54 protein-coding genes (2 of these 54 running past the window's edge) are annotated in these 56,596 nt (G+C 69.8%); 30 read left to right on the forward strand and 24 right to left on the reverse strand.

Going from position 1 to position 56,596, the window contains the following annotated elements; translation table 11 throughout:
* Window positions 1-94, reverse strand: the 5' portion of a protein-coding gene (locus ACIBHX_RS21885; RefSeq protein WP_397068998.1) for a TetR/AcrR family transcriptional regulator. Its footprint begins 500 nt before the window's first position; the window shows 94 of its 594 coding nt (coding positions 1-94); it begins with the start codon at window positions 92-94; its stop codon lies off the left edge, out of view.
* Between the two features lie 164 nt (window positions 95-258).
* On the opposite strand from ACIBHX_RS21885, the gene ACIBHX_RS21890 reads away from it, so the two are divergent.
* Entirely contained in the window at window positions 259-1,419 is a 1,161-nt protein-coding gene (locus tag ACIBHX_RS21890; protein ID WP_397068999.1) for an MFS transporter, read from the forward strand.
* Here the strand turns inward: ACIBHX_RS21890 and ACIBHX_RS21895 are convergent.
* The 4 genes from ACIBHX_RS21895 to ACIBHX_RS21910 are packed head-to-tail and all read right to left on the reverse strand — an operon-like array spanning window position 1,400 to window position 5,410.
* A complete protein-coding gene (locus tag ACIBHX_RS21895; protein ID WP_397069000.1) occupies window positions 1,400-2,263 on the reverse strand; it encodes a deoxyribose-phosphate aldolase in 864 nt (287 codons plus the stop codon). The genes ACIBHX_RS21890 and ACIBHX_RS21895 overlap by 20 nt on opposite strands.
* Window positions 2,256-3,062 carry a sugar phosphate isomerase/epimerase family protein gene (locus ACIBHX_RS21900; protein WP_397069001.1) on the reverse strand — a complete coding sequence of 269 codons (807 nt, stop codon included), beginning with the start codon at window positions 3,060-3,062 and terminating at the stop codon, window positions 2,256-2,258. The genes ACIBHX_RS21895 and ACIBHX_RS21900 overlap by 8 nt, the downstream gene beginning before the upstream one ends.
* Entirely contained in the window at window positions 3,059-3,988 is a 930-nt protein-coding gene (locus ACIBHX_RS21905; RefSeq protein WP_397069002.1) for a Gfo/Idh/MocA family oxidoreductase, read from the reverse strand. The genes ACIBHX_RS21900 and ACIBHX_RS21905 overlap by 4 nt, the downstream gene beginning before the upstream one ends.
* Window positions 3,989-4,036: 48 nt before the next feature.
* Window positions 4,037-5,410, reverse strand: a complete 1,374-nt coding sequence (locus ACIBHX_RS21910) for a PLP-dependent aminotransferase family protein (RefSeq protein WP_397069003.1) — start codon at window positions 5,408-5,410, stop codon at window positions 4,037-4,039.
* A gap of 68 nt (window positions 5,411-5,478) precedes the next feature.
* Here ACIBHX_RS21910 and ACIBHX_RS21915 point away from each other — a divergent pair, with 68 nt between their 5' ends.
* A complete protein-coding gene (locus ACIBHX_RS21915; protein ID WP_397069004.1) occupies window positions 5,479-6,369 on the forward strand; it encodes a DMT family transporter in 891 nt (296 codons plus the stop codon).
* 174 nt (window positions 6,370-6,543) lie between these two features.
* On the opposite strand, the gene ACIBHX_RS21920 is transcribed toward ACIBHX_RS21915, so the two are convergent.
* A complete protein-coding gene (locus ACIBHX_RS21920; protein WP_397069005.1) occupies window positions 6,544-7,752 on the reverse strand; it encodes an MFS transporter in 1,209 nt (402 codons plus the stop codon).
* Between the two features lie 330 nt (window positions 7,753-8,082).
* Window positions 8,083-8,916, reverse strand: coding sequence for an enoyl-CoA hydratase/isomerase family protein (locus ACIBHX_RS21925; RefSeq protein WP_397069006.1), 834 nt, complete (start codon window positions 8,914-8,916; stop codon window positions 8,083-8,085).
* A 555-nt stretch (window positions 8,917-9,471) separates the two neighbouring features.
* Here ACIBHX_RS21925 and ACIBHX_RS21930 point away from each other — a divergent pair.
* Entirely contained in the window at window positions 9,472-9,987 is a 516-nt protein-coding gene (locus ACIBHX_RS21930; RefSeq protein WP_397069007.1) for a TetR/AcrR family transcriptional regulator, read from the forward strand.
* A 311-nt stretch (window positions 9,988-10,298) separates the two neighbouring features.
* On the forward strand, window positions 10,299-11,942 hold the full coding sequence (locus tag ACIBHX_RS21935) for a fumarate hydratase (RefSeq protein WP_397069008.1): 1,644 nt from the start codon (window positions 10,299-10,301) through the stop codon (window positions 11,940-11,942).
* A 681-nt stretch (window positions 11,943-12,623) separates the two neighbouring features.
* Here ACIBHX_RS21935 and ACIBHX_RS21940 read toward each other — a convergent pair.
* Complete coding sequence (locus ACIBHX_RS21940) at window positions 12,624-12,812, reverse strand: DUF5999 family protein (RefSeq protein ID WP_397069242.1); 189 nt, start codon at window positions 12,810-12,812, stop codon at window positions 12,624-12,626.
* Between the two features lie 685 nt (window positions 12,813-13,497).
* On the opposite strand from ACIBHX_RS21940, the gene ACIBHX_RS21945 reads away from it, so the two are divergent.
* The 5 genes from ACIBHX_RS21945 to ACIBHX_RS21965 all read left to right on the forward strand — a co-directional run bounded on the left by ACIBHX_RS21945 (window position 13,498) and on the right by ACIBHX_RS21965 (window position 18,455).
* Complete coding sequence (locus ACIBHX_RS21945) at window positions 13,498-13,977, forward strand: superoxide dismutase (protein ID WP_397069009.1); 480 nt, start codon at window positions 13,498-13,500, stop codon at window positions 13,975-13,977.
* Window positions 13,978-14,047: 70 nt separating this feature from the next.
* The gene (locus tag ACIBHX_RS21950; RefSeq protein WP_397069010.1) at window positions 14,048-15,139 is read left to right on the forward strand and encodes a serine/threonine-protein kinase; all 1,092 of its coding nucleotides are present in this window, start codon (window positions 14,048-14,050) and stop codon (window positions 15,137-15,139) included.
* A 34-nt stretch (window positions 15,140-15,173) separates the two neighbouring features.
* Entirely contained in the window at window positions 15,174-16,745 is a 1,572-nt protein-coding gene (locus tag ACIBHX_RS21955) for a protein kinase (RefSeq protein ID WP_397069011.1), read from the forward strand.
* 166 nt (window positions 16,746-16,911) lie between these two features.
* A complete protein-coding gene (locus ACIBHX_RS21960) occupies window positions 16,912-18,297 on the forward strand; it encodes a class II fumarate hydratase (protein ID WP_397069012.1) in 1,386 nt (461 codons plus the stop codon).
* Complete coding sequence (locus ACIBHX_RS21965) at window positions 18,294-18,455, forward strand: hypothetical protein (RefSeq protein ID WP_397069013.1); 162 nt, start codon at window positions 18,294-18,296, stop codon at window positions 18,453-18,455. Before ACIBHX_RS21960 ends, ACIBHX_RS21965 begins: the two co-directional genes overlap by 4 nt.
* 199 nt (window positions 18,456-18,654) lie before the next feature.
* On the opposite strand, the gene trpD is transcribed toward ACIBHX_RS21965, so the two are convergent.
* A complete protein-coding gene (gene trpD / locus ACIBHX_RS21970) occupies window positions 18,655-19,695 on the reverse strand; it encodes an anthranilate phosphoribosyltransferase (protein WP_397069014.1) in 1,041 nt (346 codons plus the stop codon).
* Window positions 19,696-19,921: 226 nt separating this feature from the next.
* On the opposite strand from trpD, the gene ACIBHX_RS21975 reads away from it, so the two are divergent.
* The 6 genes from ACIBHX_RS21975 (at window position 19,922) to ACIBHX_RS22000 (ending at window position 26,256) form a co-directional block, all read left to right on the forward strand.
* Entirely contained in the window at window positions 19,922-20,122 is a 201-nt protein-coding gene (locus ACIBHX_RS21975; protein ID WP_397069015.1) for a hypothetical protein, read from the forward strand.
* 175 nt (window positions 20,123-20,297) lie between these two features.
* On the forward strand, window positions 20,298-21,050 hold the full coding sequence (locus ACIBHX_RS21980; protein WP_397069016.1) for a 3-hydroxybutyrate dehydrogenase: 753 nt from the start codon (window positions 20,298-20,300) through the stop codon (window positions 21,048-21,050).
* On the forward strand, window positions 21,050-22,888 hold the full coding sequence (locus ACIBHX_RS21985) for a helix-turn-helix domain-containing protein (RefSeq protein WP_397069018.1): 1,839 nt from the start codon (window positions 21,050-21,052) through the stop codon (window positions 22,886-22,888). Before ACIBHX_RS21980 ends, ACIBHX_RS21985 begins: the two co-directional genes overlap by 1 nt.
* A gap of 31 nt (window positions 22,889-22,919) precedes the next feature.
* Complete coding sequence (locus ACIBHX_RS21990) at window positions 22,920-24,194, forward strand: MFS transporter (RefSeq protein ID WP_397069019.1); 1,275 nt, start codon at window positions 22,920-22,922, stop codon at window positions 24,192-24,194.
* On the forward strand, window positions 24,191-25,186 hold the full coding sequence (locus tag ACIBHX_RS21995) for an alpha/beta fold hydrolase (RefSeq protein ID WP_397069020.1): 996 nt from the start codon (window positions 24,191-24,193) through the stop codon (window positions 25,184-25,186). The genes ACIBHX_RS21990 and ACIBHX_RS21995 overlap by 4 nt, the downstream gene beginning before the upstream one ends.
* A gap of 275 nt (window positions 25,187-25,461) precedes the next feature.
* Window positions 25,462-26,256, forward strand: coding sequence for a hypothetical protein (locus tag ACIBHX_RS22000; protein WP_397069021.1), 795 nt, complete (start codon window positions 25,462-25,464; stop codon window positions 26,254-26,256).
* Here the strand turns inward: ACIBHX_RS22000 and ACIBHX_RS22005 are convergent.
* Both ACIBHX_RS22005 and ACIBHX_RS22010 read right to left on the reverse strand, forming a co-directional pair.
* Entirely contained in the window at window positions 26,246-28,243 is a 1,998-nt protein-coding gene (locus tag ACIBHX_RS22005) for a glycosyltransferase family 2 protein (protein ID WP_397069022.1), read from the reverse strand. The genes ACIBHX_RS22000 and ACIBHX_RS22005 overlap by 11 nt on opposite strands.
* A 70-nt stretch (window positions 28,244-28,313) precedes the next feature.
* On the reverse strand, window positions 28,314-28,934 hold the full coding sequence (locus ACIBHX_RS22010; RefSeq protein ID WP_397069023.1) for a lytic transglycosylase domain-containing protein: 621 nt from the start codon (window positions 28,932-28,934) through the stop codon (window positions 28,314-28,316).
* A 358-nt stretch (window positions 28,935-29,292) separates the two neighbouring features.
* Here ACIBHX_RS22010 and ACIBHX_RS22015 point away from each other — a divergent pair, with 358 nt between their 5' ends.
* The 3 genes from ACIBHX_RS22015 to ACIBHX_RS22025 are packed head-to-tail and all read left to right on the forward strand — an operon-like array spanning window position 29,293 to window position 31,888.
* Entirely contained in the window at window positions 29,293-29,967 is a 675-nt protein-coding gene (locus ACIBHX_RS22015) for a response regulator transcription factor (protein ID WP_214325822.1), read from the forward strand.
* The gene (locus ACIBHX_RS22020) at window positions 29,964-31,376 is read left to right on the forward strand and encodes an ATP-binding protein (protein WP_397069024.1); all 1,413 of its coding nucleotides are present in this window, start codon (window positions 29,964-29,966) and stop codon (window positions 31,374-31,376) included. Before ACIBHX_RS22015 ends, ACIBHX_RS22020 begins: the two co-directional genes overlap by 4 nt.
* Window positions 31,373-31,888, forward strand: a complete 516-nt coding sequence (locus ACIBHX_RS22025) for a hypothetical protein (protein WP_397069025.1) — start codon at window positions 31,373-31,375, stop codon at window positions 31,886-31,888. Before ACIBHX_RS22020 ends, ACIBHX_RS22025 begins: the two co-directional genes overlap by 4 nt.
* On the opposite strand, the gene ACIBHX_RS22030 is transcribed toward ACIBHX_RS22025, so the two are convergent.
* The 10 genes from ACIBHX_RS22030 to ACIBHX_RS22075 all read right to left on the reverse strand — a co-directional run bounded on the left by ACIBHX_RS22030 (window position 31,878) and on the right by ACIBHX_RS22075 (window position 41,372).
* Window positions 31,878-33,194, reverse strand: coding sequence for a PhoH family protein (locus ACIBHX_RS22030; RefSeq protein ID WP_397069026.1), 1,317 nt, complete (start codon window positions 33,192-33,194; stop codon window positions 31,878-31,880). The two genes, ACIBHX_RS22025 and ACIBHX_RS22030, sit on opposite strands and share 11 nt — an antisense overlap.
* Before the next feature lie 186 nt (window positions 33,195-33,380).
* Window positions 33,381-34,142 (reverse strand): isoprenyl transferase, encoded by a 762-nt coding sequence (locus tag ACIBHX_RS22035; RefSeq protein WP_397069028.1) that lies wholly within the window; start codon window positions 34,140-34,142, stop codon window positions 33,381-33,383.
* A gap of 40 nt (window positions 34,143-34,182) precedes the next feature.
* The gene (locus ACIBHX_RS22040; protein WP_397069029.1) at window positions 34,183-34,668 is read right to left on the reverse strand and encodes a hypothetical protein; all 486 of its coding nucleotides are present in this window, start codon (window positions 34,666-34,668) and stop codon (window positions 34,183-34,185) included.
* Window positions 34,669-34,768: 100 nt separating this feature from the next.
* Window positions 34,769-35,587 (reverse strand): amidohydrolase family protein, encoded by an 819-nt coding sequence (locus ACIBHX_RS22045; RefSeq protein ID WP_397069030.1) that lies wholly within the window; start codon window positions 35,585-35,587, stop codon window positions 34,769-34,771.
* 27 nt (window positions 35,588-35,614) lie between these two features.
* Window positions 35,615-36,484, reverse strand: a complete 870-nt coding sequence (locus ACIBHX_RS22050; protein ID WP_397069031.1) for a hypothetical protein — start codon at window positions 36,482-36,484, stop codon at window positions 35,615-35,617.
* Between the two features lie 143 nt (window positions 36,485-36,627).
* Window positions 36,628-38,421: a phosphoenolpyruvate carboxykinase (GTP) gene (locus ACIBHX_RS22055; protein WP_397069032.1), complete on the reverse strand. Its 1,794-nt coding sequence runs from the start codon at window positions 38,419-38,421 to the stop codon at window positions 36,628-36,630.
* A 192-nt stretch (window positions 38,422-38,613) separates the two neighbouring features.
* A complete protein-coding gene (locus tag ACIBHX_RS22060; RefSeq protein WP_397069033.1) occupies window positions 38,614-39,135 on the reverse strand; it encodes a hypothetical protein in 522 nt (173 codons plus the stop codon).
* A gap of 70 nt (window positions 39,136-39,205) precedes the next feature.
* Window positions 39,206-40,363: a C40 family peptidase gene (locus ACIBHX_RS22065; protein WP_397069034.1), complete on the reverse strand. Its 1,158-nt coding sequence runs from the start codon at window positions 40,361-40,363 to the stop codon at window positions 39,206-39,208.
* A 76-nt stretch (window positions 40,364-40,439) separates the two neighbouring features.
* The gene (gene greA / locus ACIBHX_RS22070; protein WP_397069035.1) at window positions 40,440-40,940 is read right to left on the reverse strand and encodes a transcription elongation factor GreA; all 501 of its coding nucleotides are present in this window, start codon (window positions 40,938-40,940) and stop codon (window positions 40,440-40,442) included.
* A gap of 108 nt (window positions 40,941-41,048) precedes the next feature.
* Window positions 41,049-41,372 carry a DUF4307 domain-containing protein gene (locus tag ACIBHX_RS22075; RefSeq protein ID WP_397069036.1) on the reverse strand — a complete coding sequence of 108 codons (324 nt, stop codon included), beginning with the start codon at window positions 41,370-41,372 and terminating at the stop codon, window positions 41,049-41,051.
* Between the two features lie 227 nt (window positions 41,373-41,599).
* Here ACIBHX_RS22075 and mca point away from each other — a divergent pair, with 227 nt between their 5' ends.
* The 3 genes from mca to ACIBHX_RS22090 all read left to right on the forward strand — a co-directional run bounded on the left by mca (window position 41,600) and on the right by ACIBHX_RS22090 (window position 43,169).
* Window positions 41,600-42,484: a mycothiol conjugate amidase Mca gene (gene mca / locus ACIBHX_RS22080; RefSeq protein ID WP_397069037.1), complete on the forward strand. Its 885-nt coding sequence runs from the start codon at window positions 41,600-41,602 to the stop codon at window positions 42,482-42,484.
* Between the two features lie 226 nt (window positions 42,485-42,710).
* A complete protein-coding gene (locus tag ACIBHX_RS22085; protein WP_397069038.1) occupies window positions 42,711-42,875 on the forward strand; it encodes a hypothetical protein in 165 nt (54 codons plus the stop codon).
* Window positions 42,876-43,169, forward strand: a complete 294-nt coding sequence (locus tag ACIBHX_RS22090) for a GNAT family N-acetyltransferase (protein WP_397069039.1) — start codon at window positions 42,876-42,878, stop codon at window positions 43,167-43,169. It begins immediately after the preceding gene.
* On the opposite strand, the gene ACIBHX_RS22095 is transcribed toward ACIBHX_RS22090, so the two are convergent.
* Window positions 43,155-44,315 carry a hypothetical protein gene (locus ACIBHX_RS22095; RefSeq protein ID WP_397069040.1) on the reverse strand — a complete coding sequence of 387 codons (1,161 nt, stop codon included), beginning with the start codon at window positions 44,313-44,315 and terminating at the stop codon, window positions 43,155-43,157. The genes ACIBHX_RS22090 and ACIBHX_RS22095 overlap by 15 nt on opposite strands.
* Before the next feature lie 32 nt (window positions 44,316-44,347).
* On the opposite strand from ACIBHX_RS22095, the gene ACIBHX_RS22100 reads away from it, so the two are divergent.
* Entirely contained in the window at window positions 44,348-46,378 is a 2,031-nt protein-coding gene (locus tag ACIBHX_RS22100; protein WP_397069041.1) for a thioredoxin domain-containing protein, read from the forward strand.
* On the opposite strand, the gene ACIBHX_RS22105 is transcribed toward ACIBHX_RS22100, so the two are convergent.
* Window positions 46,364-48,466, reverse strand: a complete 2,103-nt coding sequence (locus ACIBHX_RS22105) for a transglycosylase domain-containing protein (RefSeq protein ID WP_397069042.1) — start codon at window positions 48,464-48,466, stop codon at window positions 46,364-46,366. The two genes, ACIBHX_RS22100 and ACIBHX_RS22105, sit on opposite strands and share 15 nt — an antisense overlap.
* A gap of 108 nt (window positions 48,467-48,574) precedes the next feature.
* Window positions 48,575-49,060, reverse strand: coding sequence for an Lrp/AsnC family transcriptional regulator (locus ACIBHX_RS22110; protein WP_397069043.1), 486 nt, complete (start codon window positions 49,058-49,060; stop codon window positions 48,575-48,577).
* A gap of 67 nt (window positions 49,061-49,127) precedes the next feature.
* Here ACIBHX_RS22110 and hppD point away from each other — a divergent pair, with 67 nt between their 5' ends.
* The 8 genes in view from hppD to ACIBHX_RS22150 are tightly spaced (at most 54 nt apart) and all read left to right on the forward strand, a layout consistent with a single transcriptional unit that may run on beyond the window.
* Complete coding sequence (gene hppD / locus ACIBHX_RS22115; RefSeq protein ID WP_397069044.1) at window positions 49,128-50,228, forward strand: 4-hydroxyphenylpyruvate dioxygenase; 1,101 nt, start codon at window positions 49,128-49,130, stop codon at window positions 50,226-50,228.
* 34 nt (window positions 50,229-50,262) lie between these two features.
* A complete protein-coding gene (locus ACIBHX_RS22120; RefSeq protein ID WP_397069046.1) occupies window positions 50,263-50,709 on the forward strand; it encodes an RDD family protein in 447 nt (148 codons plus the stop codon).
* Between the two features lie 54 nt (window positions 50,710-50,763).
* Window positions 50,764-52,203, forward strand: coding sequence for a M1 family metallopeptidase (locus ACIBHX_RS22125; protein ID WP_397069047.1), 1,440 nt, complete (start codon window positions 50,764-50,766; stop codon window positions 52,201-52,203).
* A gap of 40 nt (window positions 52,204-52,243) precedes the next feature.
* Window positions 52,244-52,573, forward strand: a complete 330-nt coding sequence (locus ACIBHX_RS22130; protein WP_397069048.1) for a PadR family transcriptional regulator — start codon at window positions 52,244-52,246, stop codon at window positions 52,571-52,573.
* Window positions 52,570-53,454 (forward strand): hypothetical protein, encoded by an 885-nt coding sequence (locus ACIBHX_RS22135; protein ID WP_397069049.1) that lies wholly within the window; start codon window positions 52,570-52,572, stop codon window positions 53,452-53,454. The genes ACIBHX_RS22130 and ACIBHX_RS22135 overlap by 4 nt, the downstream gene beginning before the upstream one ends.
* A 33-nt stretch (window positions 53,455-53,487) precedes the next feature.
* Complete coding sequence (locus ACIBHX_RS22140) at window positions 53,488-54,378, forward strand: hypothetical protein (protein ID WP_397069050.1); 891 nt, start codon at window positions 53,488-53,490, stop codon at window positions 54,376-54,378.
* A gap of 6 nt (window positions 54,379-54,384) precedes the next feature.
* Window positions 54,385-56,100: a peptidoglycan-binding protein gene (locus tag ACIBHX_RS22145; RefSeq protein ID WP_397069051.1), complete on the forward strand. Its 1,716-nt coding sequence runs from the start codon at window positions 54,385-54,387 to the stop codon at window positions 56,098-56,100.
* Window positions 56,093-56,596, forward strand: the 5' portion of a protein-coding gene (locus ACIBHX_RS22150; protein ID WP_397069052.1) for an ABC transporter ATP-binding protein. It continues 165 nt past the right edge of the window; 504 of the gene's 669 nt are visible here — the first part of the coding sequence; the start codon lies at window positions 56,093-56,095; the stop codon falls past the right edge of the window. The genes ACIBHX_RS22145 and ACIBHX_RS22150 overlap by 8 nt, the downstream gene beginning before the upstream one ends.

Genomic DNA, 56,596 nt, shown 5'->3' on the forward strand with positions numbered 1-56,596 from the left:
CCCCGCGATAGCCGTTCTCCGCGAACTCCAGCAGTGCGGTGGCGAGGATGCGCTCCCGTCGCGCCTCGCCCGTGGCGTATCCCCGGCGTGTCACCCAGGCACTTTATCAGGTAACGAAAGAGCAACAAACCTACCGAGAGATCGGAAGTGTATCCTCACGGCTGTAAAGGGCAGGACATGTCCTGCCCTGGCGAAGGAGCAGGCCAAACGGCTAACCTGACGGCGCCTCATGTTTCATCCCCCCGTCTGGAGGCCATCGTGCCGTCTCCGCGTGATCGTCAGGCCCGCATCGCCACGTTCGTCGTCTACGCCGTGCAGGGGCTGTCGTTCGCCACACTGCTCACACAGGTCGCCTCGCTGCAGAACAAGCACGAGCTCTCCGACCTCGCCCTCACGGTCCTGCTGCTGATCGTGCCGGTCTTCGCGGGCGTGGGCAGCGTGAGCGCGGGCGCCTTCGCCGCGCGCCTGGGCAGCAAGCTGCTGCTGCGGATCGCGCAGCCGCTGGTCGCGGCGGCCGTGGTGCTGGCCGGCCTGGCGCCGAACGTCCCGCTGCTGGTCCCGGCGCTGCTGCTGTTCGGTCTGGCGGTCGGCGCGGTCGACGCGGGCATGAACATGCAGGGTGTCGCGATCGAACGCCGGTACGGCAGGCCGGTGCTGAACGGCTTCCACTGCCTGTGGAGCGTGCTCAGCCTGGCGGGGGCGCTGTGGGCGTCGGCCGTCGGCAAGGACCTGCCGCTGGCGGTCGTGATGGCGGTGCCGATGGTGTTCGCCGTGGCGGGCTCGCTCTACGCCGCGCCGAAGCTCTGCACGATCGAGGAGGAGAAGGCCGAGAGCGTCGAGACGGCCACCGGCCGCTTCCCGTGGGGCCCGATCATCCCGCTGTGCCTGGCGATGGGCTTTCTGTACATCGGCGACTCCTCGGTCTCCAACTTCAGCACGGTCTTCATGGACAAGATCATGCACGCCAACGACAACGTGATCCCGCTGGCGTTCGCGGCCTACCAGGCCACCACGCTGGTGGTGCGGCTCGGTGGCGACGTCGCCGTCAGGCGGTACGGCCCGGCCGCGATCGTCAGGATCGGCGGCGCGATCGCCACGCTGGGGTTCCTGGGTGTCGTCGTGGCCCCGACGCAGCCGCTGGCGATCATCGCGTTCGGGCTCACCGGGGTCGGGCTGTCGGTCGTGGCGCCGCAGTCGTTCTCGGCGGCCGGTCGGCTCGACCCGGCGGGCACCGGGGTGGCCATCGCCCGGGTCAACCTCTTCAACTACGTGGGCTTCATCGTGGGCGCCGCACTGATCGGCCCGATCGCGGACGCCAGCGGCTACCGGGTGGCCTTCGCCGCCCCGCTGGTGCTGGCGGGCGCGATCATCGCACTGGCCCGCGGCTTCCAGCCCGCCGTCAAGACGAGCCGAGCATAGCCACGGCGGTGTCCACGGCGGCGGCCACATCGTCGTCCGGCGGGTACAGCAGCGCCCTGCCCACCACCAGCCCCCGCACGCCCGGCAGCCGCAGCGCCTTGCGCCAGGCGGCGTAGGCCAGGTCGGGCGTGTCGCCGGGATCGCCACCGAGCAGCAGCGTGGGCAGCGTGGTGGCCTGCATGACCCGTTCCATGTCCGCCACGACGGGGATCTTCAGCCAGGTCATGGCCGACGTGGCGCCGAGCCCCTGCGCCACGCTGATCGCCTGGATCACTCCCTCGGGCGACAGGTCGTGGCCCGCGCGCCGCGACCAGAACGGCTCGATCATCGCCACCAGCCCGTTCTCCGCCAGCTCGGTGATCGCCCGGCCGCACGCCTCCAGCGTGTCGACGGTGCCCGGCTCGTCGAGGGCGATCCGGCAGAGCATCTTCCCGCCGTCGAGCCGCATGCGGGCGATCGTGCCCGCGTCGTAGGCGGTGAAGCGGTCGTCGAACTCGAAGACCGCGCCCTGCAGCCCACCCCTGTTCATCGAGCCGATCACGATCGTGTCGTCGAGGCGGCCGAGCAGCAGCAGGTCCTCGACCACGTCGGGGGTGGCGAGCAGCCCGTCGACACCCGGCCTGGCCAGCGCCACGGCGAGCCGTTCGAGCAGGTCGACCCTGCTGCCCATGGCCAGCGGCCGGCCGCCCACGCCCAGCGCGCCCCTGGCCGGATGGTCGGCGGCGATGATCATGAGCTGGTCGCGGTCGCCGAGCAGCGGCCTGCGGCGGCGGGCGGCGGCCGCCGCCGCGATGCGCTCGGGGTTCCTGGCCCTGATCCGGCGCAGCTCGCCGTAGTCAGCCAACCCCCACTCCGTCCAGGTAGGCCAGGCTCCGCCGGACGTCGTCGACCGGCTGGTCCCGCGGGCCCGAAAGGATCACGTCCTGCTCCATCACGTACCAGCCTTGGTACCCGGCCCGCCCGAGTTCGTGCACGATGGCCGTGACGTCCACGTCCCCCTGGCCCAGCGGGCGGTACATGCCGCGCCCGACCGCCCGGGTGTAGGTCAGCTCGCCTTTCCTGACCAGGCCGGCCAGCAGGCCGTCCACGTCCTTCATGTGCACGTGCGCGATGCGTCCCGGCACTGCCCTGACCAGCTCGGCCGGGTCGGTGCCGCCGATCAGCAGGTGGCCGGTGTCCAGGCACAGCGGGATGGAGCTGCCCTGGAGCACCCGCTCGACCTCCTCGCGCGTCTCGATCATGGTGCCGACGTGCGGGTGGAGGCAGACGTTCGGCACCGCGGCGGCGATGCGGTCCAGGTTGGCGAGCAGCGTGGCCCAGCCCTCCGCGCCCAGCTCAGGGCGGAGGTCGTAGCCGTCGGTGCCGGTGGCGGCGGCCAGGACCAGCATCTCCGAGACGTCGGGCGACAACTCCGCGAGCGGGTCGTGCCCGGGATCGTGCAGGACCACCGGCACGAAGGCGCCGACGTTGCGCAGGCCGTACTCCTCGATCTTCGCCTGCGTCAGGAAGCCGTCGGGGCCCAGCTCGGTGGCGGTCAGGCCGAGCTCGCGCATCTCGCTCAGCACGCGGTCTGCGGGCAATTGGTAGCCCCAGCCGGGCACCTCGCAGACGCCCCACGAGATCGGCGCACCGGCGACCTTCATCGCTCCACCTCCACCGGGCGCCCCTCGCGCCGCGACCGCTCGCAGGCCTCGGCCACGCGCAGCGCGGACAGCGCGTCCTCGATCGTGCACAGGCTGGACGTGCTGCGCAGGAACGCGTCGATCTCGTTGACGTAGGCGGTCTGGAAGCGGGTCACGAAGTCCGGCCACGGCTCGCCTCCGGGCTGCAGGCCTTCCATGCTGGTCAGCGGCGCGCGCGGGCCGAGCCCGACGGCGCGGGTGCCCTTGGTGCCCGCCAGTTCCATGCGCACGTCGTAGCCGGCGCCGTTGTAGCGCGAGCCCTGGACGGTGACCAGAGTGCCGTCGTCCATGGTGAGCAGCGCGACGCTGGTGTCGACGTCGCCGGCCGCGCGGAAGAAGTCGGCGCCCCGGTTCGCGCCGGTGGCGTAGACCGACACCACCTCGCGCCCGGTGACCCAGCGCAGGATGTCGAAGTCGTGGATGTGGCAGTCGCGGTAGATGCCGCCCGACAGCGGGATGTACTCGGCCGGCGGCGGCGCCGGGTCCGCGGTGATCAGGTGGGCGCGGTGCAGCTCGCCCAGCTCCCCCTCGCGCAGCGCGGTCGCGGCCGCGATGTAGCCGGGGTCGAAGCGGCGCTGGAAGCCGATCTGCACGTGCTTGCCCCTGCCCGCCTCCAGCACCCGCAGGGTCTCGGCGATCGTGGTGGCCACCGGCTTCTCGCAGAACACCGGGATCCCCCGGTCGATCGCGTTGAGCAGCAGCTCGGCGTGGGTGCTCGTGGGCGTCGCGATGACCACGGCGTCCGCCTCGAAGGGGTCTCCCGGCCTGCCGTACGGCGAGCTGCGCACAGGGTCGGCCACGATCAGCTCGTCCACCAGCGGATGGGCGGCGAGCGTCGCAGCGTGAAAGGCTCCGATCCGGCCCAGCCCGAGCAGTCCCACGCGCATGGCGCCTCCAATGAGGTGGGAACTTCTTTCTAAGCGAGACCTTCCACCTCAGTCAATAGTTTGTCCTGACATTCTGACTTTTAGTCCTTGTACGGCGGCCGCCGTCCGGTGGGCCGGGAAGCGCGCGAAGCCGACCACGATCGCGGGCGGGCCCGGCGTGGACCGCAGCGGGCCGACGGCCTCGGCGGGCAGCCCCAGCCCGCGCGCGGCGGCGACCAGCGCGTTCTCGTCCCAGGTGGCGGGCAGTTCGAGGTAGGCGTGCAGGCCCGCCTGGATGCCACGGACCCGGACCTCGGGCAGGTGCTCGGCCAGCGCCCTGACCAGCACGTCCCTGCGCGTCCGGTACTCGCGGCGCATCCTGCGCAGGTGCCTGTCGTAGCCGCCGGTGTGCATGAAGTGCGCGAGCGCGTACTGGTCGATGACGGGAGAGCCGAGGTCGAACTCGGCCCTGGCCCGCTGCAACTGCGCGGCGAGATCGGGCGGGGCCACCACCCAGCCGAGCCTGAGCCCGGGCGCCAGCGACTTGCTCGTGCTGCCCGCCAGGATGACCCGGTCGGGGGCCAGCCCCTGCAGGCAGCCGACCGGGTCGCGGTCGAACCTGAACTCGGCGTCGTAGTCGTCCTCCAGCACGAACGCGTCGTGCGCGTGCGCCCACTCCACCAGCGCGGTACGGCGTCGCGGCGACAGCACCACACCGGTCGGGTACTGGTGCGCCGGGGTGACCAGCGCCGCGCCGGCCGCGGGGAGCCGGTCGACCCGCAGGCCCTCGCCGTCCACGGGCACGGGCACGAGCTCGGCGCCCGACCTGCGCAGCAGCGGGACCTGGCGGACGCTGGTGGGGTCCTCGATGGCCAGCTTCAGCCCGGCGCCGAGGACGGCGAGCACGAGGCTCAGGGCCTGGGCCACGCCGCCGACGATCACCAGGTTGTCCGGGCGCACGTCGGCGGCCCTGACCCTGCGCAGGTACCCGGCCAGCTCCTCGCGCAGCTCGACGACCCCGGCGGGGTCGGCGTAGTCGAACGCGTCGGACGGCAGCGTGGTCAGCACGTGCCGCACCGAGGCCAGCCAGCGCTGCCGGGGGAAGCCGCTGAGGTCGGGGCTGGTGGGGCGGTGCCCGTAGTACGGGCATTCCGTATCGGCCCCGGGCTCGACGACGGGCCGCGGCGGGGCGGGTTCGAGCGCGCGCGCCACGTGGGTGCCCGCACCGACCCTGGAGACCAGGAATCCCTCGGCGACGAGCTGCTCGTAGGCCTCGACCACGACGCCGCGTGAGACCTGGAGGTCGGCGGCGAGGTCGCGGGAGGCGGGCAGGCGCGTGCCCGGCTCGAGCCGCCCGAGCCGGATGGACTCCCGCAGCTCGCAGGCGATCTGCCCGGCTATGGCGCCCTTGGCGCGATCTATGGTGACGTGGAGGTCGGCCACATTGGACCTCCCTTTCCTGCGTTCATTGGCCTGATCAGGAGAACCATTCTCTCAATACCATCCGGAAGGTGAGAAACGGAGCCATCGGCGCGGCGTGCGCCATGTTCGCCGTCGGGACGCTCGCCGGGGTCTCGGGGCTGGTCAAGGACTATCCGGTGTACGGCGGGCAGGCGGTGCGCTACCTGGTCGCGGCCGTCATCCTGCTGGTCGTCACGCGGGTGCTCGGGCTCCGCTTCGTCCGGCTCACGGTCAGGGAGGTGCTCTGCCTGGCCGGGCTCACGCTGCTCGGGCTGGTCATCTTCAACGTCTGCATCGTGGAGTCGACCCGCGCCTCGGGTCCCGCGCTGGTCGGGACCGTGCTCGGGACCGTCCCGCTGTGGCTCGCGCTGGCCGGCGGGCGGCCGGCGCCGCGCCTGCTGGTGGGTGCCGTGATCGTGGTCGCAGGGGCGACGCTGGCCACCGGGCTGGGTTCGGGCAGCCCGACGGGACTGCTGTGGGCGCTGGGCGCGCTGGTGGGCGAGGTGAGCTTCTCGATCCTGGCCATTCCGCTGCTGCCCAAGCTCGGGGCGATCCGGGTTTCCGCCTATTCGACGGCGCTGGCGGTACCGCTGCTGGCCGTGATCGGGGTGGTCAAGGAGGGGCGTGGGATGTTCAGGGCGCCGACAGGACCGGAGGTGTTCGGGTTCGGGTACCTGGCGCTGGTGGTGACCGTCGTCGCGTTCTTCCTGTGGTACTCCTCGCTGCCCAAGCTGGGCCCCGGGCGCGCCGGGCTGTTCGCCGGGCTCATCCCCGTGGGTGCGATCGTCACCGGGCTGGTGCTGGGGATCGCGACGCCGTCGGCCTACGACCTGCTGGGCGCGGGCGTGGTGATCGCGGGCATCCTCGTGGGGCTCACCGCGAAGCGAGCCCCCGAGGCTGTTCCGGCCGTCGTCACTTCGTCGGCCACTGGCCGTTCTTGATCCCGTACAGGACGATGGCCACCGTGGTGATCCCGATGCCGGCGACCACGAGGAATCCGATGATCATGGCCATGATCTGTCCGATACTCATACTTGGGAAACGTTGCCGACGCCCCTCCCGGTCTCCCGACATTCCCAGATTTATCGAGACATTGCGTGATGCGCGCCGTACCTTTAACGAACCGACCTGATGGGCAGTACGGCGAGCGCGCCCGCCAGGCAGAGCACCAGCGCCACCCCGAACAGCGGCGCGTAGCCGCCGCCGATCTGGATCACCGCGGAGGCCACGAACGGCGCCGCGATCTGCGGCCCGGCGGCGGCGACGTTGAGCACGCCGAGGTCCCGCGCGGCGTCCTCCGGGTTCGGCAGCACCAGCGTGGCCAGCGCGATGTCGACCGCGAAGTACAGCCCGAACGCCGAGCCGTGGATCATCGCGAACACCATCATCAGGCCCCAGCCGGGGGCCAGCAGCGGGATCAGCAGCGCGAGCGAGGCCACCACGCCGGCCACGGTGACGAACGCCTTGCGGCGGTTCAGCTTGTCCGATAACGGGCCGCCGACCAGCGTGGCGACGATCGAGCACGCCGTCGAGATCAGCGTGATCCTGGCCACCGCGTCCGCCGGCTTCATGCCCGGCGGGAGGCCGACGTAGTCCTTGAGGATGTACAGCAGGAAGCTCAGCACCATGAAGTAGCCGAGCACCATGAGCGTCCGGCCGATGAACACCCACATGAAGTCCCTGTGCCGCATGGCCGACAGGAACCTCGGGCGCTGGGCGACCGTGTACTCGACCGGGCGCGAATCCCTGGCGAACACCGACACCAGCACCGCCGCACCCACCACCAGCGCGCCGAACAGCAGGTAGCCGAGCGGGATGTTCGCCGCGAACCGGGCGGCGATCAGGGTCCCGATCACGCCGCCCAGGGACAGCATGATCCCCAGCACCGCCGAGGCGGTCCCCCGGTTGTCCTCCGGCACGCGGTCGGGGACGATCGCGGTCAGCGCGGACTGGAACAGGTTCATCATGGCCTGCGCCAGGCACCACCCCACGGCCAGCGCGAACAGCGACCGCGCGCCGGCCATCAGCGCCATCGCGCCCAGCGCCGCCACCGACCCGCCGATCATCCACGGCACCCGCCGCCCGAACCGCGACCGCGTCCTGTCGGACAACGCGCCGCCCACGGGGTTGAACACGGTGGCGAACACCGCGCCGATCCCCGAGATCAGACCCAGGCTGGACACCTTGCCCGCCGGGTCCAACTGCTCGACGTTCAGGCCGAGCAGCACGCCCACGCCTGCGTAGAGGGCGAACATGACGGCATTCGCAACCCCGAGAACCGGCAACAACCGCCCCAACCGCACCGGGGCCGCGACCTCAGTCATGCCCGAACCATAACTTGCCTACCGAGCACTCGGTAGGCCCAAGCCTCCTCCCCTTCCCGCCCCCGCCCGTAGCCCCTCCCCGCGCGGCGGCCTCCCCACAAAGGCGTGACATAGAGGGAGCTTTGTGTTCCGGGTCTCCTCTACTTCACGTTCCTGTACACCAAGCTCCTGTACGGCTAGCTCCTGTACGGCAAGCCGCCGCCACCGGCCGCCTTCCGCACTTCGGCCGAGGACCCGCGCCCGGCGCTCCCGGCGAGTCGCTGACAGTTGCCCGCCGCAACGGCACTTCGTCACCCAGGCACCACGGCCCCCTGCCCACCGCACAGCGTGCTAGGGAGTGAGGCCGTCGGCGGCGATGGCGAACATTTCGTGGGCGACGCCGAAGCCGAGGTCCTGGACGAGGCGGCGCTTCCAGGGGCGCTGGATGATGGCGTGGCTGAGGCGGCGGGCGGCGCGGGGAGCGCGCATGATGTGCTCGGCGAGTTCCCAGGCTCGGGGGACGAGGCGGTCGGTGGGGAGGACCTCGTTGACCAGGCCGAGTTCGAGGGCCTGGTGGGCGCCGATGGGCTGGCCGGTGTAGAGGTGGTAGGCGGCGCGCTTGGCGCCGAGAAGTTCCTGGAGCGTGAGCTGCTGGCCGTCGCCGGGAGCCACGCCGGTGATCACGTGTGGGTCGATGATGGTCGCCGTCTCCGAGGCGAGCGTGATGTCGCACAGCAGGGCGAACTCCGTGTGCGCCACGCTGGGGCCGTTGATCGCGGCGATCGTGGGGATGTCGATGGCGAAGACGAAGTTCTCCAGGAGTTTGACCGCGTCGTAGTAGGTGTGCTCGTAGGCGAAGTCCTTGGGGCGCGGCTCGGCCATGAAACGGTGGGTCGCCTCGGGTGAGGCGTCCTGCACGCCCAGCCATTCCTCGCCGGTGCCGGTGAGGATCATGACCTCGTTGTCGGGGTCGTTGCCGATCTCCTGCCAGGCCTGGCCCCACGCGTTGTGCACGGCGAAGTCGAACATGGCGGGGCCACCGTCGGTGTGCATGCGGAGCTCGATGATGCCGTCGCGGCGTTGCATGACGAAGTAGTCGGCGTACTTCTCCGAGTACTCGGAGAAGTCGGGGCGCTTGACGTAGCCGCCCATGCGGGCGTGCCAGCCGTCCAGTTCCTTGGGCATGGGGGTCTCCTCGCGTATCGTTAACCGGAGCAGTGCTCCGATAATACGGAGCGGTGCTCCGGTTGGCAAGGGACGGGGCTCTGGCATCCTCGACGAGGACTCCCACCGCACGCCCCAGGAGGGACGAAGCCCATGAACCACGAAAGCCCCCCACCCCCGAAATCCCAGGAACCCACGGACCCCGAGAGCCCCACGCCCACGGGGTCCCGGAGTCCCATGTCCGGGAGCCCCATGGCCAAGGGATCCGAGGGTTCTACGCCCACGGAATCGCGGGTATCCACACCTGCGGACCACGAGGGGCTCAGGCTCACAGGCGCCCAGCACGAGGGGTATGAAGGGTCCGCGCCTGCGCGTTTCGAAAGCGCCGCGGGCACCGAGCGCGCTAGGGGCTCCGAGAGCACCACAAGCCCCGAGAGATCCAGAGACTCTGAGAGCACCGCGAGCCCCGAGAGATCCAGGGACTTGGAGAACACCGTGAGCTCCGGAAGCTCCACTGATAGACCTGCGGAATCGGCGGGATCCAGGCGGACCGATGCGCGGCGTAACCGCGATCAGGTGCTGGCCGCTGCCCGGGCTACCTTCGGCGAGCAGGGCACCGAGGCTTCACTGCGGGAGGTGGCGCGGCGGGCCGGGGTCGGGATCGGCACGTTGTACCGGCACTTCCCCACCAGGGAGGCGCTGCTGGAGGCACTGCTCGCGGACGCGTTCGACACGCTGCACGCTCAGGCCGGCGAGTTGGCGCGCACCCGGGAGCCCGGGGGCGCGCTGGTCACGTGGGTGCGCGAGCTGGCCGTGGGTTCGTCGCGGTACGAAGGGCTACCCGCCTCCGTGCTCGCCGCCCTCCACGATCCCGCTTCTGACCTGCACGCCTCGTGCAAGCGCCTCGGGAGCGCGGCCGCCGACCTCCTGTCCGCCGCCCAGCAGGCGGGCGAGATCCGCGCGGACTTGACGCCCGGGGAACTCCTCGTCGCCGTCAACGCCATGGCCTGGGCCGCCAAGCAAGCCGCCCAGCCCCCAGACCGCTACCTCAACCTTCTCCTCGAAGGCCTAGCAGCACGCCAGGCCACCTGAACCCCCAGGATGCGCGTACGGCACGCCCACCCGAACCCAGCAACCCGCAGCCAGCTGCAGGGACTCGGAGGTGAGGGATTCGAGGGTGCAGCGACTCGGGGGGTGCAGGGAGTCGCGGGGTGCACGGACTCGGGAGTGTGACGACGGGAATGCGGTAACGCCACCGAACCTGCTCATGCCGGCGGAACTCGGGATTCGGGTGGGGGGATCCCGGGCGGTGGGAGGCGGGTGTTCGGGTCCGGTGGGGACGTGGGAGGTGGGCTTGCCGTACGGAAAGGAGGGCTAATCTCTAGGGGACTGAAAGGACGAGCATGCCCGAGTTCGACTACACCGACCTTCTGCCGCTGGGCGCCGATGAGACCGAGTATCGGCTGATCACGACGGAGGGGGTGCGGACGGTCGAGGCTGCGGGGCGCACGTTCCTGGAAGTCGAGCCGGAGGTGTTGCGGCTGCTGACCGAGACGGCGATCCACGACATCTCGCACTTCCTGCGCTCGTCGCACCTGGCGCAGCTGCGGAAGATCGTCGACGACCCCGAGTCCAGCGGCAACGACCGGTTCGTCGCGCTCGACCTGCTCAAGAACGCCTCGATCTCGGCCGGCGGCGTGCTGCCGATGTGCCAGGACACGGGCACGGCGATCGTCATGGGCAAGCGCGGCCGGCACGTGCTGACCGACGGCCGCGACGCCGAGCACATCTCGCGCGGCGTCTACGACGCCTACACCAAGCTGAACCTGCGCTACTCCCAGATGGCGCCGCTGACCATGTGGGAAGAGAAGAACACCGGCAGCAACCTGCCCGCGCAGATCGAGCTGTACGCCGAGGGGGACGACGCCTACAAGCTCCTGTTCATGGCCAAGGGCGGTGGGTCGGCGAACAAGTCCTTCCTCTACCAGGAGACGAAGGCGGTGCTGAACGAAAAGCGGATGCTCGCCTTCCTCGAGGAGAAGATCCGCTCGCTGGGCACCGCGGCCTGCCCGCCGTACCACCTGGCCGTGGTTGTGGGTGGGACGTCGGCGGAGTACGCGCTCAAGACGGCCAAGTACGCCAGTGCCCGCTATCTGGACTCGCTGCCGACTGAGGGCTCCGCTTCGGCGCACGGCTTCCGTGACCTGGAGATGGAGGCCAAGGTCTTCGAGCTGACGCAGAAGCTGGGGATCGGGGCGCAGTTCGGCGGCAAGTACTTCTGCCACGACGTGCGCGTGATCCGGCTGCCGCGCCACGGCGCGTCCTGCCCGGTGGCGATCGCGGTCTCCTGCTCGGCCGACAGGCAGGCGCTTGCCAAGATCACGCCGGAGGGTGTGTTCCTGGAGAAGCTGGAGACGGACCCGGCCCGGTTCCTGCCGGAGACCACGGACGAGCACCTCTCCGACGATGTCGTGAAAATCAACCTCAACCGCCCAATGCCGGAAATCTTGGCAGAGTTGACGAAGTATCCGGTCAAGACGCGACTTTCCCTCTCCGGGCCGCTGGTCGTGGCCCGCGACATCGCCCACGCCAAGATCTCCGACCTGCTCGACAGCGGCGGCGAGATGCCGCAGTACCTCAAGGACCACGCCGTCTACTACGCCGGGCCCGCCAAGACCCCCGAGGGCTACGCCTCCGGCTCATTCGGACCCACCACGGCCGGCCGCATGGACTCCTACGTGGCCCGCTTCCAGGAGGCGGGCGGCTCGATGATCATGCTGGCCAAGGGGAACCGGTCCAAGCAGGTCACCGAGGCGTGCCAGCAGTTCGGCGGCTTCTACCTGGGGTCCATCGGTGGGCCCGCGGCCCGGCTCGCGCAGGACTGCATCAAGCATGTGGAGGTCCTGGAGTATCCGGAGCTCGGCATGGAGGCCGTCTGGAAGATCGAGGTCGAGGACTTCCCGGCCTTTATCGTGGTCGACGACAAGGGCGACGACTTCTTCCAGGACAAGACGGGCCCCGCCCTGACAATCGGCCGCCGCCTCTAACCCGCCACAGGCACTGGCAAGGGCGTTACGACCGGCCGCGCGACCCACTTGGCACGCACCTGGCCCCAATGGGGCTGGGCCTTCCGCAGCAGACGTGAAGGCGGCGAGCCTCGCGGGGATGTCCGGCATGGCACAGGTCTCCCGGAGACCGCAGAGGATCGCCCGTGGTCGCGAGGGCCAGGGTGCGACGCGCAGATCCCCCTCGGGGAGCGCGCACCTGGCCCTCAGGGGCCGCCGGCCCTTCCAGAGCAGCGGCCGAGGAGGCGGCGCGGTCGCCAGGAGAGGCGAGCGCGTCGACCGCGGCGCATGCCTTGGGAGTCACGGTGGCAGCGCGCACCCAGCAGGGCTGTCCGGCGTGGCAGAGGTCGCTCGGACGGGCGGCCGAGGGTCGAGCCTGGTCGCGGTAGAGCGAGGCCGCGACGGGCACGCGGTGAGGGCGGGATTGTCGGCCTTGGCGGCTCTCAAGAGTCATGGCAGACGCGGCGCATCACCCGCGTGACGCGCCTGCTCGGCCTTTGGGCCGCCATTTCGCCGGAGGGAGGCAGCGCGTTCAGTCTCTACGCGCGGCGCGACCAGCCAGGCCCGGACCCAACCGCGGCGGGCGCGAAGACGGCGAGCTCTGCCTCAGACGTCGCCGGGATGTCCAGCGAGGCCGCGGGTCGCCCGGGTGGGGGCGGGGGGTCAGGCTGCGACGGGGGATCGGTGGGGGGCCACGATGGTGCCGTCGGGGAGCAGCAAGCCCGTGTCCTCGAAAATCACGATGCCGTTGCACAACAGGCTCCACCCCTGGTCGGGATGGGCCGAGATCACGTGCGACGCCTCACGGTCGGGTGAGTCGGCACTGGGGCAAGGTGGGTTGTGACTGCACATCATGCACCTCTCAGATGGCGCTCCTGATTCCTGGTCAAAAGGGCAGAACTCGCCCCGATGGCGTGCGAAGGTCCAGCGAAGCTCTGGTCGGCTTACTCTGCCGGCGACGAACCCGGATCTTGCGCATTCTCATCACGTCCTTAGCAGCTTCATTGGCGCATGTCTTCATACTGACAACGTGCACCGACAGTTCTGCGGCTCAATGAGAAGCATGCGCGCCACCACTTGCAATTCCGTTAAGGGTCTCTTGCCGCCGACTCGCCACCCGTGACGTGACGCCCAGTCACGGCACTCCGGCTTGGGCGTGATGCCCACCCTGCACGGCCGCTGACCTGCGATTTCCTCGCTCTGGTACGGCAAGCCGCCCCACCCGCCACCCGCCGACACCGGCTCATGTCCCGGTCAAGTCGACACGCCAGGGCGGAGTGGTAACTCGCCGCCACGACAAAACGTGAACGTGGCCGCAGGGTTCGGCGTAAGAAGGCGAGCACGCATGCGATCTACCGAAAGGCCCGCCCGTTTTCAGCAGGGAGACCACCCACGGCTCCCGCAGCCTGCCGTACACCGGAAGCAAACCAGAGGTGGTGCTGAAGCCCGCCCGCGCTGGACCCAGCTCCAAGGATTGGACCTAGGCCGCAAGTCTGATGCAGTTGCGTATTACTTGCAATAGTGTCGGGTCCCTGGAGTGGAACGCCTGGCCGAGGCCCGCGACAAGGGCGAGTTCGGCAACCTCGCGGGTCTGGAGAAGACCTTCGCGTTCAACCTCTCCGGCCACGTGCTGCACTCGATCTTCTGGGAGAACCTCTCCCCCGACGGCGGCGACCGCCCCGACGGGGCGCTGCGGGACGCCATCCTCAAGAACTTCGGCACGTTCGAGGCATTCCAGAAACAGCTGACCACCGCCACGACCGGAGTGCAGGGCTCCGGCTGGGGCGTGCTGGCCTGGGAGCCGCTCGGCCGCAGGCTCGTCGTCGAGCAGATCTACGACCACCACGGCAACGTGGGCATGAACACCACGCCGCTGCTCGTCTTCGACGCCTGGGAGCACGCCTACTACTTGCAATATCGCAACGTCCGCCCCGACTATGTGGACAGGCTGTGGAGCCTGGTCAACTGGGCAGATGTGGCACGCAGGTCCGCTGACGTGACGAGTCAGACTGGTTGACTTAAGTTCGCAACATTTTATCGGCCCGGCCTCTACAGGTCGGTTTACCCAAATAGGTAAGCTGCCAGGCATGCGTGCGCCCTCCGGTTACCTGCTAGCCGCGCGCTACCGGCTGTTGGAGCCGGTTGGCCGCGGCGGAATGGGCACCGTTTGGCGGGCACACGATGAGCTACTCAACCGTGACGTAGCGGTCAAGGAGGTCCGGCTTCCGACCGTTCTGGACGAGGAGCTCCGGGCCGAACTGTGCGCCCGCACCGAGCGCGAGGGCCGGGCGACCGCCATGGTCGCGCACCCCTCGGTCATCACCGTCTTCGACGTCGTCACCGAGGACGACCGGCCCTGGATCGTGATGGAACTGCTCCAGGCCAAGTCGCTGGAGCAGCTCATCCAGGAGCACGGACCGCTCCCCCCGCGCAGGGCCGCGGAGATCGGGCGGCAGATCCTGGGCGCCTTGCGCGCCGTGCACGCCAAGGGCATCCTGCACCGCGACGTGAAGCCCAGCAACGTGCTCGTCACCGAGGACCGCGCGGTGCTCACCGATTTCGGCCTGGCCGCATTGGAGGGCGACGTCTCGATCACCCAGGCCGGCATCGTGCTGGGCTCGGCCGGCTACATCGCCCCCGAGCGGGTGCTCGGCTCCAAGGCCAGCCCGGCCGGCGACCTGTGGTCGCTCGGCGCGACCCTCTACACCGCCGTGGAGGGCAGGGGCCTGAGCGGCAGGCGTACGGCTGCCGCCGCGCTGGCGGCCCTGACCAGCGGCGAGCCGATCCCGATGACGAAGGCGGGCCCGCTCGCCCCGATCCTGGACGCCCTGCTCCGCATCGACCCGGCGACCAGGCTCGACTCGGTGCGCGCCTCGCTCATGCTCACCCGCGTGGCCGCCGGCGGCTCGGCCGAGGAGCCGCTGGCCCCGCGCAAGAGCGGCCGTCCCGTCTCAGTGATCACCGCGCCGGCTTTCGCACGTAGGCCCGCGCATCGCGGGCTGCACCGGGCCGAGGCCACCGCGGCGGCGCTCGCCGTACCCGAGCCGAGGCAGGGCTCGCACAGGAAGCGCGTCGAGCCCCGACCTGCTCCGTCCGCTTATGCCCGCTTCAAGGCGACGGTGATAAAGTTGTGTCTTCCTCGGCGGTTCTGGCCAAGAGAACTTCGCAAGCGAGGGTAAAGCACTTCCTAAGCGAAATAGATATCTTCTTCTCATGCCGGAACAGCAGACACGCCTGCTCGCGGAGCGCTACGAGTTGATAGCGCCCCTGGGTCGGGGGACCATGGGCACCGTGTGGCGCGCCAGGGATCGCGCCCTCGGACGCGAGGTGGCGGTCAAGGAGATCCGACAGGATCCCGGCCTCACCGAGGAGCAACGGGGCGAGCTCCGCGAACGCATGGTGCGCGAGGGCCGTATCGCCGCCCGCATCAACCACCCGTCGGTGGCCTCCATCCACGACGTGCTCGTCTACAAGGACAGCCCGTGGATCATCATGGAGCTGGTCGAGGCCCGCTCGCTCGAGCAGGTGATCGACGAGGAGGGCCCGCTGCCGCCCCGGCTGGTGGCCGAGATCGGCGTGGACCTGCTCGGCGCGCTGCGCGCCGCGCACACCCAGGGCATCACGCACCGCGACGTCAAGCCAGGCAACGTGCTCATCACCGAGACCGGCCGGGTGGTGCTGACCGACTTCGGCATCGCCAAGGCGGAGGGCGACTCCCGGCTCACCAAGACCGGGATGGTGATCGGGTCGCCCGGTTACACGGCTCCCGAACGCGCCAGGGGCGAGTACACGGGTCCCGAGTCCGACGTCTGGTCGCTCGGGGCGACGCTCTACTTCGCGGTCGAGGGGCGGCCCGCCTACGAGCGGGCCACGATCTCCGAGACGCTGGCGGCGCTGCTCAGCGAGAACGCCGACCCGCCCACGCAGGCCGGGCAGTTGCGGCCGGTGCTGACCGGGCTGCTCAACAAGGACTACAGGAAGCGGCTGAGTGCGGCCAAAGCGGAGACGATGCTGCGGATGATCGCTGACACGCCCACCAACGACATGCCCGCCATCACCGGCGACGAGCCGCCCGCCGTACCGGCCCCCAAGCCCGCGCAGGCACCGCGCCCCCAGCAGGGCTCGGGTCCCCAGCAGGCACGCACAGGTGGGCCCGCCCCGGCGCCCGGGTCGCAAGCCGCAGGCCTGTCGCAGGGCTCCCCCGCCCGGCCGGACGTCTTCGCACCACGCGCGAACGCGCAGGGTGCGCCTCCGGTCCCGCCCAGTGCCGCGCCGAACGGTCCCGGCGCTCACTTCGGCCCTGGTCCGGATGCCGAGCGGGCAGCGCCTCAGGGCTTCGCGCAAGGGCCTCCCGCTCGCCCGGGTACCCCCGCGCCCGGTGCGAACGCGGTGCCAGGGTCGCCCGGCCCCGCCGTACCCGCCGCGAGCCCGCAGGCGTATGACCCCGAGCGGACGATCAGCGTGGCACGGCCGAAGAAGCCGCTCCCCCAGGGACGCGAGAGCCGGATGCCGCAGAGCGGGCCGCCCGGGCAGCAGGTGTACCCGATCCCGGCCGGGCAGACCCCGCCGCCACCGCCACCGATGCAGCAGCCGCCCATGCCGATGCCGCAGCCACCGCAGGAGGTGCGTGAGCAGAAGGGGCTGGGCACCGACTTGTTCGCCATCGCGAACGGCCCCGAGCAGCGCCCGGCGGGCAACCGCACGGGGATGCTGATCCTGATGGCCGTCGCGGCCTTCGCCGCGGTCGTAATCGCCATCCTGATCGTCGCCGCCCTCTCGAGCTGAGGCGCCCTCTCAGCCTGAGTCGCTCTCTCGGGCTGAGGCGCCCTCTCAGGCTGAGCCGCCCTCCAGGTTGAGCACCAGAGTTCGCCGCTTCACAGGCTCAGCACCCATGGGCTGAGCCGAAAGCCCTCTCCAAGGAAGGCCGGAACGGGTGCGCCAGACTAGGGGTATGAGCGAGTTCCGGATAGAGCATGACTCGATGGGGGAAGTCCGCGTTCCCGTGGGGGCGAAGTGGCGCGCGCAGACCCAGCGGGCGGTGGAGAACTTCCCCGTGTCGGGACGGCCGCTCGAGCCGTCGCACATCGCCGCGCTCGGCCTGGTCAAGGCGGTGGCCGCCGAGGTCAACGGCGAGCTCGGCGTGATCGACAAGGACCTGGCCGAGGCGATCGCGCAGGCCGCCGCCGACGTGTCGGAGAACGAGCACGACTCGCACTTCCCGCTCGACGTCTTCCAGACCGGTTCGGGCACCTCGTCCAACATGAACGCCAACGAGGTGATCGCCAGCCTGGCCGAGGAGCGGCTCGGCCGGCCCGTGCACCCCAACGACCATGTGAACGCCTCCCAGTCGTCCAACGACGTGTTCCCCACCTCGATCCACGTGGCGGCGGCCACCGAGGTGACCTTCCACCTGCTGCCCTCGCTCGACCACCTGGCCACCGTGCTGCGGGGTAAGGCGGCCGAGTTCTCCGACGTGGTCAAGTCCGGCAGGACCCACCTGATGGACGCCACCCCGGTCACGCTCGGCCAGGAGTTCGGCGGGTACGCCTCCCAGATCGAGCATGGACTCGCCCGTGTCAGGTCGGCCCTGGAGCGCGTGCTCGAGCTGCCGCTGGGCGGCACGGCGGTCGGCACCGGCATCAACACGCCGCCCGGCTTCGCCGAGCGCGCCATCGAGAAGCTGCGCGACGCCACCGGGATCCCCTTCGTCGAGGCGCCCGACCACTTCGAGGCGCAGAGCGCCCAGGACTCCATCGTGGAGCTCTCCGGCCAGCTCAAGGTCGTGGCCGTCTCCCTCAACAAGATCGCCAACGACCTTCGCTGGATGGGCTCGGGACCGCGCGCAGGCCTCGGCGAGATCAACCTCCCCGACCTGCAGCCCGGCTCGTCGATCATGCCTGGCAAGGTCAACCCGGTCATCCCCGAGGCCACCGCGATGGTCGCCGCCCAGGTCATCGGCAACGACGCCGCCATCACCTTCGCCGGCGCGTCGGGCACGTTCGAGCTCAACGTGCAGCTGCCGGTCATCGCCCGCAACATCCTGGAGTCGATCCGCCTGCTGGCCAACGTCTCGCGCCTGCTCGCGGACCGCTGCGTGGCGGGGATCACGGCCAACGTGGAGCGCCTGCGGGAGTACGCCGAGTCGTCGCCGTCGATCGTCACGCCGCTCAACAGGTACATCGGCTACGAGGAGGCGGCCAAGGTCGCCAAGCAGGCCCTGGCCGAGCGCAAGACCATCCGCGAGGTGGTCATCGAGCGCGGCCACGTGTCGTCAGGCAAACTCACCGAAGCCCAGCTCGACGCCGCCCTCGACGTGCTGTCCATGACGCATCCTTGATCACTGCTGACGGCGGGCCACCGCATCCGGCCGCCCGCCGTACAGCACCCTTGATCGCTGCTGTACGGCAGGCCGCCACCGGCCGCCCGACGTACTCCCTGTTACGGGATCTTGTACGGCGGGCCACCGCCACCGGCCGCCCGCCGTACTCCGGCTGAGGGCCCGTGCCCGGCGCTTCCGGCGAGTCGGTGACGGTTGCCCGCCGTCACGGCGCTTCGTTGACGGGGCACCACGGTCCCCCTGGCCCGCCGCACATTGCGCCGGACAACCGCCACACACCTTCTCGCCGACCCCGGCGCGGGAAACCCGCCCGGGGGCGAGGGGCTTCTGGTCGTCGGGGGCCTTCTCGCCAGGTGGTTAGCGGAGGCGTTGGGTGGTGGTGGTCCAGTGGGTTAGGAGGGTGGCGGCGGCGCCGGAGTCGATGGCTTCTGTGGCGCGTTTGTAGGCCTCTGCGAGGGTGGGGGTCAGGTCCTGCGGGATGGGGGTGCCGTCAGCGGCGACGATGGCGGCGGCGGCGTTGAGGAGGACGATGTCGCGGACCGGGCCCGGCTCGCCGGAGAGGGTGGCGCGGGCGACTGCCGCGTTGTGCGCCACGTCGCCGCCGCGCAGGTCGGCCACGGTGGAGCGGGGGATGCCGAGGTCGGCGGGGTCGAAGCGGGTTTCTGTGGCGCTCCCCCGGCGTACCACCCAGATCGTCGAGGGACCCGAGGTGGTCAGCTCGTCCAGGCCGTCGTCCCCGCGGAAGACCAGCGACGAGCCGCCCCGCTCCGCAAGCACCCCGGCGATGATCCCGGCCATGCCCGGGTGGAAGACGCCGACCGCCTGGGCGGCGGGCAGGGCGGGGTTGGTGAGCGGCCCGAGGAAGTTGAAGACCGTGGGCACCCCGAGCTCCCTGCGCGCCCCGGACGTACGGCGGAAGGACGGATGGAAAGTCGGCGCGAAGCAGAACGTGATCCCCACCTCCTCCACCACCTCGGCCACGGCCGCCGGCGGCAGGTCGATGACGACGCCCAGCTCCTCCAGCACGTCGGCCGCGCCCACCGCCGAGGAGGACGCCCTGCCGCCGTGCTTGACCACCTTCACCCCGGCCGCGGCGGTCACGACGGCGGCCATGGTGGAGATGTTCACGGTGCCGGACAGGTCGCCGCCGGTGCCGACCAGGTCGACCGTGTCGCCGGGGATGCGGATCGCCGACGAGCGCGCGAGCATACCGTCGGCCAGGCCGGACACCTCAGCCACGGTCTCGCCCTTGGCGCGCAGCGCGATGGCGAACCCGGCGATCTGGGCGTCGGTCGCGGTGCCGGACATGATCTGGTCCATCGCCCACGCCGCCTCGCGGCTGGACAGGGATCGGCCGTCGAGCAGGGTGCCGAGCAGGGCCGGCCAGGTGCTGGTCACGGGACGCCTTTCTGTTCTTGCTCGACAGGGCGCCCGGAACGCGAGAGGCCGCCTCGTCGAGGCGGCCTGGGTGCGCTTCTGCGTCGTGGGTCCGCCTACCTGGCGGGCCACCACGAGTACAAGAACGCGTTCATGAACCCAACGTTAGCAGGCACCATGGATCAGTACGATCTCGCCTCAGTTGTACGGCGAGCCGCCACCGTAGATCCGCACGATCTGGCCTCGGATGTACGGCGCCGCCACCGTGGATCCGCACGATCTCGCCTCAGTCGTACGGCGAGCCGCCGCCACCATGGATCCGTACGATCTCGCCTCGGCCGTACGGCGGGCCGCCGCCACCGGCCGCCCGCGGTACTCCGGCTCAGGGCCTGTGCCCGGCGCTTCCGGCGAGTCGAGGACGCTTGCCCGCCGTCACGGCGTGTCGTGATCGGGGCACCACGGTCCCCCTGACCCGCCGTACCACGCCTCACCGACCCCGGCGCGGTGAGGTGGTCTTGGCTCGGTGGGGAGAGGTGGGCCGTGGCTGAGGGCTATAGGGGCGGGTGGATATGTGTGTGTGGGACCCATGCGGGGGGATGGGCGGAGGAACTATCGTCGAAGGTATGGCGAAGGAGCTGACCGGGCGAACCGCCTTGGTGACGGGGGCCGGGGCCGGGATCGGGGCGGCGTGTGCGCGGCGGCTGGCGGCCGACGGCGCCCGGGTGCTGGTCGTCGACAGGAACAAGGAAGCCGCGGAGGAGGTGGCGGCCGAGATCGGGGGCGGGCCGGTGGCCGCCGACCTGTCGGATCCGGGGTTCGTCTCGGCGTTCCCCGACGAGCGCGTCGACATCGTGGTCAACAACGCGGGCTTCCAGCACGTGGCTCCCATCGAGGAGTTCCCGCCCGAGGTGTTCGCCACGATGCTCAAGGTCATGGTGGAGGCGCCGTTCCTGATCGCGCGCCACGTGCTGCCGGGGATGTACGCCAACGGGTGGGGGCGGATCGTGAACATCTCCTCGGTGCACGGGTTGCGGGCCTCGCCGTACAAGTCCGCCTACACGACGGCCAAGCACGCGCTGGAGGGCCTGTCGAAGGTGATCGCGCTGGAGGGCGCCGAGCACGGCGTGACGTCGACCTGCGTGTGCCCTGCCTACGTGCGGACCCGGCTGGTCGAGGACCAGATCGCCGACCAGGCCAGGACCCACGGCATCGAGGAGAGCCAGGTCGTCGAGGACGTCATGCTCAAGCCCGCCGCCATCAAGCGCCTGATCGAGCCGGAGGAGGTGGCGGAGCTGGTGTCCTACCTGTGCGGGCCGGCGGGCTCGTTCATCACCGGCGTCTCGCTGCCCATGGACGGCGGCTGGACGGCCAGGTAGTGGCGAGACGCTTTCTCGAACTGCTCGCCAGGGAGGCCTCGGCGGTCGAGTTCGAGGGCCCGGTGCTCGAGGCCAGGGCGTCCGGCGCGGACGCGGCGACCCTGGAGGAGCTGGAGCGCGCCAAGGTCGAGGCGCTGAAGGTGCGCGAGCTGCTGCGGCGCAGGGCCAGGCGCGAGGCGGAGCTGAGCGCGCTCTACGACACCGCGGGCGACCTGGCGGCGCTGCGCGACCTGGACGCCGTGCTCGAGGCGATCGTGCACCGGGCCAGGCAGCTGCTCGGCACCGACACCGCCTACCTGACGCTGCACGACCCGGACAGGGGCGACACCTACATGCGGGTGACGTCCGGCTCGACGTCGGCTGCGTTCCAGTTGCTGCGCCTGGAGATGGGCGCGGGCCTGGGCGGGCTCGTGGCGCAGAACGCCATGCCGTACTGGACCGCGAACTATCCGGCCGACCAGCGCTTCCGCCACACCCGCAACATCGACACCGCGGTCGACGAGGAGGGCCTGATCGCGATCCTCGGCGTGCCACTGCGGCTGGGGCAGCGCGTGATCGGGGTGCTGTTCGCGGCCAACCGGGGCGTCAGGCCGTTCCTGCAGGAGGAGGTGGCGCTGCTGGCGAGCCTGGCGGCGCACGCGGCCGTCGCGATCGACAACGCCCGGCTGCTGCAGGAGACCAGGAACGCGCTGGAGGAGCTGTCGCGGGCGCATCGCAGCGCCAGGGAGCACGGCGAGGTGGTCGAGCGGGCCGCGCTGGCCCACGACCGGATGACCTCGCTGGTGCTGCGCGGCGGCGGCATCGAGGACGTGGCGGCCGTGGTGACCGAGGTGCTGGGCGGCTCGCTGGCGGTGCTCGACGACCTGGGCAGGCCGATCACCGGCGACGTGGGCACGCTGGACGCCGGGGTGTTCGAGGCGGCCCAGGCCTCGCGGGCGCTGGGCCGTACCGTCAGGAGAGGCGACCTGCTCATCGCGTCGGTCGACGTCGGCGGCGAGCCGCTGTGCACGCTGATCCTGCGCAGCGACGACGCCGACGAGCGGATCCTGGAACGCGCGGCGCTGGTGTGCGCGCTGCTGCTGCTGTTCAGGAGGAGCGTGGCCGAGGCCGAGGGCCGGGTGCGCGGCGAGCTGCTCGACGACCTGATATCCCGCCCCGAGTCCCCCGGGCTGGCCGACCGTGCCCGCAGACTGGGCGTCGACCTGACCGCGCCGCACGTGGTCGTGGTGGTCAGGCACGACGGGCAGCGCGAGCGGGCGGCGTTCTGGGCGTCCTCGCACGCGACGCTGCACCACGGGCTGGCCGCCGCCAGGGGCGAGGAGGTCGTGCTGCTGGTGCCCGGCGACGATCCGGGCGCGATGGCCAGGAAGATCGCGGCCGAGCTGGGCTCGCGGGCGACCGCGGGCGCGGCCCGCTCACGCGACGTGGCGCACGCCTACCAGGAAGCACGCCGCTGCGCGGAGGCGCTGATCGCGCTCGGGCGCGCGGGTGACGGGGCGAGCGCGGCCGAGCTGGGCTTCGTCGGGCTGCTGCTGGGCGAGGGCAGGGACGTGCCCGGGTTCGTGGGGTCGGTGCTCGGGGCGGTGGTGGACTACGACGCGCGCCGGGGCACCGCGCTGGTCGACACGCTGGCCGCCTACTTCGCCTCGGGCGCCTCACCGTCGCGGACCGCCGAGACGATGCACATCCACGTCAACACCGTCACCCAGCGCCTGGAGCGCGTCGGCAAGCTGCTCGGCGAGGGGTGGCTGGAGCCGGAGCGGGCGCTGGAGATCCAGCTCGCCCTGCGGCTGAACACCATATCGGGCACGAAGAGTATGGGGTTTCCACCCATATGAGTGATGCCGGTCACTCCCTACCGTGACCGGCATGGCCACTTCTATCAAGAAGATCGTCGCCGCGAGCCTGATCGGCACCACCATCGAGTGGTACGACTTCTTCCTGTACGGCTCCGCCGCCGCGCTGGTGTTCAACAAGCTGTTCTTCCCCGAGGCCGACGCGCTCACCGGGACGCTGCTGGCGTTCCTGACCTACGCCGTCGGCTTCATCGCCCGCCCGCTCGGCGGCCTGGTCTTCGGCCACTTCGGCGACCGCGTCGGGCGCAAGACGCTGCTGGTGGTCAGCCTGCTGATGATGGGCACGGCCACGTTCCTGATCGGCTGCCTGCCCACGCACGCCTCCGTGGGCGCCGCGGCGCCGCTGCTGCTGACCGCGCTCCGGCTCGTGCAGGGCTTCGCGCTGGGCGGCGAGTGGGGCGGCGCGGTGCTGATCGTGTCCGAGCACGGCGAGGCCGAGCGGCGCGGCTTCTGGGCCTCGTGGCCGCAGGCGGGCGCGCCGGGCGGCAACCTGCTGGCCACCGGCGTGCTGGCCATCCTGGCCGCCACGCAGTCGGACGAGGCGTTCCTGAGCTGGGGCTGGCGGGTGCCGTTCCTGCTGTCGGGAGTGCTGGTGCTGATCGGGCTGTGGATCCGGCTGTCGATCACCGAGTCGCCGCTGTTCCTCGAGGCGCCGAAGGAGGAGCGGGCGCCGATCGTCGGCGTGCTCCGCCACCACTGGCGCGACGTGGTCGTCGCGATCGGCGCGCGGCTGGCGGAGAACATCTCCTTCTACCTGCTCACCGTCTTCGTGATCGCCTACGCCAAGACCGTCAAGGTGGACAACTCCACCGTGCTGGACGCCATCCTCATCGCCTCGGCCATCCACTTCGTCACGATCCCGATGTGGGGCGCGCTGTCGGACCGCGTCGGCCGCCGACCGATCTACCTGGCGGGCGCCGCCGGCATCGGCGTCTGGATCTTCGCGTTCTTCCCGCTGGTCAACACCGGCAACTTCCTGGCGATCACGCTGGCGGTCACGGTCGGGCTGCTCTTCCACGGGATGATGTACGGCCCGCAGGCGGCCTTCTTCTCCGAGCTGTTCGGGACGAGGATGCGGTACACGGGCGTGTCGATCGGCGCCCAGCTGTCCGCGATCGTGGCGGGCGCGCTGGCTCCGATCATCGCCGTGGCCATGCTCAAGGCCTACGGCAGCAGCGTCCCCATCTCCATCTACCTGGCGATCGCGGCACTGCTCACCCTCTTCGCGGTGTTCAGGGCCAGGGAGACCCAGGGCCGCGACCTGGCCGAGAGGATCACAGTCTCATGAAGCTCACCACCCCGAGGCTCACCCACCACATCAGGACGTCGGCCACCGAGGACGGCGAGCCGGTGCTCTTCGTGCACGGTAACGTCTCCTCCGGCGCGTTCTGGCGCGACAGCATCGCCGCGCTGCCCGAGGGATTCCGCGGCCTGGCGCCCGACCTGCGCGGCTTCGGCGAGAGCGACCCCGCGCCCGTCGACGCCACCCGCGGGCTGCGCGACTTCTCCGATGATCTGGGCGAGCTGGCCGACGCGCTCGGCCTGGAGCGGGTCCACCTGGTCGGCTGGAGCATGGGCGGCGGGATCGTGTTGCAGCTGCTGCGCGACCGTCCCGCTCTGGTCAAGAGCGTCACGCTGGTCAACCCGGTCTCCCCGTACGGCTTCAGCGGCACCGAGGGCGCCGACGGCCGCCTCACCCACCCCGACGGCACGGGCGCGGGGGCCGGCGCCGCCAACCCGGACTTCGTCGAGCGGCTCAAGGCGGGCGACACCTCCGACGAGTCCCCCACCTCGCCGCGCAGTGTCTTCCGCGGCGCCTACGTCACCCGCCCGGTCGAGGACGAGGACTTCTACGTGGCCTCCATGCTCACGACCGTGGTGGGCGAGGCCAACTACCCGGGAGACCCGGTCACCTCGGCCGAGTGGCCCGGTGTGGCCCCCGGCAAGACCGGCATTCTCAACGCCCTGGCACCCACCTACTTCCGGCTCGACAACCTGCACGAGATCGAGCGGAAGCCGCCGATCCTGTGGATCAGGGGCGCCGACGACGTGATCGTCTCCGACACGTCCCTGTTCGACCTGGCCCATCTGGGCGCGCTCGGTGTCGTGCCCGGCTCCCCAGGCACTCCCGCCCAGCCCATGGTCACGCAGATGCGGGCCGTACTGGAGCGGTACGGCGACTACCGGGAGATCGTCTTCGACGGGTGCGGGCACACGCCGCACCTGGACAGGCCGGACGACTTCGCCGCCGCGCTGATCGAGCACCTGAGGAGCGCCTGATGCTCGTCGCACTGTCGCTGGCGGCCAGTCTGCTCACCCGCCCTGGATGATCTTGTACGGCGCGGCCGTCCTATCGCCAGTCACCGTACTCCGGCTGGCGCCTGTCCAGGGAGACGCTCCTCCGGCGATGCATGGCCGGCCGCCGTTACGCGGCACGGGACCCAACTGGGGGGGACCACCGAGGCGGGTCCCGTGCGCCGTGGCGGCGGGCAAGTGGCATCGACTCGCCAGAAGCGCCGATCGCGGGCCCGCAACCGAAGTGCGGGCGGCGGCCGGTGGGCGGCCGTGCCGTAATAGAGCACCCGCGTGAGCAGGCACCACGACAAAATGCCTTCGCGGCCACCGACAAGGGGAACACCGGTCTGGCCTTCTACGCCGACGATCGGCGCCCCGGCGACGCCATGGCCGAGTGGAACACCCGGGTCACCCAGCTCACCCTGGCCACCAAGGCGGTCGTCAGGCAGCGGTACGGCAGGCCGCCCGCCCGCACGTTCATGGCGGGCATCTCCAACGGCGGCTACCTGGTCAGGTGGCAGCTGGAGAACCGTGGCTGGCTCTACGACGGCGGCCTGGACTGGGAGGGCACGCTCTGGCGCGTCAAGGGCGACAACCTGCTGAACTTCCTGCCCACGGCGCTGAAGGGCGACCCGGCGGCCGCGGGCTTCGCCCCGGAGTCGGAGTTCCTGTGGCCGTTCCACCGCCAGTACTACTGGGAGCTGACCCAGCGGATCTACCAGAAGGAGCTCGATCCGGCCTACAACGGCGAGCCGGCGGACTACGACTACGACGCGCGCAAGCCGTACACCGCGGTGGCGCGGATCGCGCTGACCGGCAGGATCACCAAGCCGCTGATCACGCTGCACGGCACGCTCGACTCGCTGCTGCCGATCAGCCGCGACTCCGACGTGTACGCCAGGATGGTCGGCCCGCACCGGCCGTTCCGCTACTACCGGATCGAGGGCGGCAACCACCTCGACAGCCTGGTCGACGTCTACCCGGACCGGCTCAAGCCCATCCTGCCCGCGTTCAGGAACGCCCTGGACGAGCTGGCGGCCTGGGTCAGTCCCTGAGGTAGCGGTGGCTGCCCGCGCGTGCCAGCCGCACCAGGTGCATGGCGCCCGGCACGCGGCGGGCCAGCCGCCGCAACACGGTGTCGGGGCCGTACGGCGACTGCCGCTCGGGATCGATCTCGGTCGTCGGGCAGACGGCGACCCTGCCGTGGCGCATCTCCAGCCCGAACCTGAGCCCGGTCTCGGTGTCCTCGGCGCGCAGCCACGACATCCACGCGCCGGGCCCGAGCGCGTCCCGGCCGGGCATCAGGCGCTTGACCGGCACCTTGGCCACCAGCTGGCCGGCCACCTTGCCGCGTACTCCTGGCTCGACCAGCGCGGGCACGACCAGCTCGCGTGGCCGGCCCTCGGTGTTGCGGAGCACCAGCTCTATCGGCGGGCCTCCGCTCGGCGGCACGTACGGGACGGGCAGCACGACGTAGACGTGGCCGTCCTGGCGCTTGAGGTCGGCGCCCGGCGACACCAGCGCGATCGACTCGCAGAACGAGCGCGGCTCGATGACCAGGCCGAGCTCGCCCGCGTCGCTCCAGCACGGCACGACCAGGCGCCGCCGGGGGCGCTGGGCGAGCACTCCCAGGCAGTTCAGCGGGCCCTCTGGGCGGCTGACACGGGTCCGGGCCTGGTGGGCTCCGCCGTACATGCGCACGTGCACCTCCCACTGGCCGGCGTCCAGCGGCTCGCCCAGCGCGGCGGTGCTGACGTCGAGCCTGGCCTCGCCTGCGATGATCAGGCGGACCTGGTCGCCGTCGGGGATGCGCTCCACGTGGAAGTCGACCGGCAGGAAGTGGATGACGCCGGTGTCGGCGTGGCGGACGTAGACCTCGACGCGGGCCCGCTCGACGGCCGAGGTGACGTCGGTGCTGTCGGGCGGCAACAGGTCGAGGTCGATCGCGGGAGGCGGGCACCACAGCAGCCGGTCGCCCTCGGCGCGGAACCTGGCGGGCCGGCCGCCGGCGTCCAGCACTTCGACGCTCAGCCCGAGCTCGAGCACGTGCGTCTCCCAGTGGACCTCGCGCAGGTCCGCGCGGAGCCCGGCGCGGCGTGAGGCGCTGGCCAGCGTGATCAGCTGGTCGAGCCGGCCCGCCCTGATCAGCCCGGCCACCACGCGCAGCTGCACGGGCAGGTGGCGGTCGAGCCGCTCGGGCAGGTGCGCGAGCACCAGGTCCCTGGCGATGGTGAAGTGCAGCCCCCGGTCGACGGAGGAAGCGGCGAAGCGCGGGGTCAGGAACGGGCGCAGCACGGTGGTGCGGAACCAGTAGGCGTACATGCGGTCGCGCTGGCGGCCCTCCTCGGTGTTCGCGTCGATCACGGCGAACAGCTCGAGCAGCTCGGCGGCGGCGAGCTTGGGGTCCTGCTCGTCGGTGTCCGCGGGCTCGCCCAGGTGGCAGCAGGCCTCCTCGGCCAGCACGGTCACGACCTTGGCCAGCAGGTAGGCGCGTACCGAGAAGGACTGCTCGGCGACCCGGCCGCCTTGGGTGGGGAAGCCGATCTTGTGCTGCTCGAGGAAGGACCTGCGTAGCAGCTTGTGCGGGGTCAGCAGGGTCAGCAGCCTGTCGCGCAGGATGTCGGCGCGGTCCGCGCCGGACTCGAAGGCGGCGATCGGCTGGCCGTCGTCGCGCACCAGGCGGCCGACCAGCACGTCGGCATCGGTGTCCACGGCCCTGTCGTACATGCGCACGATCGCGCCGCGGGCCAGCCGGTCGTGCTGGTCGAGCAGGTAGACGTAGGTGCCCTTGGCGGCGGACAGGCCCACGTTGCGGCCGCGCATGAGCGAGCCCGTGTGCGGCAGGTGCAGCACCCGCACGTTGCTCCGGAGCGCGGCGATCGTGTCCAGCCGCTCGGCGACGCCGTCCGTCGATCCGTCGTCGACGAAGATCACTTCGTAGTCGTCCGCGGACATCGGCTGCTCCAGGACGGAGCGGATGCACGCGTCGGCCCCGTTGCCGGGGTTGTGGACACTGACGATCACGCTGACCTTCACACCCATGCGGTCAGCGTGCGCGGTCCTACCTGATCTGACCCGGTGGCTTGCCGTTTACGGAAGCAAAGATGACCCGCTAGTACCATCCGGTGGACTGGGAGTGGCCCCAGGCTCCGCATGGCGTGCCGTAGCGGCCCTTGATATAGCCGAGCCCCCACTTGATCTGGGTGGCCGCGTTGGTCTGCCAGTCGCCACCCGCGCTGGCCATCTTGCTGCCGGGCAGGGCCTGGGCGATGCCGTAGGCGCCGGAGTAGCGGTTCATCGCCCGCTCGTTCCAGCCGCTCTCCTTGGTCCAGAGCTTCTCCAGGCAGCCCCACTGGTCCGCGCCGAAGCCGGCGGCCATCATCATCTGCTTGCCGACGGCCTTGTTGCTGCCGGGGGACGGGTTGCTGCCGGGCGGGAAGCTGCCCGTCGGGAAGCCGTTGCCGCCCGGCTTCTTCTTCGCCTGGACCCAGTCGAGGCCGTCGTCACCGCCGTCGGAGCGGCCCTTCTTCAGCTGTTCGGCCTTCCACGCCTGGACCGCCGCCTCCTTGAGCGCGTCGGTCTCAGGGTCGGGCGCATCGAGGTTGCCGCTGGCGATCTTGCCGAAGTCCTCCGGCGTGAGAGGCGTGCCGTGCGGCGCCTTGGCGTTCTCGATCGCGCGGTAGACGACGAAGCCGCCGCCGCCGAAGACCACGACCGCCGACAGACCTATCATCGCGATGCGCTTCGGGGTCAAACGCGCCGGTCGGCGGGCCGAGCGGGGGGTTTCCTGCGCGGGGCGCTCACTCAACTGCGGACCTGGGCTCACGAGCAATGAGCTTGCCCTGTCCTGGGGGGTGGTCCGCAACCGATACGGGATAATCGGTTGCCGCCCCTTTGACTAAGAGCCAGGTTGGAGGGGTGATCAGCAAACAGTGTGACTTTGGTCACACTGTTGCAGGCCCGCCCTTCGCGCCCCCGCCGAAGGGAGGACCGATTTCAGACTGCCCGTGGTTCTTTGGGATCTCGTGCGCGACATGTCACAGTTCTATGACAGAACTCGGATACGCACATCATGGAAGAATAATGTGCCCGTGGCTGGCATCCTCCTAGTTGAAGACGACCTCTCGGTCCGCACGGCTCTCGAGCTGGCGTTGACCCGGCAGGGGCACTCTGTCACGTCCTATGCCACCGGCGAGGAGGCCCTGGACCACATCCGCTCCCGCCGCCCCGAGATCGCGATCCTGGACGTCATGCTGCCAGGCATCGACGGCGTGGAGGTGTGCCGCCGGATCCGCCGCCTGGACCAGCTGCCCGTCATCCTGCTCACCGCACGCGGCGACGACCTGGACGTGGTCGTGGGCCTGGAGGCGGGCGCCGACGACTACGTGGTCAAGCCCGTCGAGCCGCGCGTGCTGGACGCCCGCATCCGTGCCATCCTGCGCAGGGCCGAGTCGGCGGCCTCCGACCGGATCTCCTTCGGCGACCTGATGATCGACCGGGGCGCCTTGAAGGTCACGCTGGCCAACAAGGAGATCCATCTGACCCCGACCGAGCTGCGGCTGCTGCTTGAGCTGGTGCGCCACCCCGGCCAGGTGCTCAACCGGCGCTACCTGCTGCGGGTCGTGTGGGACCACACGCACGTGGCCGACTCCCGGCTGGTGGACGCCTGCGTGCAGCGGGTACGCGCGAAGATCGAGCCCAAGCCGGCCGAGCCGGTGTTCATCCACACGGTTCGGGGCTTCGGCTACCGGTTCAGCCCTCCGTGAGCCGGCTGCCTTCCGGGCTGCGGGCACGCCTGGTCTTCACCTTCACGCTGGTCGCCGTGGCCGCCTCCGTCATCGTGGCCACGATCGGGTTCGAGCTGGCCAAGACCGCGCTGGTGACCCGGGCTGAGAACAGCTCGACCGACCTGGTGACCAGGGAGCTGGGCAGGATCACCTTCCCCGTCGGACGGTTGCGCCAGGGTGAGGCGGCGCCCACCACCCGCGAGCTGAGCGCGATCGGCCGGGTGCTCGACGGCCCCAACCGCAGCGTCTTCATCGAGTACGGCAACCTGACCTACGCCAACGGCCCGCTGTCGATGACCGACATCCCCAACGAGCTGTCCGGCCGGGCCAGGAGCGGAGTGGTCACCCAGCGCAAAGTGATCAAGGGTGAGCTCTGGCTCATCGTCGGCACCCCCGTCTTCCGCAAGGAGGGGACGGCAGCGGCGGAGGCCACCGGGCTGCGCGCGTTCGTCTTCTTCCCGCTGCGCGACGAGGAGCGCCAGCTCGACGCGCTGCGTGGCAAGCTCGTCCAGGGCAGCGTGTCGATCTTACTGATCGCGTTGGTGGTCGCGCTGGTGTCGGCCAGGCGGGTGCTGCTGCCGGTGCGCCGGCTCAGCGCGGCCGCGCAGGCGCTCGGGCAGGGACGGCTGGACACCCGCCTGCCCGTGCACGGGCAGGACGAGCTGGCCGAGCTGACGGCCCGTTTCAACGACGCGGCGGCGGCGCTGGAGTTGAGCGTGTCCGAGCTGCGCGCGCTCGAGGCCATGTCACGCAGGTTCGTGGCCGACGTCTCCCACGAGCTGCGTACGCCGCTGACCGCGATGACCGCGGTGGCCGACATGCTCTACGAGGAGGCCAACCACCTGCCCAAGGCTCCTGCCGAGGCGGTCAGGCTGATGCTCAACGAGGTGGCGCGGCTGCGCGAGCTGGTCGAGCACCTCATCGAGGTCAGCCGCTTCGACGCCGGCACGGCCACGCTCAACGTGGAGCCCGTCAACGTGGCCGACGCCATCCAGGACTGCCTGGAGATGCGCGGCTGGAACGACGGGGTGCGGGTCAACGCCTCGCAGAGCCTGACCGTCAACCTCGACCCGAGGCGGTTCGACGTGATCGTGGCCAACCTGGTGGGCAACGCGCTCAAGCACGGGCTGCCCCCTGTCCTGATCGGCGCCAGAGGTACCGAGAACGGGCTGGAGGTGAAGGTGCGCGACCACGGGCAGGGGATCCCGCCCGAGGCGCTGCCGCACGTGTTCGACCGCTTCTTCAAGGCGGGCGCGCGCGGCCGCAGCCAGGGCAGCGGGCTCGGGCTGTCCATCGTGCGGGCCAACGTGCACCTGCACGGCGGCACCATCTCGGTGCGCCCGCAGGATCCCGGGACGCTCTTCACGGTCTGGCTTCCGCACCAATGAACGCCCGACGGATGCTGGCTGCCGTACTGCTGCTCCTGGTGGCGGGATGCGGCATCACGCCCACAGACGTGACGGATCGCGGCAGGCCGCCCACGATCGAGATCCCGCCGCCCACCAAGACGATCTTCCTGCTCAAGGACGGCAAGCTCATCCTGCAGCCGGCCGACGTCGACTCCGACACGGTCGGCAGCCTGCTCACCGCGCTGTTCGACGCCTCCACCGCCTCGCTGGGCGACCTCGACACCGCGCTGCGCGGCTTCACCCTGGAAGGCATCGAGGACTCGCTGAACCCCATCCAGCGCGACGAGATCCAGCTGCCCAGGACCTCGACGCTGACGGTCTACGTCAAGGGCGACGGCAGTCTGACCCGCCTGGCCAAGGCGCAGATCGTCTGTACGGCGCAGCAGGACGCCGCCTTCGAGCAGGTGCGTGTCATCCACCAGTACGAAAACCGCCCCTCCAGGTCGGAAGGGCGGTTCACGTGCGCGGACCTCAAGCCCGCTACAGGTTGATGTCCTCCAGCATTTCGGTCACCAGCGCCGCGATCGGCGAGCGCTCCGACCGGGTCAGCGTCACGTGCGCGAACAGCGGGTGGCCCTTGAGCTTCTCCACCACCGCGACCACGCCGTCGTGCCGCCCGACCCGCAGGTTGTCGCGCTGAGCGATGTCGTGGGTGAGCACCACGCGGGAGTTGGCGCCGATCCGGCTCAGCACCGTGAGCAGGACGCCGCGCTCCAGCGACTGCGCCTCGTCCACGACCACGAACGCGTCGTGCAGCGACCGGCCGCGGATGTGGGTGAGCGGGAGGACCTCCAGCATGCCGCGTTCCAGCACCTCCTCGATCACCTCGGGCGAGGTGACGGCGCCGAGCGTGTCGTAGACGGCCTGCGCCCACGGGCCCATCTTCTCGCCCTCGGAGCCGGGCAGGTAGCCGAGCTCCTGCCCGCCGACCGCGTACAGCGGGCGGAAGACGATCACCTTGCGGTGCTGGCGGCGCTCCAGGACGGCCTCCAGGCCAGCGCACAGAGCCAGCGCGGACTTGCCGGTGCCGGCCCTGCCGCCCAGCGACACGATGCCGATCTCCGGGTCCATCAGCAGCTCGAGCGCGATGCGCTGCTCGGCGGAGCGGCCGTGCAGGCCGAACACCTCGCGGTCGCCGCGCACCAGCTTCACCGACTTGTCCGGCAGCACCCTGCCCAGCGCGGAGCCCTTGTTGGACAGCAGCCGCAGGCCGGTGTGCGCCGGCAGGTCCCTGGCCTCGTCCAGGTCGGCGGTGCCGTGCTCGAAGAGCGTCTCCACGTCGTCGGTGGTGACCTGGACCTCGGACATGCCCGTCCAGCCCGACTCGACCACCAGCTCGGCACGGTACTCCTCGGCCGACAGGCCGATCGAGGCCGCCTTGACCCGCATGGGCAGGTCCTTGGACACCAGCACCACGTCGCAACCCTCGGCGGCCAGCGAACGGGCCACGGTCAGGATGCGGGTGTCGTTGTCGCCCAAACGGAATCCGGCGGGCAAGATGGACGGGTCGCTGTGGTTGAGCTCGACCCTGATCGTGCCATCCCCCGTCGGCATCGGCTCGTCCAGCCGGCCGTACTGGACCCGCAGGTCGTCCAAGTAGCGCAAGGCCTTGCGGGCGAAGTAACCGAGTTCAGGATGGTGCCGCTTACCCTCCAACTCCGTGATCACCACGATCGGGAGCACGACCTCGTGCTCGGCGAACCTGGTCATCGCCGCCGGGTCGGCTAGCAGAACCGAGGTGTCCAGCACATAGGTGCGCTTGGCGGGGCTGGTCGGGTTGCTCGAGGACACTGCCACACGTTCTCCCCCGGGCGCCCATGGGGATCGGCGCCCTGCAGACGAGGTGGGAATCGGACCGGGCCCGTGCCTACGAGGAGGCCGGATCCGGCCCTCCTCGGCAGGTGAGTGTGCAAAGGCGGGCCCTCTCCGAAGCGTCCGGCCTGTGACCGGTCGCTTCCAACGCTACGTCCTGAATACCCACAATCAGGAGCCGTAACGCCGGTGTCTCGCGGCGTAGTCGCGCAGTGCCCGCAAGAAGTCGACCCTGCGGAAATCCGGCCAGTATGCCTCGTGGAAGTAGAACTCGGAATGAGCGCTCTGCCAGAGCATGAAGCCGGAAAGCCGCTGCTCACCGCTGGTGCGGATGAGCAGGTCGGGGTCTGGCTGGCCGCGAGTGTAGAGATGCTCCGCGATGTGCTCCACATCCAGAACCTCCACGAGGTCCTCGATGCTCGCCCCCTTGCTGGCGTGCTCCTGGAGGAGTGAGCGCACCGCATCGGCAATCTCACGTCTTCCTCCATACCCAACTGCAACGTTCACAATCAGGCCGGGACGGTGTGATGTCACTTCTTTTGCATTTTTCAGGACATTCGCCGTCCTGTCGGGCAGGAGGTCAAGCGCGCCGACGGGGCTGATCCGCCACCCCTCCTCCACCAGCTCCTGCGTCACGTCCTCGATGATGCGCAGCAGCGGCTCCAGCTCGTCCTTGGGCCGGTTGAGGTTGTCACTTGACAGCATCCAGACGGTGACGACCTCCACCCCCGTCTCGCGACACCAGCCGAGCAGCTCGGAGATCTTGTCGGCCCCCTTACGGTGGCCGCTCGCGACGTCTCGCATGCCCATGGCCCGAGCCCACCGGCGGTTGCCGTCGATGATGACCCCGACGTGCCGGGGGACGCTGTCCCTGGACAGCTTGGCCTCCAGCCGGTGCTCGTACAGCCGGTAGACCAGATCGCGCAGGCCCACGGAGTGTCCCTCCCCAGACGGATGACCCAACAGGTCATTATCACCGCCTTTCGCCCCTGCCTGCCCCCTCAACGGGATTCCTGGCCAGGTTCCTGCCACCCAGGCAGCCCTCCGCTTCGGTGACCAGGCCACGGACGAATGCGGCCAGCTCGGACGAGGTCAGCACGGCACGCATGCCGACCCCGCCAGCGCCCCACGCTTCCACGAAGGCTCTGCGCGTGACGCGCCACTCGCCGAGATTCTCCTGCCCAGGAACCCAGACGGGAATCGTCCTGAGCTGGCAGCGCAGCTCTCCCCCGCCGATCGCGCCCGATCTCGTGCGGTAGCGGAAGGAGAAAAGCTCGCTGTCAGGCTCCTCGTCAGGGAAGCGGTCGTCGGGGTCGGGCCACAGCCGCGACTCGCCCCGGCCCTCGCGGGCCTCGTCCACGCCGCGTGCCAGCCGCGCCAGGAACCAGCCGCACCGCTCCCCGACAATCCCGTACGGCGTGCCGTCGCGACGCAGCTCGAGCGTGATCTCGTACGGCATGCCGACGCTGTCGGTGCACGGTATCGGCGTAACGGTCAGGTAAGAGCCATCCACACAGCGTAGTCCCCCCACCTGGGAGAGATTTCCGCCCCAAAGCCCGCTAAACCCCGTAGAAACGGGCGGCGGTCCTGGTGAAGACCTCGTCGGCGTCGCCCAGCAGTTCGCGGGCCGTGCGGAGCACGGTCTGGTAGTCGGCCGCCTGCAGGGCCACCGGCCAGTCGCTGCCGAACATCAGCCGTTCCGGGCAGAACACCTCGACCGCATGCTCGACGTAGGGCCGCAGGTCGGCCACGGTCCAGCGCTCGTGGTCGGCCTCGGTGACCAGGCCCGACACCTTGGCGTAGACGTTCGGGCAGGCCGCGGCCCTGCGCAGCAGGGTGGCCCAGGGCTCGAGCTCGCCGTCCTTGATGCGCGGCTTGGACAGGTGGTCGATGACCAGCTTCAGCGTGGGGTGGCGTTCGGCCAGCGTGACCACGTGCTCCAGGTGGCGGGGCAGCAGCGACACCACGTCGAAGGGCAGGCCGGCCTCGGCCAGCAGGCCCAGCGACTCCAGGACCGCGGGCCGCACCACCCAGTCGGGATCCGGCTCGTCGTGGATGAGGTGACGGACGCCGACAAACTTCGGATGTTTCCGATATTTCGTGATTGCGTCCGAGGCCTGCGCCGGATCGGTCAGCGGGACCCAGCCGACCACGCCGCGGACGAAGTCGTGGGCGTCGGCCTGGGCAAGCATCAGGTCGGTGTCGGCGGTGGAGTTGGCCGCCTGTACCAGGATCGTGCCGGTCACACCCGCGGCCGCGAGCTCGGGCGCCAGGTCCTCGGGCGCGTAGGTGCGGTAGAGGATGCCCGCCTCGGGCGTCAGCCACGGGTAGGAGCCCTGCTCCAGGTCCCAGAAGTGCTGGTGCGCGTCGACAATCACCCAGCAAACCTAGGATGTCTAGATGTATCAGAGCAAGGGGTGCCAGCCGTGCTCGCGCCAGCCCGGCGGCTGGTGCCACTCCGTCCAGCCGTAGCCGCCGCGCCCGTCCTGCGCGGTGAAGCGGCACAGGGCGCGCGAGAACTCGGCCTTCACGCCCTCGGGCGAGGTCAGCGTCACGGGCGCGAACGCGATCGGCGTCACGATCGTGGTCATCCGCGGAAACTCCAGCCGCGCCTCCACCGGCTGGTCGCCCTCGAAGTCGCCGGCGATGGCGAACCCGCCGGCGTGCTCGAGCGCCCCTCCCGGCGTGACCGTGAAGGCCGGCCAGGGCAGCGGCAGGCCGACGTTGGCCTGCATGCCGTGCACGAACGTGCCGTCCCCCAGCCGTCCGCTGCTCCAGGTCCAGGAGACCGACCACCAGTCGCGCATGCCCCAGCTGTGGTCGCGCTCGCCGTGCCCCTCGAACGGCCTGCCGTTGACCGTGCCGCTCACCAGGCACGGGATCTCGTAGCGGGGCGTCAGCGAGTAGCCGTAGACCCCGCCCACCGTCTGCCACCTGAGATCCAGCTCGAGATCCTGGGCGCGCAGGGTCACGCGGGCGGTTTCGAGTGGTTTCTCCACGCCCATGGTCGCCGTGTACTCCGTGCCGGATATTTCCAGATCCGCACTCGGCAGCGGCGCCGCGTTGTCCACGAGCAGCACCGTCGGGCGATTCCGTCCGACCAGGCAGGCCCAGTACCAGGCCCTGTTCCAGTTCGGGTAAATCCCCAGCCGGATGTATCCGGCTAAGGATCCATCTGATGTCGTGAAGTCGAAATAATACGACTCATTCCAGAGCCGATCGCTGTCCGGCTGGTGCAGCGCCTCGTCCCGCGCGCCGATTGCCCATTCCGCCATATTCAAGACCCGCACCCGGATATTTCATCATTCAGTACGGCGGGTCCGCGAGCCTCCCGGAGGCAGCAGTTCCTCCGGGAGGCGTGAAACGGCGAGCGGCCCGGCAGCGGTGTCGACCACGCGCGCCGGGCCGCGGGAGTTCCCTAGGCGAGCCGGTCCTGGAGGGCGTTGTACTCCTCCCACAGCTCCTTGGGCAGGTGGCTGCCGAACTTCTCGAAGTGCGCCGGGATCAGCGCCGCCTCCTCGCGCCACACCTCGGTGTCGACGCTGAGCAGCGTGTGCAGGTCCTCCTCGGCGAGCTCGAGCCCGTCGGTGTCGAGCGACTCGGGCAGCAGCCCGATGGGCGTCTGGACGGCGGCAGCCGTACCGTTGAGCCGCTCGACGATCCACTTGAGCACGCGGCTGTTCTCGCCGAAGCCGGGCCAGATGAAGCGGCCTTCGGCGTTCTTGCGGAACCAGTTGACGTAGAAGATGCGCGGCAGCCGCGCGCCCTGGCGGCGCCCGATCTCCAGCCAGTGGCCGAAGTAGTCGCCCATGTTGTAGCCGCAGAACGGCAGCATGGCGAACGGGTCGTAACGCAGCTCACCCACCTTGCCCTCAGCCGCGGCGGTCTTCTCGGAGGCGACGTTGGCTCCGAGGAAGACGCCGTGCTGCCAGCTCAGCGACTCGGTGACCAGCGGCACCGCGGTGGCGCGGCGGCCGCCGAACAGGATCGCCGAGATGGGCACGCCCTTGGGGTCCTGCCATTCGGGAGCGATGGTCGGGCACTGCCCGGCAGGGGTGGTGAAGCGGGCGTTGGGGTGAGCTGCGGGCTCTGCGGATCCGGGCGTCCAGGAACGCCCCTTCCAGTCGGTCAGGTGGGCGGGCGGGGTGTCGGTGAGCCCCTCCCACCACACGTCGCCGTCGTCGGTGAGGGCGACGTTGGTGAAGATGCTGTTGCCCCACAGCGTCTTGATCGCATTGGCGTTGGTGACCTCGCCGGTGCCGGGGGCGACGCCGAAGAAGCCGGCCTCCGGGTTGATGGCGTACAGCTGCCCGTCGGCGCCGAAGCGCATCCAGGCGATGTCGTCACCGACCGTCTCGACCTTCCAGCCGGGGATCGTGGGCTGCAGCATGGCCAGGTTGGTCTTGCCGCAGGCGCTGGGGAAGGCGGCGGCGATGTAGCGCACCTCGCCGGAGGGCGGCGTGAGCTTGAGGATGAGCATGTGCTCGGCCATCCAGCCCTCGTCGCGGGCCATCACGCTGGCGATGCGCAGGGCGTAGCACTTCTTGCCGAGCAGCGCGTTGCCGCCGTAGCCCGAGCCGTAGGACCAGATCTCGCGGGTCTCGGGGAAGTGGCTGATGTACTTGGTGTCGCTGCACGGCCAGGCGACGTCCTGCTGCCCCGGCTGCAGCGGCGCGCCGACGGAGTGGACGGCCTTGACGAACTCGCCCCTCTTCTCGATCTCGGCCAGCGCCTTCGCGCCCATGCGCGTCATGATCTTCATCGACACCACCACGTAGGGCGAGTCGGTGATCTCGACGCCGAGCTGGGAGATATCCCCGCCCAGCGGGCCCATGCAGAACGGGACGACGTACATCGTGCGGCCGCGCATGCAGCCGCTGAACAGCTCGCCGAAGGTGGCGCGCATCTCGTCTGGAGCGATCCAGTTGTTCGTCGGCCCTGCGTCCTGCTCACGCTCGGAGCAGATGTACGTGCGGTCCTCTACCCTGGCGACGTCGCTCGGGTCGGACTTGGCGTAGAAGCTGTTGGGCCGCTTGGCCAGACGGGCGAACGTGCCCTGCTCCACGAGCAGGTTCGTCAGGCGCGTCCACTCCTCCTCCGAGCCGTCGCACCACTCGATCCTGTCGGGCTGGGTCAGGGCGGCGATCTCACGCACCCAGGCGACCAAATCGGCATTGGCCGTCGGCGCGGGAACTTCCACGGAAACGGACACGGCTGTGGCTCCTCCACTCTTTCGCGGGCCCAAACATCATTAACGACGACGACGCCGGAAAGCCAATTGGCATAGACCTGTCGTCGCAGGCTGTGGGCCTGATGATTGGTGGAGCCTACCCATGGAGCGGCGATTTAAAGAATCGTCCCCATGGTCTAAACCAATTTCTTCAGTGGTTTACACCAATCGGGTTTATGAATTCACGTCCGGACCTGCGGAACGCACGCGATCCACGTGCTGCAGCGCGTCGCGCAGTTCGCCGAGCCACGTGTCGGTGTGCTTGCCGACCAGGCGCACGCACCAGGCGAGCGCGTCGCTGCGGCTCCTGGCCACGCCGGCGGCCACGAGCGTGTCGAGCACCTGACGCTCGGACTGCCGCAACCGGGTCATCACGGGCACCGACAGCGTGGTGAACATCACTGTCTCGCCGCCGCACTCGACGCCCCACGACACCTTCTGGCGGAAGCGGCGCTCGGCCTCCTTGGCGATCTCGACGCGACGCTCGCGCGTCTCCTCCCTGAACCGCCTGACCAGGCCCTCGACCAGGGCAGCACGCTCGGCCTCCGACCCCTCGGACTGGGGCTCGGACAGCGTGCCGATGACGGCGATCTCCTCGCGGTCTCTGATGATCTGCGGCGCCCCGGTGAACCAGCCCTCGGGCAGGCGGCCGGTGAACCAGCCCCGCACTTGCTCTGTTGCTTCTTCGCTTTCCATGTAATCAACATTACATCGTTGCCGGCGACAGGGAACGGACAGATAGGAGGGTCTTGCCCGGAGGGAAGTACTAACGCACCCGCGCGGCGGCGACCGGGCTCACCCGGACCACGCCCGCCAGACCCCGCGTCGGGATCGGCGCGAACTTCACCACGTCTCCGGTGTGCGGGGCGTGCAGCATCTTGCCGTCGCCCCAGTAGATCGACACGTGGGAGATGTAGTCGGGGTTGGTGGGGTCCCACCGCCAGAACAGCAGGTCGCCAGGCTGCGCCTGGGAGAGCGGCACCTGCGGCCCGGTCAGCCACTGCTGGTCGGTGACCCGCGGCATGCGGACCCCGGCTCGACCGTAGGCCCACTGGACCAGGCCCGAGCAGTCGAAGGTCTCGGGGCCCTCGGCGCCCCACACGTACGGCCGGCCCAGCTTGGACACGGCCGCTTGGAGCGCCGCGGTCAGCTGCCCGGCCGACATCAGCGTGCCGGTCGGCCAGTTCTGCGTCCTGGTCTGCGGCGCGGGGAGAACCGGGTTGACCAGCGCGACCTGGGAGCCCTTCGGCAGCACCTTGCGCAGCGCGTTGCGCAGCCGCAGGGAGTCGGCGTCGGGGGCGCTGATGATGAGCGCGTTGTCGCGCGGCAGGCCCAGGGTGCGCCCGGTCTGCTTGGACACCACGGCGTCGATGGCGCCGAACCCGGTCGTGGCGTAGGCGCCGATGCGCAACTGCCCGACGGGCGCCGAGACCCGGCTGTGCAGGGCCAGCCCGCCATCATTGCCCAGCACGAACGACACGGCCACGTCGCCGGCGGCCACGTTGGCCCACAGCGCGTCCGAGGCGGCGGTCACCCGCGGGGTGTAGGCGCGAAAGCTCGAGGGATTGACGGCCAGGGTCTGCACCCGCTTACGGTCCAGCATGATCGAGGCTGCGTCGGCGAGCTCCAGCGCCCGCACGCCGCGCAGCTTGGCCACCTTGCGCAGCAGCGGCGTGGTGAACGGCTTGCGGGTGACCACGAACAGATTGGGCTTGTGCAACTGCCCGAGCGGTGACACCGGCTCGTTGTGTTTGCTCTCGGCCACCAGGCTCTGCGTCGGAGCGGGCCGGGGGTGTAAGGGGCGGGACACCTGCGGGATCTCGGGTTGCAGCAGGAGTAACAGGTCCGTGGTGAGCACCACGACCAGCGTGATCACGATGAACGGCACCAGCCGTCGCGGGTCGCGCCGCTTCCTCGACTTCACTAGGAAGGCCAGATCCTGGGAGATCGCGAAAGAGCCGCCGGACCCTCCAGGGCCCGGCGGGTCGTTCTTACGAAGATCAGTTGCCGATATAGGGCACTGCCTCGAGAATCTCGACGGTGTTCTGACGGCCGTTCGGCATGGAGTAGGTCGCCTTCTCGCCGATCTTCTTGCCGTTGATCGCCGCGCCCAGCGGGGACTTGGGCGAGTACACGTCGATCGGGGCGCCGCTCTCCTCACGCGAGGCGAGCAGGAAGGTCACCTCGTCGTCATCACCGACGAACCGGATGGTCACGGTCATCCCCGGACCGACGACGCCCTCGGTCTTCGGAGCCTCCCCCACCTGGGCGTTGTCGAGGATCTGCCGGAGGTGGAAGATCCGGGCCTCCATCTTGCCCTGCTCGTCCTTGGCCGCGTGGTAGCCGCCGTTCTCTTTGAGGTCGCCCTCCTCACGGGCGGCCTCGATCTTCTTGGCGATGTCGACGCGCCCTGGGCCGGAGAGATACTCGTACTCCGCCTTCAGGCGGTCGTACGCCTCCTGCGTCAGCCAGGTGACGTTCTCATCGCGAGAGTCGGCCACGGGTTCTCCTTGCTTGCCTAGGGGGCCCTGGGATCACTTGGGGTCACGTCCTGTCGAATTGCGAAAGGCTAACAAGTTAACCGGTCGAACGCTTCCCCAAATGTCTCACTATACGAGATTGCAGTACTGGATGTGGACGGAAGTCGCCTGGGCACTCGTGTCGAGGCGTTCCTTGAGCGTCTTAGTACCCTCACCTGGCGGAATTCTTACTTCCTTGGTGCCCACTTCCGCGTGGTCGACGTCCGTCGCCCGGATCCGGCACACCGCCGTACGCTCCTCCGGCTTGTCCACCTCAAAGGTGATCTCAACCTGATCGGCCCGATTCACATCGAAGGAAATGATCTGGTTGCTCACCCCGGTACTGCTGCCCGTCATCGACCACATCACGTAGCCCCAGCCGCCCGCCACGATGGCGACGAGCACACCGATCACCAGGTGCACCACGAGCCGCCCACTGCGCCGTGGACGGTCGGGGAAGTCGTCGGGGGTGCCGAGAACGGGCCCGTTCCCGACATCTCTCGTGGCCATGGCGGAATCTCCCTGCACTTCCTCGGCGTTATCCGAGACAATTGTCGCTCGTGCGGGCCCCGCTCACGAACTGGGCCCTCGCGCGCGAGCTAAAACTAAGTGATAGGTCCGACTGAGGAGACATCGAGCCCGTGAGTGCACCGCTGAGGCTGATGGCCGTCCACGCCCACCCCGACGACGAGTCGAGCAAGGGTGCCGCCACCATGGCGCGCTACGTGCGCGAAGGCGTCGACGTGCTGGTGTGCACGCTGACGGGTGGCGAACGCGGCTCCGTCTTGAACCCGAAGATGGACAGGCCCGAGGTCGTGGCCAACATCGCCGAGATCCGCAAGGCCGAGATGGACAAGGCACGCGAGATCCTGGGCGTGCAGCAGCGTTTCCTCGGTTTCGTCGACTCCGGCCTGCCGGAGAGCGAGGACGAGGAGCTGCCTGAGGGCTGCTTCGCGTTGCAGAAGCTGGAGGACGCCTCGGCTCCCCTGGTGGCGGCCGTGCGCGAGTTCCGCCCGCACGTGATCATCACCTATGACGACGACGGCGGCTACCCGCACCCCGACCACATCATGACCAACCGCGTCTCGATCGAGGCGTTCGAGGCCGCCGGCGACCCCGACCGCTACCCCGGCACGGGCGAGCCCTGGCAGCCGCTCAAGCTCTACTACCAGATGGGCTTCCACCGGGCGCGCTTCGAGGCGCTGCACGAGGCGATGACGGCGCGCGGCATGGGCTCGCCGTACGCCGACTGGATCTCCCGCTGGGAGGACCGCCCGCAGAAGTGGCCGGTCACCACCAAGGTGCCGTGCGCCGAGTACTTCGAGATCCGCGACAGGGCGCTGCTGGCGCACGCCACGCAGATCGACCCCGACGGCTGGTTCTTCTCCTGCCCGCGCGAGGTCCAGCAGGAGATCTGGCCCACCGAGGACTACCACCTGGCCCGCACGCTCGTCGACACCTCCCTGCCGGAAGATGATCTTTTTGCCGGGATCCACGCCGACGACGTCACTCCTGCCTGCAATTAACCCTCCCGTACGGCGCCCGAGACCGGCCTGGGGGGTCACGCCTTGTCCGCTCCAGGCGGGTTGGGTGCGCCGTGACGGCGAGGAAGTGTCACCGACTCGCCGGAAGCGCCGGTCGCGGGTCCTGAGCCGGAGTGCGGCGGGCGGCCTGTGGCGGCGGCTGGGCCGTACAAAAGCACAGCAAAACAGCCGGTGCATCGACCGACGCAGCGAACCATACACTGATGGGGTGAGCGTTCTAGCTGCTGGTGATGTGAGTCCGGGACTGCTCGGCTTCACCGTCGTCGCTGTGATCGGCATCGCCCTGTGGTTCCTGATCAAGTCCATGAACAAGCAGATGGGTAAGATCAAGGTTCCGCACGAGGCCGACATCGACGACAAGAAGGCCGAATAGATGTCCGTAGAAGTGGTCGACAACTCGGGTGAGAGCCGTTTCGAGGTCCACGTGGACGGCAAGGTCGCCGGGTTCGCCGACTACCGGCTGCTGCCCACGAAGATCGTTTTCACCCACACCGAGGTGCTGCCCGACTACGAGGGCAAGGGCATGGCCAGCCGGCTCGTCAAGACCGCGCTGGAGACCAGCCGCGACACGGGCCTGCGAGTGGTGCCGCTGTGCCCGTACGTCAAGGAGTACATCGAGCGCCACCCCGAGTTTTCCGGGCTGGTCGACGACTCAGTCAGCGGGTGACCAGGCGCGCTCCAGCGCTTTGGGCAGCCCCCACCAGCCCAGCGGCGTGAGCACGTCGTCGGCGTCGACGATGCCCAGATAACCCCACAGGGTCACCACCGAGGCGAACATGCTCTCGGTGCTCTCCAGGTCGTCCAGCTCGTCGTCCATGTCGACGTCGAAGTCGATGTCCTCCGACTCGGCGATGAGCCGGGCGATGCGCTCGGGCGAGGCCAGCACGCCAGGACCGAGCCTGACCAGGGCGGCCACCGCTGCCAGCCAGTCAGCGTGCTGGATCGCGCACAGGTTGGCCAGCACGGTGTCCTCGTGGCTGAGCTCGCTCTCCAGATCGGTGAAGATCTCCAGCGTGTCGCCGTCCTCCGACAGGTCGGACACGGGACCGGCGATGCCGGCCGCCACCGACAGCCACAACTCCTGGTCGTCGTCGGGCACGGGCCGGTCGGCGAAGCCCGCGCAGGCCCGCAGCACGTTGGCCGGGTAGCCGGGCAGCACGAGCAATTCGCGCAGCCGGGTCGCGGCCCGGTCCAGCTCGGCGACGGGCAGCTCGGGCTGCTTGGGCAGCTCGCCGAGTATGCGCCGCAGCTCGGCCAGCGCGTAGGCCTCCTCCTCGTCCCAGGCGGCGAACAGCTCCTCGTCCTGCTCGTCGCTGACGGCGAAGCCGGGAACCCGGCCGTCGGGCAGCGCGGTGCTCAGCCAGGTCTCTTGCAGCTCCTCGTAGGCCCGCCTGGCCTGCGGGTCGCCCTGGGCCAGCGCGTCCGGGTCGATGAGGCCCGTCTCGATCCGCTCCTCCAGATAGGCCACGAGCAGCGCGAACATCTCCTCGGCGACGGGCCCGCGCTCGTCCTCCTCTGGCCAGATGAAGTAGCTTGGCGTCATCAGAATCGGCTCGCTGCCGGTCGACTCGACCCAGCGCTGCACATCACCGACCGTGGCCACACCCGCCTCGATCGAGCTGAGAGTGGCCCTGGCCGAATCCCAGAACACCAGGGACAGCGGATTGCCCGCGGCGACCAGCGCCCGCCGCAGGTCGGGCATGGCCACCAGGGCCACCCCCGAGGGCACGGCCAGCAGCGCCCGCGCCACGTCCCTGCGCGTCAGGGCCGTAGCGGGCCGCCCTGCGTGCGTGCACACGAAGTCCAGGTCCACGCTCTGTAACCTACGCCGTCTAGGGTGATTTGATGAACCGCTTGAAGGACGCCACCAGCCCGTACCTGCTGCAGCACGCGACCAACCCGGTCGACTGGCACCCGTGGGGTGAGGAGGCGTTCGCCGAGGCTCGCAGGCGCGACGTCCCGCTGCTGATCAGCGTGGGCTACTCGGCCTGCCACTGGTGCCACGTCATGGCGCACGAGAGCTTCGAGGATCCCGCGACCGCGACGCTGATGAACGAGCGCTTCGTCAACGTCAAGGTCGACAGGGAGGAGCGGCCGGACGTCGACGCCGTCTACATGAACGCCACCCAGGCGATGACGCAGAGCGGCGGCTGGCCGATGACGGTGTTCGCCACGCCCGACGGCCACCCGTTCTACTGCGGCACCTACTTCCCGCGCGACACCTTCCAGCGGCTGCTGCTCGGCGTCCACCAGGCCTGGACGAGCGACAGGGACACCGTGCTCGCCCAGGGCTCCAAGGTCGTGCAGGCGCTCAACCAGAACACCGCGCTCCCGTCCGGGCCGCTGCCCACCGCGGAGACCGCGGCGCTGGCCGTACGCAATCTGCGCGAGAGCTTCGACGCGCGGCGGGGCGGCTTCGGCGGCGCTCCCAAGTTCCCGCCGTCGATGGTGCTGGAGTTCTTGCTGAGATACCGGAGCGCAGGAGCTCGGCCGGAGAGAGCGAGGAACGAGCCAACGGAGGCCGAAGCGGGCGCGACCATGGAACACAGCGAGCGTGCCATGAGCGGTGCGACGCTGGCGGCGATGGCGCGGGGCGGCCTGTACGACCAGCTCGGCGGCGGCTTCGCCCGCTACAGCGTGGACGCCGGATGGGTGGTGCCGCACTTCGAGAAGATGCTCTACGACAACGCGCTGCTGCTGCGCGTCTACACGCACTGGTGGAAGGCGAGCGGATCGGACCTGGCGCGCAGGATCGCCCTGGAGACCGCCGACTGGCTGCTGCGCGAGATGCGCACCCCTGAAGGCGGCTTCGCCTCTGCGCTGGACGCCGACAGCGAGGGCGAGGAGGGCCGCTTCTACGTCTGGACGCCGGAGCAGCTGACCGAGGTCCTGGGACCGGAGGACGGCCCCTGGGCCGCCGAGCTGTTCGAGGTGACGGGCACCTTCGAGCACGGGACCTCGGTGCTGCAGCTCCTGGCCGACCCGCAGGACGTCGAACGCTACGAGAGCGTCCGCGAGCGCCTGCTGGCCGCGCGCGAGCAGCGCGTACGGCCGGGCCGCGACGACAAGGTGGTCGCCGCGTGGAACGGCCTGGCCATCGCCGCGCTGGCCGAGACCGGGGTGGTGTTCGACCGGCCCGACCTGGTGGAGGCCGCCACGGCGGCGGCCATGCTCCTGGAGCGGGTCCATATCGCGGACGGGCGGCTGCTGCGCACCTCCCGCGACGGCCGGGCGGGCTCGAACGCCGGGGTGCTGGAGGACCACGCCGACCTGGCCGAGGGCCTGCTCTCGCTGTACGGCGTGACCGGCGACGAGCGCTGGTTCCTGCTGGCCGAGCGGCTGCTGGCGGACGTGCTCGAGCGGTTCACCGACGGCACCGGCGGCTTCTACGACACCGCGGACGACGCCGAGCAGCTGTTCCAGCGGCCGCAGGACCCCACCGACAACGCCACGCCGTCGGGGCAGTTCGCGGCGGCCGGCGCGCTGCTGTCGTACGCGGCGCTGACCGGCTCCACAAGGCACAGGGAGGCGGCGTACGCGGCGCTGGGCACCGTGTCGGTGCTGGCCAGGGGGCACGCCAGGTTCGCCGGCTGGGGGCTGGCCGTGGCCCAGGCGGCGCTGTCCGGACCCGTCGAGGTGGCGATCGTGGGACCGCACGACGACCCGCGCACGCGAGAGCTGCACCGGCAGGCGCTGCTGGCCGACGTCCCCGGGCTCGTGGTGGCGCTCGGGACGGGCGAGCAGTCTCGCGTGCCGCTGTTGGAGGGGCGCGGGCTCGTGGACGGCACCCCGGCGGCCTACGTGTGCAGGAACTTCGCCTGCCGGCTGCCGGTCACCACCCCCGAGGAGCTGCGGGCCGAGCTAGCCGCCGGGTGAGGCCTGGATCGTGGGCGGCGCGTTGCCGTCTGGGCCGCCCGTCGGTCCGTCGGTCGGCGGGCCGTTCTGCTCCGGCGGGCCCGTGTTGTCGTTCGGCCCGCGGGTGCTGTTCGGGTCGTTGATCGCCGGCGGGCTCTGCTCGGTGAACGGGGTGCCCGCGTTCGGGTCGGTGTAGCGCTTGTCCTGCTGGTTGGGGTCCTGGGTGCTGGGGTCGGGGTTGCTGTTGTAGTCGTTGTAGCCCAAGCCGTAGTTCGAGGGCTCGGGGAAGTCGACGACGGGCTTGCCGTTCATCGCCTCGGTCATGAACGCCCGCCAAACCTGCGCCGGCAGCTGGCCGCCGAACTGCACGCCGTACCCGGGGATGGTGACCGGTTTGTGGTCGTCGCGGAACATGTCGACGGCCACGGCCAGTTGCGGGGTGAAGCCGTTGAACCAGACGCTGACGTTGTTGTCGGTCGTGCCGGTCTTGCCGGCGACAGGCCGGTCGTAGAGCCTGGCGGCGGTGCCGGTGCCGTACTTGACGACCTGCTGCAGCGCGAAGGTGGCGTCGGCGGCGGCCTGCTCGCTGATCACCCGGGTGGACCGCGGCTTGACCACGCTCTTGGCGCCCTCGCCGTCGGTGACCGACTTGACCACGTGGGCCTCCATGTGGACGCCCTGGTTGGCGAAGGAGGAGAAGCCCGAGGCGTTCTGCACCGCGCTCACCGAGGCCACGCCCAGCGGGAAGGAGGCCGCGTTCTGGTGCGGCGCGATCTGCGCCTTGGGGATCCCGGCGGCCTCGGCGGTGGCGGCCACCTTGTCGAGCCCGACCTGCTGGCCGAGGTTGACGAAGGCGGTGTTGACCGAGTTCTGCGTGGCGCGCACCAGGTCGATGCGGCCGTAGGAGCGGTTGCTGTCGTTGTTGATCGGGTGGGTCGGGTCGGAGGCGACGTGCATCGGCGAGTTGCCGTCGACCCTGGTCGACAGGTCGAAGCCGTGGTCCAGCGCGGCGGCCAGCGTGTACGCCTTGAACGTCGAGCCGGCCTGCGCGGTGGAGGAGAAGGCGTTGTCGTACTTGGAACGGTCGGGGTTGCCGCCGTAGAAGGCGACGACCTCGCCGGTGGACGGGTCGACGGCGGCCAGACCGGTGCGGATCTTCTTGGGCACCCGGTCGGGCAGGACGTCCTTGACCGCCCGCTCGGCGGCGTCCATCAGCTTCTTGTCGAACGTCGTCACGACGCGCAGGCCGCCGCTGCTGATGTCCTCGTCGGTGTAGCCGCGCTGGTTGAGCTCCTTGGTGACCTGGTCGAGCATGTACTGCTGCTGGCCCTTGAGCTCGAAGGGCTTGCGCGGCGGCTTCAGTGTGGGGAACTGCTGCTCGGCCACCTGCTGCGTGGTGAGCGCGCCGGTCTGGCCCATCGCCTGGATGACCGACTGCCAGCGGGTCCTGACGGCCTCCAGGTCGGCGCCCTGCGGGGCGGCGAAGCGGCTGGGCTGCTGGATCACCGCGGCCAGGTAGGCGCCTTCGGAGATGCTGAGCTTGCCGACGTCCTTGCCGAAGTAGGCCTGGGCGGCGGCCTGGACGCCGTTGGCGCCGCGGCCGAAGTAGATCGTGTTGAGGTACTGCTCCAGCACCCAGTCCTTGGGCTTGGACTGGTCGACCTTGATCGAGATCAGGATCTCCTTGAACTTCCTGGTCACGGAGCGTTCCTGGCTCAGGCCGCTGTAGTAGTTGCGCACCAGTTGCTGGGTGATCGTGGAGCCGCCCTGCAGCTGCTGGCCGGTGACCGTGGACCACACGGCGCGCGCAGTGCCCTTCAGCGACACGCCGCTGTCGTCATAGAAGGAGCGGTTCTCGGCGGCTATCACCGCGTCGCTCACGTGCTTGGGCACGTCGGCGAGCTTGACGTTGCGCCGGTCGACGCCCTGGCGGGCCAGGACCGTCTTGCCGTCGCGGTAGTAGATCACGGAGCCCTGCGCGGTGGCCTGCTTCTGCGTGCTGTCGGGGATCGGCGTCATGGCCCACGCGACGGCGAAAAGGCCGACCAGCGCGAGGATTCCGACACCTACAGTGATCAACAGATAGCGGAGGATCCGCCGCTTCCGCATGCCCTTCTCCCCACCGCTCCGCACCCGCAACCCCCGATCTCGACCCCGACCACCTGGGCGAATGTTCAGGGTAAACGATCGATAACGGTGCTCTTCCCTCCGGCGATACTACGGCCGGCCCGCGCGATGGCGCGGGACATCCGCCACCAACGGCAACACTCGGTATGGGACCGGATTGTCGAGAGCGATGATGGAGGAGGTCCGCAACACCCCCTGAACCGCGACGATCCGGTCGATGACCCGCTGCAGATCGGGGTTCGAGCGGGCCACCACCCGGCACAGCAGGTCGCTGCCGCCGGTGATCGTGTGCACCTCCAGAACCTCGGGGATCCTGGCCAGCCCATGCAGCACCGGATCGTGCCCGGCGACCTGCCTGATCTCCATCGTGACGAACGCGGTGACGCCGTAGCCCAGCGCGGCGGGTGACACGTCCGGCCCGAATCCGGTGATCACCCCGCGCGCGATCATGCGGTCGAGCCTGGCCTGGACCGTGCCGCGGGCCACGCCCAGGCGGCGCGAGCACTCGAGCACCCCCAGGCGCGGCTCGGAGGTGAGCAGACTGAGCAGTTTGGCATCGAGTTCATCGACAGTCATGGACATAGTGTCCACTGATTTAAGTAACCCTTGCGCAGCTCGTCCACCAAAATCGAGAGTTAGCCCCATGAGCGACGTATTTCCGGTGAACGGTATGGACGCCGTGGTCTTCGCGGTGGGGAACGCCAAGCAGACCGCCCACTACTACTCGACCGCGTTCGGCATGAGGCTGGTCGCCTACCGCGGTCCCGAGAACGGCAGCAGGGACGAAGTGGCCTATGTGCTCAAGTCCGGCAGCGCCACGTTCGAGTTCAGGGGGGCGCTCAGGCCGGGAGGCGAGCTGGCCAGGCACGTGGCCGAGCACGGCGACGGGGTGATCGACCTGGCCATCGAGGTGCCGGACGTGGAGGCGGCCTACGAGCACGCGGTCGCCCAGGGGGCCACCGGACTGGCCAAGCCGTACACGCTGGAGGACGAGCACGGCAAGGTGGTGCTGGCGGCGATCGCCACCTACGGCGAGACCCGTCACACGCTGGTCGACCGCTCCAACTACAGCGGCGCCCACCTGCCTGGGTACGTGCCGGCCAAGCCGATGGTCGAGCCACCGGCCAAGCGCTACTTCCAGGCCGTCGACCACTGCGTGGGCAACGTCGAGCTCGGCAAGATGGACGAGTGGGTGGCCTTCTACCAGCACGTGATGGGCTTCACCAACATGGCGGAGTTCGTCGGCGACGACATCGCCACCGAGTACTCGGCGCTGATGTCGAAGGTGGTGGCCGACGGCACCCGCAAGGTCAAGTTCCCGCTGAACGAGCCGGCCATCAGCAAGAAGAAGTCGCAGATCGACGAGTACCTGGAGTTCTACGGCGGGCCGGGCGTGCAGCACATCGCGCTGGCCACCAACGACATCCTGACCACGGTCGACCACATGCGCGCGGCCGGCGTGCAGTTCCTCGACACGCCCGACTCCTATTACGACGACCCCGAGCTGCGGGCGCGGATCGGCAAGGTGCGGGCGCCGATCGAGGAGCTGAAGAAGCGCAAGATCCTCGTCGACCGCGACGAGGACGGCTACCTGCTGCAGATCTTCACCAAGCCGGTGCAGGACAGGCCGACCGTGTTCTTCGAGCTCATCGAGCGGCACGGCTCGCTCGGCTTCGGCAAGGGCAACTTCAAGGCGCTGTTCGAGGCCATCGAGCGTGAGCAGGAACGCAGGGGCAACCTTTAGTTTGTCATGACATGGTGGTGGTGATCAGCTCTTCATGGGATCACCACCACCATCGAAGCAGCTGGCGGGCCGCTGGCGGCGACTGTTCGCCGGCATTCTCGACGCCATCATCGTGAGCATCGTCTCCGCGCCCTTCGGCACGGGCTGGAAGGTGGTGTGGGACTCGACGCGAGGCGTGTGGGACCGCATCCCCGTGCAGCACGTGCTGATCACCTCGATCATCGGTTTCCTCTACTTCTGGCTGCTCGAGGCGTTCTGGAACGGGCAGACGCTCGGCAAGAAGCTGTTCGGCATGCGGGTCGTGCAGGAGAGCGGCGCCAGGGCCGGCGTCGGCCAGATCGCGCTGCGGGAGTTCGTCCGCGTCCTGCTGGGCTGGATCTGCTGCATCGGCGAGCTGCTCAACTACGGCTGGATCCTGTTCGACCCGCGCAAGCAGGCGCTGCACGACAAGGCTGCCAAGACTTTGGTAGTAGATGCGTGAAACCCCGTAATCCCCTGGCGTAGGCTGCTGGCCACGTACCAAAAGGGGGAATCGGTGGGGTCGAACCGGCACGCGGCCACCTTGGCGGTCGCGCTAGTAAGCGTGCTCGCCTGCTCTCCGTCCACCGGGGCGACAGTCTCGGGAGGGGCGTCGGGCGGGGCGTCGGTGGGGGCGCCGCGCCACAAGGACGCAGGGGCACCGGGGATCGGCGACAAGGACTTCCCCAAAGACGGCAACGGCGGCTACGACGTCGCCCACTACGGCCTCAAGATCGAGTACGAGCCGGCGAGCAAGCAGCTGACCGGCGTGGCCACCATCCAGGCCACCGCCACCCAGCGCCTCGACACGTTCAACCTGGACCTGTCCGGCCTCGAGGTCGGCGACATCCTGGTCGACGGCAACCAGGCCACCTACTCCCGCAGCGGTTCCGAGCTGACGGTCGTGCCCAGCACTCCGCTGGCCGACGGCGCCCGCTTCACCGTCCGGGTCTCCTACTCCGGGGTGCCCAAGCCCATCAAGGACCCGAAGAACCTGGGCACGTTCGGCTTCGTCCCGACCGCCGACGGCGCGTTCGTCGCCTGCCAGCCCGACGGCGCCAAGACCTGGTTCCCCGCCAACGACCACCCGGCCGACAAGGCCACCTTCGACTTCGAGATCACGGTGCCGAAGGGCGTGACCGCGCTGGCCAACGGCGAGATGACCAGGCCGGCCGGCACCGAGGGCGACAAGACCACGTTCTACTGGCGCGAGAAGCACCCGATGGTGACCTACCTGGCCACCGCCACGATGGGCAAGTTCTCCATGCGCCAGGGCAGGACGCCGGGCGGCATCCCGATCGTCGCGGCAGTGGACCCGAGGTTCAAGAGCTCGCTGTCCAAGCTCTACACGGTCTCCGGCGCGGTGACCGACTACTGGAGCAAGGTCTTCGGCCCTTACCCGTTCTCCTCCACCGGCGGCATCGTCGACGACTTCGCCGCCGGATACGCCCTGGAGAACCAGACCAAGCCCATCTACGGCGGGTTCGCCCCGGACGAGACGATCATGGCGCACGAGCTGGCGCACCAGTGGTTCGGCGACAGCGTGAGCATCGAGCGGTGGAAGGAGCTCTGGCTCAACGAGGGCTTCGCCACCTACGCCGAGTGGCTGTGGTCCGAGCACAAGGGCACCAACACCGCCGACGCCATCTTCAAGAGCTTCTACGAGCGGCCCTCGAGCAACGCGATGTGGAAGTACCCGCCCGGCCGCGCCCAGCCTCGTGACCTGTTCAACGAGTCGGTCTACACGCGCGGCGGGATGACGCTGCACGCGCTGCGCAAGACGATCGGCGACGAGACCTTCTTCAAGCTGCTGAAGGAGTGGACGTCCCAGCACCGCTACGGCAACGGCACGACCGCCGAGTTCATCGCGCTGGCCGAGAAGATGTCGGGCAAGGATCTCGGCGCCCTCTTCGACGCCTGGCTCTTCCAGCCGAAGAAGCCCGCGCCGCTGACCTAGCTCGTTGCGGATGCTCCGTTGAACGGAATAGCGTTTCCCCATGCCCAGGGGAACATCTGAAGTCAGCGAGCCGATGTACTTCGTGCTCACCGCCCTGCTCGGCGGTCCGCTGCACGGACACGCGATCAGCAAGTCGATCCAGGAGCTCTCCGGGGGCCGCGTCCGGCCCTCGGTCGGCACCCTCTACGGCATCCTGGAGCGCCTGCACGAGCGCGGCGTGATCACCGTGGACCGCGAGGAGACCGTCAACGGCCGCGCCCGTCGCTACTTCCGGATCACCGACGAGGGCCAGGCCCTGGTGACGGCCGAGGCCAGGCGCATGCGGGAGGCGGCGGCCCTGGTCCTGCGGACGGCCGAGGCCTCTGCGTGACCGCACTCGAGCGGCGCTACCGGCGCCTCCTGCTGGCCTATCCGCGGACCTACCGCCGCGCGCACGGCGACGAGCTCCTCGACGTGCTCCTGGAGTCGGCGGAGCCGGACAGGAGGGTCCCCGAGGGCAGGGAGGCGCTGGGGCTCGTCACGGGCGGCCTCCGCTCCCGCGTCATCCACCAGGCGACGGGCAGCCCGTGGATCGGCGGCCTGCATCTGGGCGTCACCGCGCTGGCCGCCGCCAACCTGGCCGTCATGCTGCCCTACCTGGGGACCATCCCCTGGTGGGTCACGATGTCGGCGCTCGCGCTGCTGGCCGTCCAGCGTGGCTGGATCCTGGCGGGGTTACCGCTCACCCTGGCCGTCGGCGTCAAGGCGGTGGCGATCGCCGGCGGCTGGCAGGTGCTCGATCTGACCCTGATCCCCGTCTATCCGAGCCTGCTCACCGGTCAGCCGCTGTTCTCCCACGACGGCCCGCTCGTGGTCGCCGCGCTCTACGCGCTCGTGCTGGTCGGGCTGCTGGTGCTGGCCACCAGGCCGGGCCAGGTCCGCGCGCGGTCATGGTGGTGGTGGGCGGTGGTCCCCCTGGCCGCGTGGGCGGGGCCGCAGTGGATGGCCGACGACGCGCTGTTCTCGATCAGCCTGAGCCGGATGGCGCTGGAGTTCGCGGGACTGGCCCTGGCCGCGGCGGGCGGCTATCTGGCCCGCGATCCGCGCTGGGCGATCACGGCCGCGATCTATCTGGCGGCGGTGTCGGGCGAGCTGGCCGCGGACGCCTACGACCTCGGCCTCACGAGACAGCATTTGGCCTACTGGGGCCTGCTCGGCGTGCTGACCGCGGCGGCCTGCTTCGCGCCTTATTGGCGTCGCCATCCGAATTGACCATACTTCGTTCAACGGAGTATGTTCGTCGCCATGCCCAAGAGATCCTTTGTGGCCGTGGCCGCCGTCGTCATGCTGACCGGCTGCGCGGGCGCCCCCCAGAGCGCGCAGCCGTCACCCACGGGAGCGGTGACGGACAATCGGCAACTGCTGGAGGCGGCCAAGGCGGACTGCATGAAGCAGAAGGGCTTCACCTACGTCGCCTTCGTCCCGCCCGAGAAGAAGAAGACCGCCGACGAGGTCAAGCGCGACAACGGCGACTACCAGTCGATGCGGGACTACCGCCGGAAGTACGGATTCGGGGTGTTCGCGGAGCTGGTGTACCCGAAGGAATTCGGGAATCCGGCGGTCAAGCCCGACAATCCGGTCATCAACCCCAACATGAAGATCCAGAGCGACCTCTCCAAGCCCCAGTTCGCCGCCTACCGCAAGGCGCTGGACGCGTGCTACGTGGAGTCGGTCAAGAAGGTGCTCGGCAAGACCCTGCGGTCGGCGAACGACTACTTCATTCAGGTGAACAAGGCCGCCAAGGAGTTGACCATCAGCCGCATCGACTCCGATCCCAAGCTCGTCGAGCTGGCCTCGGCGATGGCCGACTGCCTGAAGGGCAAGGGATACGCGACCGGGAAGACCACCCCGTCGGCGATGTCCGAGCGGGGCTCGGCCGAGTTCACGGCAGAGGAGGACAGGCTCGGCCGCGCCCAGCGGGACGACGTGCCCAAGGTCGCGCCCCCGCCGAAGGGCGACGACGACATCCCCATGATCTACATGCCCACGATGACCCCCGAGGAGGCCAAGCCGTACCTGGCCAAGGAGATCAAGGCGGCCCTGGACGACCTGGAGTGCGGTAAGGACTTCTACGCGGTCATCACGCCGCGGGAGAACGAGATCAACCGCCAGGCCAACGCCGAGTTCGGCATGTAGTGACCGATGGGATCCTCGCGCAGGAAACTGCTGCTCATCCTGGTGGGCGTGCTCCTGATCGCGGCGGCGGGCTGGGGGCTGAGCACGCGGCTGCTGTCCCCGGCCGACGAGGCGGCACGCCGTACAGCGCCCAAGGCCTCGCTCGTCACGGCCGCGGTCGAGCGGCGCAAGCTGGTCAGCACCGTCGTGGTCAGCGGCACCCTGGAGTACGGCTCGCCGCTGCCGATCACCCTCGCCGGGGTGGTCGGCGGGACCGCCACGCTGCAGCGCGTCACCAGGCCACCCAGCCAGGGCAGGCTCGCGGAGGGCTCGCTGCTGATGGAGGTCAACGGACGCCCGGTGTACGCGCTGCGCGGCACGATACCGATGCACCGCACGATCACCCCCGGCACCAGGGGCGACGACGTCAGGCAACTGCAGAAGGCGCTGCGCAGACTCGGCTTCGGCGGTCCCACCTCCGGCGTGTTCGACCCGGCGACCGTGGCGGCCATGACCAGGCTGTACGCCAGGGACGGCTACGAGGCCCAGCTGCCCACGCTCGCCGACAAGCAGACCTACGACACGCTCCGCAAGGCCGTACAGACCGCCCGGGAGACGCAGGCCACCGAGCAGCAGGCCCTCGACCAGGGGCGTGACGTGCTGCCGCTCAAGGTCAAGCTGGACAACGCCAAGGCCGGCAAGAAGGCGGCCGACCGCGCGCTGAAGGAAGCCGAGGCCCAGCAGCTCACCCCCGAGGACGAGGGCAAGCTCGCGGCCGCGGATTCGACCGTCCGCGCGGCCGAGGAGAAGCTCGCGGAAGCCCGGCAGTCGCTCGACCAGGCCAGGAACCAGCCCACTCCGACCCCGTCGGCCACCCCGCAGCCGCAGACCACCACGGACACGCGGCTGCTGGAGCTGAAGGTGACCAACGCGCAGGCGGAGCTGGACGCGGCACACCAGTCCTACGGACGCATCCTGGAGGAGGCCAGGCAGGGGCGCGAGAAGCGGCTCGACGACCTCCGCAAGGCCGTGCGCGACGCGCGGGACGTCCTGGTCACCGCCCAGCAGGCCCTGCGCCAGGCCCGCCGGCTGTCGCCCACCAGGCTCAAGGTGGCCGACGCGGCCAAGGACGTGACCGCGGCCAAGACGATGCTGGCGGAGTTCACCAGAACCTACGGCACGTCCATCCCGCCGGGCGAGATCGTGTTCCTGCCGAAGCTGCCCGCCCTGGTGCAGAAGACGAAGGTGAAGGCGGGACAGGCAGTCGAGGCCGACGTCGCCACGGTGACCAGCTCGTCGTTCATGGTGACGGGGGCGGTCGAACCCACCGAGGCCGACCTGCTGCGCGAGGGGATGGCGGCGAGCATCGAGCTCGACTCGGGCAAGACCTACCCGGCCACGCTCACGGCTGTCGGGGAGAAGGCCAAGGTTCCCGGCGACAAGGCGGCGGAGAACGGCGCGCAGCCGGTGCTGATCACCCCGAAGTCGATGAAAGGCCTCAACGGGCTGGCCGACTCCACCGTCACGGCCAAGGTGACCGTCGGCGCCACCGACACGGCCGTCCTGGTGGTGCCGGTCGCCGCGGTGGTCACCGCGGCCGACGGCAAGGCACGGGTGCAGGTGGAGTACGCCCCCGACCGGACCAGGCAGGTCGAGGTGCGCACCGGGCTGACCGCCGACGGCGGCGTCGCGGTCAGCGGCGACCTCAAGCAGGGCGACCGGGTGGTGATCAGCGGTGCCTGAGCCCGTCATCGTGCTCGACCACGTCGGCAAGCGGTTCCCCGCCGTGCGGGCGCTGGCCGAGGTGTCGCTGGAGGTGCGGCACGGCGACTACCTGGCCATCGTCGGCCCTTCCGGCTCGGGCAAGTCGACCCTGCTCAACGTGCTCGGCCTGCTGGATCGGCCCACATCAGGCCGCTACCGGCTGGACGGCACGGAGACGACAGGACTGCGTGACGCGGCCAGGACCAGGCTGCGCGGCGAGCGCATCGGCTTCGTCTTCCAGTCCTTCCACCTGCTGGCCCACCGCACCGTGGTGGAGAACGTGATGCTCGCCGAGATCTACGGCAGGCAGCCGCGCACGGGCAGGCGCGAGCGCGCGCTGCGCTCGCTGGAACGCGTGGGGCTCGGCCACCGGGTCGATTTCCTGCCCGACCGCCTGTCGGGTGGCGAGCGCCAGCGCGCGGCCATCGCCAGGGCCCTGATGGGCCGGCCCTCGCTGTTGCTGTGCGACGAGCCC

The organism is Nonomuraea sp. NPDC050536 (genome assembly GCF_044457685.1).
Taxonomy (GTDB): domain Bacteria; phylum Actinomycetota; class Actinomycetes; order Streptosporangiales; family Streptosporangiaceae; genus Nonomuraea.

What these genes read in the sequence shown, in the direction of transcription:
- ACIBHX_RS21975 (WP_397069015.1), top strand. Translation starts at nt 19,922, where the DNA reads ATGTACGGCGCCGCCACCGTGGATCCGCACGATCTCGCCTCAGTCGTA.
- ACIBHX_RS22050 (WP_397069031.1), bottom strand. Translation starts at nt 36,484, where the DNA reads ATGGCGGAATGGGCAATCGGCGCGCGGGACGAGGCGCTGCACCAGCCG.
- ACIBHX_RS22105 (WP_397069042.1), bottom strand. Translation starts at nt 48,466, where the DNA reads ATGCGGAAGCGGCGGATCCTCCGCTATCTGTTGATCACTGTAGGTGTC.
- ACIBHX_RS22010 (WP_397069023.1), bottom strand. Translation starts at nt 28,934, where the DNA reads ATGATAGGTCTGTCGGCGGTCGTGGTCTTCGGCGGCGGCGGCTTCGTC.
- ACIBHX_RS21940 (WP_397069242.1), bottom strand. Translation starts at nt 12,812, where the DNA reads ATGTGCAGTCACAACCCACCTTGCCCCAGTGCCGACTCACCCGACCGT.
- ACIBHX_RS22130 (WP_397069048.1), top strand. Translation starts at nt 52,244, where the DNA reads ATGCCCAGGGGAACATCTGAAGTCAGCGAGCCGATGTACTTCGTGCTC.
- ACIBHX_RS22090 (WP_397069039.1), top strand. Translation starts at nt 42,876, where the DNA reads ATGTCCGTAGAAGTGGTCGACAACTCGGGTGAGAGCCGTTTCGAGGTC.
- ACIBHX_RS22100 (WP_397069041.1), top strand. Translation starts at nt 44,348, where the DNA reads ATGAACCGCTTGAAGGACGCCACCAGCCCGTACCTGCTGCAGCACGCG.
- ACIBHX_RS22145 (WP_397069051.1), top strand. Translation starts at nt 54,385, where the DNA reads ATGGGATCCTCGCGCAGGAAACTGCTGCTCATCCTGGTGGGCGTGCTC.
- ACIBHX_RS21960 (WP_397069012.1), top strand. Translation starts at nt 16,912, where the DNA reads ATGAGCGAGTTCCGGATAGAGCATGACTCGATGGGGGAAGTCCGCGTT.
- ACIBHX_RS22110 (WP_397069043.1), bottom strand. Translation starts at nt 49,060, where the DNA reads ATGACTGTCGATGAACTCGATGCCAAACTGCTCAGTCTGCTCACCTCC.
- ACIBHX_RS22120 (WP_397069046.1), top strand. Translation starts at nt 50,263, where the DNA reads ATGGGATCACCACCACCATCGAAGCAGCTGGCGGGCCGCTGGCGGCGA.
- ACIBHX_RS21920 (WP_397069005.1), bottom strand. Translation starts at nt 7,752, where the DNA reads ATGACTGAGGTCGCGGCCCCGGTGCGGTTGGGGCGGTTGTTGCCGGTT.
- ACIBHX_RS22140 (WP_397069050.1), top strand. Translation starts at nt 53,488, where the DNA reads ATGCCCAAGAGATCCTTTGTGGCCGTGGCCGCCGTCGTCATGCTGACC.
- hppD (WP_397069044.1), top strand. Translation starts at nt 49,128, where the DNA reads ATGAGCGACGTATTTCCGGTGAACGGTATGGACGCCGTGGTCTTCGCG.
- ACIBHX_RS22040 (WP_397069029.1), bottom strand. Translation starts at nt 34,668, where the DNA reads ATGCCGTACGAGATCACGCTCGAGCTGCGTCGCGACGGCACGCCGTAC.
- ACIBHX_RS21955 (WP_397069011.1), top strand. Translation starts at nt 15,174, where the DNA reads ATGCCGGAACAGCAGACACGCCTGCTCGCGGAGCGCTACGAGTTGATA.
- ACIBHX_RS21950 (WP_397069010.1), top strand. Translation starts at nt 14,048, where the DNA reads ATGCGTGCGCCCTCCGGTTACCTGCTAGCCGCGCGCTACCGGCTGTTG.
- ACIBHX_RS22025 (WP_397069025.1), top strand. Translation starts at nt 31,373, where the DNA reads ATGAACGCCCGACGGATGCTGGCTGCCGTACTGCTGCTCCTGGTGGCG.
- ACIBHX_RS21990 (WP_397069019.1), top strand. Translation starts at nt 22,920, where the DNA reads ATGGCCACTTCTATCAAGAAGATCGTCGCCGCGAGCCTGATCGGCACC.
- ACIBHX_RS21980 (WP_397069016.1), top strand. Translation starts at nt 20,298, where the DNA reads ATGGCGAAGGAGCTGACCGGGCGAACCGCCTTGGTGACGGGGGCCGGG.
- ACIBHX_RS21995 (WP_397069020.1), top strand. Translation starts at nt 24,191, where the DNA reads ATGAAGCTCACCACCCCGAGGCTCACCCACCACATCAGGACGTCGGCC.
- ACIBHX_RS21925 (WP_397069006.1), bottom strand. Translation starts at nt 8,916, where the DNA reads ATGCCCAAGGAACTGGACGGCTGGCACGCCCGCATGGGCGGCTACGTC.
- ACIBHX_RS21905 (WP_397069002.1), bottom strand. Translation starts at nt 3,988, where the DNA reads ATGCGCGTGGGACTGCTCGGGCTGGGCCGGATCGGAGCCTTTCACGCT.
- ACIBHX_RS22005 (WP_397069022.1), bottom strand. Translation starts at nt 28,243, where the DNA reads ATGGGTGTGAAGGTCAGCGTGATCGTCAGTGTCCACAACCCCGGCAAC.
- ACIBHX_RS21900 (WP_397069001.1), bottom strand. Translation starts at nt 3,062, where the DNA reads ATGAAGGTCGCCGGTGCGCCGATCTCGTGGGGCGTCTGCGAGGTGCCC.
- ACIBHX_RS21935 (WP_397069008.1), top strand. Translation starts at nt 10,299, where the DNA reads ATGCCCGAGTTCGACTACACCGACCTTCTGCCGCTGGGCGCCGATGAG.
- ACIBHX_RS22060 (WP_397069033.1), bottom strand. Translation starts at nt 39,135, where the DNA reads ATGGAAAGCGAAGAAGCAACAGAGCAAGTGCGGGGCTGGTTCACCGGC.